This window comes from Parahoeflea olei, from assembly GCF_001703635.1.
Classification (GTDB): Bacteria; Pseudomonadota; Alphaproteobacteria; order Rhizobiales; family Rhizobiaceae; genus Hoeflea; species Hoeflea olei.
In genome coordinates, this window is the sequence record NZ_LQZT01000034.1 from 321,544 (window position 1) to 377,087 (window position 55,544).

General features: G+C 65.1%; 55 protein-coding genes, 1 tRNA gene and 2 pseudogenes (2 of these 58 only partly in view). 25 read left to right on the top strand and 33 right to left on the bottom strand.

Annotated elements, in window-relative coordinates; genetic code table 11:
* From AWJ14_RS16350 to AWJ14_RS16360, 3 genes are all read right to left on the bottom strand, one after another.
* On the bottom strand, positions 1-271 hold the beginning of the coding sequence (locus AWJ14_RS16350) for an O-acetylhomoserine aminocarboxypropyltransferase (protein ID WP_066181506.1). 1,013 nt of this gene lie to the left of the window's left edge; only the first 271 of its 1,284 coding nucleotides appear in the window; it begins with the start codon at positions 269-271; the stop codon falls past the left edge of the window.
* 177 nt (positions 272-448) lie between these two features.
* Positions 449-931: a hypothetical protein gene (locus AWJ14_RS16355; protein ID WP_066181508.1), complete on the bottom strand. Its 483-nt coding sequence runs from the start codon at positions 929-931 to the stop codon at positions 449-451.
* Positions 932-1,049: 118 nt separating this feature from the next.
* Positions 1,050-1,598, bottom strand: a complete 549-nt coding sequence (locus AWJ14_RS16360; RefSeq protein WP_066181766.1) for a CoA-binding protein — start codon at positions 1,596-1,598, stop codon at positions 1,050-1,052.
* 150 nt (positions 1,599-1,748) lie between these two features.
* Here AWJ14_RS16360 and AWJ14_RS16365 point away from each other — a divergent pair, with 150 nt between their 5' ends.
* Positions 1,749-2,114: a hypothetical protein gene (locus AWJ14_RS16365; RefSeq protein WP_066181510.1), complete on the top strand. Its 366-nt coding sequence runs from the start codon at positions 1,749-1,751 to the stop codon at positions 2,112-2,114.
* A gap of 50 nt (positions 2,115-2,164) precedes the next feature.
* Here the strand turns inward: AWJ14_RS16365 and AWJ14_RS16370 are convergent, their stop codons facing one another.
* The 3 genes from AWJ14_RS16370 to AWJ14_RS16380 form a co-directional block, all read right to left on the bottom strand.
* On the bottom strand, positions 2,165-2,593 hold the full coding sequence (locus AWJ14_RS16370) for a VOC family protein (protein ID WP_083220324.1): 429 nt from the start codon (positions 2,591-2,593) through the stop codon (positions 2,165-2,167).
* A 243-nt stretch (positions 2,594-2,836) separates the two neighbouring features.
* On the bottom strand, positions 2,837-3,661 hold the full coding sequence (locus AWJ14_RS16375; protein WP_066181516.1) for an enoyl-CoA hydratase: 825 nt from the start codon (positions 3,659-3,661) through the stop codon (positions 2,837-2,839).
* 90 nt (positions 3,662-3,751) lie between these two features.
* The gene (locus AWJ14_RS16380; protein WP_066181520.1) at positions 3,752-4,636 is read right to left on the bottom strand and encodes a hypothetical protein; all 885 of its coding nucleotides are present in this window, start codon (positions 4,634-4,636) and stop codon (positions 3,752-3,754) included.
* Positions 4,637-4,703: 67 nt separating this feature from the next.
* Between AWJ14_RS16380 and AWJ14_RS16385 the strand changes: the two genes are divergently transcribed.
* The 4 genes from AWJ14_RS16385 to AWJ14_RS16400 all read left to right on the top strand — a co-directional run bounded on the left by AWJ14_RS16385 (position 4,704) and on the right by AWJ14_RS16400 (position 6,892).
* Complete coding sequence (locus AWJ14_RS16385) at positions 4,704-5,141, top strand: PaaI family thioesterase (protein WP_066181523.1); 438 nt, start codon at positions 4,704-4,706, stop codon at positions 5,139-5,141.
* Positions 5,142-5,400: 259 nt separating this feature from the next.
* Positions 5,401-5,865 (top strand): 50S ribosomal protein L13, encoded by a 465-nt coding sequence (gene rplM / locus AWJ14_RS16390; RefSeq protein WP_066181526.1) that lies wholly within the window; start codon positions 5,401-5,403, stop codon positions 5,863-5,865.
* Between the two features lie 2 nt (positions 5,866-5,867).
* The gene (gene rpsI / locus AWJ14_RS16395) at positions 5,868-6,350 is read left to right on the top strand and encodes a 30S ribosomal protein S9 (protein ID WP_066181529.1); all 483 of its coding nucleotides are present in this window, start codon (positions 5,868-5,870) and stop codon (positions 6,348-6,350) included.
* A gap of 137 nt (positions 6,351-6,487) precedes the next feature.
* The gene (locus AWJ14_RS16400; protein ID WP_066181532.1) at positions 6,488-6,892 is read left to right on the top strand and encodes a rhodanese-like domain-containing protein; all 405 of its coding nucleotides are present in this window, start codon (positions 6,488-6,490) and stop codon (positions 6,890-6,892) included.
* Here the strand turns inward: AWJ14_RS16400 and AWJ14_RS16405 are convergent.
* A complete protein-coding gene (locus AWJ14_RS16405) occupies positions 6,885-7,970 on the bottom strand; it encodes an acyltransferase family protein (RefSeq protein ID WP_066181537.1) in 1,086 nt (361 codons plus the stop codon). The two genes, AWJ14_RS16400 and AWJ14_RS16405, sit on opposite strands and share 8 nt — an antisense overlap.
* 175 nt (positions 7,971-8,145) lie before the next feature.
* Here AWJ14_RS16405 and speB point away from each other — a divergent pair, with 175 nt between their 5' ends.
* Positions 8,146-9,096 carry an agmatinase gene (speB, locus tag AWJ14_RS16410; protein ID WP_066181540.1) on the top strand — a complete coding sequence of 317 codons (951 nt, stop codon included), beginning with the start codon at positions 8,146-8,148 and terminating at the stop codon, positions 9,094-9,096.
* An 87-nt stretch (positions 9,097-9,183) separates the two neighbouring features.
* Complete coding sequence (gene argC, locus AWJ14_RS16415; RefSeq protein WP_066181544.1) at positions 9,184-10,113, top strand: N-acetyl-gamma-glutamyl-phosphate reductase; 930 nt, start codon at positions 9,184-9,186, stop codon at positions 10,111-10,113.
* Between the two features lie 168 nt (positions 10,114-10,281).
* Here the strand turns inward: argC and AWJ14_RS16420 are convergent, their stop codons facing one another.
* Positions 10,282-10,569, bottom strand: a complete 288-nt coding sequence (locus tag AWJ14_RS16420) for a YrhK family protein (RefSeq protein WP_066181547.1) — start codon at positions 10,567-10,569, stop codon at positions 10,282-10,284.
* A 52-nt stretch (positions 10,570-10,621) separates the two neighbouring features.
* Positions 10,622-11,773 (bottom strand): COX15/CtaA family protein, encoded by a 1,152-nt coding sequence (locus AWJ14_RS16425; protein ID WP_083220313.1) that lies wholly within the window; start codon positions 11,771-11,773, stop codon positions 10,622-10,624.
* A 162-nt stretch (positions 11,774-11,935) separates the two neighbouring features.
* Here AWJ14_RS16425 and AWJ14_RS16430 point away from each other — a divergent pair, with 162 nt between their 5' ends.
* The gene (locus tag AWJ14_RS16430; RefSeq protein WP_066181550.1) at positions 11,936-12,154 is read left to right on the top strand and encodes a DUF2842 domain-containing protein; all 219 of its coding nucleotides are present in this window, start codon (positions 11,936-11,938) and stop codon (positions 12,152-12,154) included.
* A gap of 158 nt (positions 12,155-12,312) precedes the next feature.
* Positions 12,313-13,545, top strand: coding sequence for a GNAT family N-acetyltransferase (locus AWJ14_RS16435; protein ID WP_066181552.1), 1,233 nt, complete (start codon positions 12,313-12,315; stop codon positions 13,543-13,545).
* A gap of 67 nt (positions 13,546-13,612) precedes the next feature.
* Here AWJ14_RS16435 and AWJ14_RS16440 read toward each other — a convergent pair whose 3' ends face one another.
* Positions 13,613-15,736, bottom strand: coding sequence for a GumC family protein (locus AWJ14_RS16440; protein ID WP_066181558.1), 2,124 nt, complete (start codon positions 15,734-15,736; stop codon positions 13,613-13,615).
* Between the two features lie 278 nt (positions 15,737-16,014).
* Between AWJ14_RS16440 and AWJ14_RS16445 the strand changes: the two genes are divergently transcribed.
* Genes AWJ14_RS16445 through AWJ14_RS16460 form a run of 4 tightly spaced genes read left to right on the top strand, consistent with a single transcriptional unit; the run spans position 16,015 to position 20,656 of the window.
* Entirely contained in the window at positions 16,015-16,557 is a 543-nt protein-coding gene (locus AWJ14_RS16445; RefSeq protein WP_245304338.1) for a polysaccharide biosynthesis/export family protein, read from the top strand.
* Positions 16,558-16,561: 4 nt separating this feature from the next.
* Entirely contained in the window at positions 16,562-17,743 is a 1,182-nt protein-coding gene (locus AWJ14_RS16450) for a glycosyltransferase family 4 protein (protein ID WP_066181564.1), read from the top strand.
* A gap of 49 nt (positions 17,744-17,792) precedes the next feature.
* The gene (locus AWJ14_RS16455; RefSeq protein WP_066181566.1) at positions 17,793-19,358 is read left to right on the top strand and encodes an undecaprenyl-phosphate glucose phosphotransferase; all 1,566 of its coding nucleotides are present in this window, start codon (positions 17,793-17,795) and stop codon (positions 19,356-19,358) included.
* Complete coding sequence (locus tag AWJ14_RS16460; RefSeq protein WP_245304317.1) at positions 19,355-20,656, top strand: O-antigen ligase family protein; 1,302 nt, start codon at positions 19,355-19,357, stop codon at positions 20,654-20,656. The genes AWJ14_RS16455 and AWJ14_RS16460 overlap by 4 nt, the downstream gene beginning before the upstream one ends.
* 35 nt (positions 20,657-20,691) lie before the next feature.
* On the opposite strand, the gene AWJ14_RS16465 is transcribed toward AWJ14_RS16460, so the two are convergent.
* Positions 20,692-20,768 (bottom strand) — tRNA-Pro (locus AWJ14_RS16465).
* Between the two features lie 357 nt (positions 20,769-21,125).
* On the opposite strand from AWJ14_RS16465, the gene AWJ14_RS16470 reads away from it, so the two are divergent.
* Positions 21,126-22,751 (top strand): pilus assembly protein, encoded by a 1,626-nt coding sequence (locus AWJ14_RS16470; protein ID WP_066181569.1) that lies wholly within the window; start codon positions 21,126-21,128, stop codon positions 22,749-22,751.
* Between the two features lie 166 nt (positions 22,752-22,917).
* On the opposite strand, the gene AWJ14_RS16475 is transcribed toward AWJ14_RS16470, so the two are convergent.
* Positions 22,918-23,187 carry a hypothetical protein gene (locus AWJ14_RS16475; RefSeq protein ID WP_066181572.1) on the bottom strand — a complete coding sequence of 90 codons (270 nt, stop codon included), beginning with the start codon at positions 23,185-23,187 and terminating at the stop codon, positions 22,918-22,920.
* Between the two features lie 12 nt (positions 23,188-23,199).
* Positions 23,200-24,372 carry a GNAT family N-acetyltransferase gene (locus tag AWJ14_RS16480; RefSeq protein WP_171904893.1) on the bottom strand — a complete coding sequence of 391 codons (1,173 nt, stop codon included), beginning with the start codon at positions 24,370-24,372 and terminating at the stop codon, positions 23,200-23,202.
* Between the two features lie 136 nt (positions 24,373-24,508).
* Here AWJ14_RS16480 and AWJ14_RS16485 point away from each other — a divergent pair, with 136 nt between their 5' ends.
* Positions 24,509-25,507, top strand: coding sequence for a LysR family transcriptional regulator (locus AWJ14_RS16485; protein WP_066181578.1), 999 nt, complete (start codon positions 24,509-24,511; stop codon positions 25,505-25,507).
* On the top strand, positions 25,504-25,707 hold the full coding sequence (locus AWJ14_RS16490; protein ID WP_066181582.1) for a hypothetical protein: 204 nt from the start codon (positions 25,504-25,506) through the stop codon (positions 25,705-25,707). Before AWJ14_RS16485 ends, AWJ14_RS16490 begins: the two co-directional genes overlap by 4 nt.
* Positions 25,708-25,860: 153 nt before the next feature.
* On the opposite strand, the gene AWJ14_RS16495 is transcribed toward AWJ14_RS16490, so the two are convergent.
* From AWJ14_RS16495 to AWJ14_RS16520, 6 genes and pseudogenes are all read right to left on the bottom strand, one after another.
* Positions 25,861-26,427, bottom strand: a complete 567-nt coding sequence (locus AWJ14_RS16495; RefSeq protein ID WP_083220316.1) for a MerR family transcriptional regulator — start codon at positions 26,425-26,427, stop codon at positions 25,861-25,863.
* A gap of 261 nt (positions 26,428-26,688) precedes the next feature.
* Complete coding sequence (locus tag AWJ14_RS16500) at positions 26,689-27,018, bottom strand: integration host factor subunit alpha (RefSeq protein ID WP_066181586.1); 330 nt, start codon at positions 27,016-27,018, stop codon at positions 26,689-26,691.
* 166 nt (positions 27,019-27,184) lie between these two features.
* Positions 27,185-28,156 (bottom strand): beta-ketoacyl-ACP synthase III, encoded by a 972-nt coding sequence (locus AWJ14_RS16505; RefSeq protein WP_066181588.1) that lies wholly within the window; start codon positions 28,154-28,156, stop codon positions 27,185-27,187.
* A 9-nt stretch (positions 28,157-28,165) separates the two neighbouring features.
* Positions 28,166-29,224, bottom strand: a complete 1,059-nt coding sequence (gene plsX, locus AWJ14_RS16510; RefSeq protein ID WP_066181592.1) for a phosphate acyltransferase PlsX — start codon at positions 29,222-29,224, stop codon at positions 28,166-28,168.
* Between the two features lie 96 nt (positions 29,225-29,320).
* A complete protein-coding gene (locus AWJ14_RS16515) occupies positions 29,321-29,884 on the bottom strand; it encodes a YceD family protein (RefSeq protein ID WP_066181595.1) in 564 nt (187 codons plus the stop codon).
* Positions 29,868-30,472: pseudogene (locus AWJ14_RS16520) on the bottom strand (ubiquinol-cytochrome C chaperone family protein). Before AWJ14_RS16520 ends, AWJ14_RS16515 begins: the two are co-directional and overlap by 17 nt.
* 133 nt (positions 30,473-30,605) lie before the next feature.
* Between AWJ14_RS16520 and AWJ14_RS16525 the strand changes: the two are divergent.
* Positions 30,606-31,118, top strand: coding sequence for an outer membrane protein assembly factor BamE (locus AWJ14_RS16525; RefSeq protein ID WP_066181598.1), 513 nt, complete (start codon positions 30,606-30,608; stop codon positions 31,116-31,118).
* A gap of 282 nt (positions 31,119-31,400) precedes the next feature.
* Here AWJ14_RS16525 and AWJ14_RS16530 read toward each other — a convergent pair whose 3' ends face one another.
* From AWJ14_RS16530 to ribH, 4 genes are all read right to left on the bottom strand, one after another.
* Positions 31,401-33,539 carry a sodium-translocating pyrophosphatase gene (locus AWJ14_RS16530; protein WP_066181601.1) on the bottom strand — a complete coding sequence of 713 codons (2,139 nt, stop codon included), beginning with the start codon at positions 33,537-33,539 and terminating at the stop codon, positions 31,401-31,403.
* Positions 33,540-33,781: 242 nt separating this feature from the next.
* The gene (locus AWJ14_RS16535; RefSeq protein WP_066181606.1) at positions 33,782-35,023 is read right to left on the bottom strand and encodes an MFS transporter; all 1,242 of its coding nucleotides are present in this window, start codon (positions 35,021-35,023) and stop codon (positions 33,782-33,784) included.
* Between the two features lie 2 nt (positions 35,024-35,025).
* The gene (gene nusB, locus AWJ14_RS16540; RefSeq protein ID WP_066181773.1) at positions 35,026-35,535 is read right to left on the bottom strand and encodes a transcription antitermination factor NusB; all 510 of its coding nucleotides are present in this window, start codon (positions 35,533-35,535) and stop codon (positions 35,026-35,028) included.
* Positions 35,536-35,537: 2 nt separating this feature from the next.
* The gene (gene ribH, locus AWJ14_RS16545) at positions 35,538-35,993 is read right to left on the bottom strand and encodes a 6,7-dimethyl-8-ribityllumazine synthase (protein WP_066181609.1); all 456 of its coding nucleotides are present in this window, start codon (positions 35,991-35,993) and stop codon (positions 35,538-35,540) included.
* A gap of 213 nt (positions 35,994-36,206) precedes the next feature.
* Between ribH and AWJ14_RS16550 the strand changes: the two genes are divergently transcribed.
* Positions 36,207-36,920 (top strand): DUF2161 domain-containing phosphodiesterase, encoded by a 714-nt coding sequence (locus AWJ14_RS16550; RefSeq protein ID WP_066181613.1) that lies wholly within the window; start codon positions 36,207-36,209, stop codon positions 36,918-36,920.
* Positions 36,921-37,038: 118 nt separating this feature from the next.
* On the top strand, positions 37,039-38,445 hold the full coding sequence (locus tag AWJ14_RS16555; RefSeq protein WP_066181615.1) for an O-antigen ligase family protein: 1,407 nt from the start codon (positions 37,039-37,041) through the stop codon (positions 38,443-38,445).
* Here AWJ14_RS16555 and AWJ14_RS16560 read toward each other — a convergent pair.
* From AWJ14_RS16560 to glyA, 5 genes and pseudogenes are all read right to left on the bottom strand, one after another.
* Positions 38,424-39,031 (bottom strand): annotated as a pseudogene (locus AWJ14_RS16560) (riboflavin synthase). The gene AWJ14_RS16555 and the pseudogene AWJ14_RS16560 sit on opposite strands and share 22 nt — an antisense overlap.
* A gap of 4 nt (positions 39,032-39,035) precedes the next feature.
* Complete coding sequence (ribD, locus tag AWJ14_RS16565) at positions 39,036-40,139, bottom strand: bifunctional diaminohydroxyphosphoribosylaminopyrimidine deaminase/5-amino-6-(5-phosphoribosylamino)uracil reductase RibD (protein WP_066181618.1); 1,104 nt, start codon at positions 40,137-40,139, stop codon at positions 39,036-39,038.
* A gap of 4 nt (positions 40,140-40,143) precedes the next feature.
* On the bottom strand, positions 40,144-40,626 hold the full coding sequence (gene nrdR / locus AWJ14_RS16570) for a transcriptional regulator NrdR (protein ID WP_066181621.1): 483 nt from the start codon (positions 40,624-40,626) through the stop codon (positions 40,144-40,146).
* On the bottom strand, positions 40,623-41,564 hold the full coding sequence (locus tag AWJ14_RS16575; RefSeq protein ID WP_280949320.1) for an NYN domain-containing protein: 942 nt from the start codon (positions 41,562-41,564) through the stop codon (positions 40,623-40,625). Before AWJ14_RS16575 ends, nrdR begins: the two co-directional genes overlap by 4 nt.
* A gap of 94 nt (positions 41,565-41,658) precedes the next feature.
* On the bottom strand, positions 41,659-42,972 hold the full coding sequence (gene glyA / locus AWJ14_RS16580; protein ID WP_066181623.1) for a serine hydroxymethyltransferase: 1,314 nt from the start codon (positions 42,970-42,972) through the stop codon (positions 41,659-41,661).
* Between the two features lie 373 nt (positions 42,973-43,345).
* Between glyA and AWJ14_RS16585 the strand changes: the two genes are divergently transcribed.
* A complete protein-coding gene (locus AWJ14_RS16585) occupies positions 43,346-44,041 on the top strand; it encodes an Ntn hydrolase family protein (RefSeq protein ID WP_066181626.1) in 696 nt (231 codons plus the stop codon).
* A gap of 225 nt (positions 44,042-44,266) precedes the next feature.
* Here the strand turns inward: AWJ14_RS16585 and AWJ14_RS16590 are convergent, their stop codons facing one another.
* From AWJ14_RS16590 to AWJ14_RS16605, 4 genes are all read right to left on the bottom strand, one after another.
* A complete protein-coding gene (locus tag AWJ14_RS16590) occupies positions 44,267-45,037 on the bottom strand; it encodes a hypothetical protein (RefSeq protein WP_139112675.1) in 771 nt (256 codons plus the stop codon).
* Between the two features lie 285 nt (positions 45,038-45,322).
* On the bottom strand, positions 45,323-46,591 hold the full coding sequence (locus AWJ14_RS16595) for a L,D-transpeptidase family protein (RefSeq protein ID WP_066181632.1): 1,269 nt from the start codon (positions 46,589-46,591) through the stop codon (positions 45,323-45,325).
* Between the two features lie 501 nt (positions 46,592-47,092).
* Positions 47,093-47,617, bottom strand: coding sequence for a transcriptional regulator LdtR (ldtR, locus tag AWJ14_RS16600; RefSeq protein ID WP_066181635.1), 525 nt, complete (start codon positions 47,615-47,617; stop codon positions 47,093-47,095).
* 124 nt (positions 47,618-47,741) lie between these two features.
* Positions 47,742-48,188 carry a DUF6163 family protein gene (locus AWJ14_RS16605; protein ID WP_066181638.1) on the bottom strand — a complete coding sequence of 149 codons (447 nt, stop codon included), beginning with the start codon at positions 48,186-48,188 and terminating at the stop codon, positions 47,742-47,744.
* 213 nt (positions 48,189-48,401) lie between these two features.
* Between AWJ14_RS16605 and hemB the strand changes: the two genes are divergently transcribed.
* The 4 genes from hemB (at position 48,402) to AWJ14_RS16615 (ending at position 51,571) form a co-directional block, all read left to right on the top strand.
* Entirely contained in the window at positions 48,402-49,457 is a 1,056-nt protein-coding gene (hemB, locus tag AWJ14_RS16610; RefSeq protein WP_066181641.1) for a porphobilinogen synthase, read from the top strand.
* A 188-nt stretch (positions 49,458-49,645) separates the two neighbouring features.
* A complete protein-coding gene (locus tag AWJ14_RS23120) occupies positions 49,646-49,738 on the top strand; it encodes a hypothetical protein (RefSeq protein ID WP_425349647.1) in 93 nt (30 codons plus the stop codon).
* A complete protein-coding gene (locus AWJ14_RS22265) occupies positions 49,696-50,727 on the top strand; it encodes a hypothetical protein (RefSeq protein ID WP_139112676.1) in 1,032 nt (343 codons plus the stop codon). Before AWJ14_RS23120 ends, AWJ14_RS22265 begins: the two co-directional genes overlap by 43 nt.
* Before the next feature lie 379 nt (positions 50,728-51,106).
* The gene (locus tag AWJ14_RS16615; RefSeq protein WP_066181646.1) at positions 51,107-51,571 is read left to right on the top strand and encodes an RDD family protein; all 465 of its coding nucleotides are present in this window, start codon (positions 51,107-51,109) and stop codon (positions 51,569-51,571) included.
* Positions 51,572-51,625: 54 nt separating this feature from the next.
* Here the strand turns inward: AWJ14_RS16615 and AWJ14_RS16620 are convergent, their stop codons facing one another.
* Positions 51,626-52,093: an Lrp/AsnC family transcriptional regulator gene (locus AWJ14_RS16620; protein ID WP_066181649.1), complete on the bottom strand. Its 468-nt coding sequence runs from the start codon at positions 52,091-52,093 to the stop codon at positions 51,626-51,628.
* A 127-nt stretch (positions 52,094-52,220) separates the two neighbouring features.
* Between AWJ14_RS16620 and AWJ14_RS16625 the strand changes: the two genes are divergently transcribed.
* Positions 52,221-55,544, top strand: partial view of an indolepyruvate ferredoxin oxidoreductase family protein gene (locus tag AWJ14_RS16625; protein ID WP_066181652.1) — the 5' portion only. 117 nt of this gene lie beyond the right edge of the window; only the first 3,324 of its 3,441 coding nucleotides appear in the window; its start codon is at positions 52,221-52,223; its stop codon lies off the right edge, out of view.

Below are 55,544 nucleotides of genomic sequence, written 5' to 3' on the forward strand. Positions count from 1 at the left end.
GAGCCGCATGGCCCGAGGCCACGGCCAGCGCCGCGGTGCCGCCTTCAAGCGCCGCAAGGCGCTCCTCGAGCACGGCCTGGGTCGGGTTCATGATGCGGGTGTAGATGTTGCCGAAGGCCTTGAGCCCGAACAGCGAGGCTGCGTGATCGGCATCCTCGAAGACGTAGCTGGTGGTCTGGTAGATCGGCGTCGTACGCGCGCCGGTGGCCGGATCCGGCTTCGCTCCGGCGTGAATCGCTAGCGTGTCGAAACCTGGCTGTTTGTTCGGCATGGACGTCTCCCTTGTGCCCGAGAATGGATGTGGAGGCGGTTATCCCGCATGTGCGCGTCGCGGTCAAAGAAGATTTTTGCGCGCGAACCCCGGCGCGGGGCCCTATCCCGCTTTATTCGGACCGGGCGGCGAAAACCTGTTCCACAGGAACGCCGGTTCGGGGTCGCTTGCCGGCGATCAGCCGTCGAGCCGCGCGGCCGCATCGGCAAGCGCCTGCGGATCGGCGCAGGCGGGCAGCCGCGCCAGCAGCGTTTCCGGCGGGGGACGCACCGCGGCGGGCAGCTCCTGGAGCACCTCGTCGACCACCTCGCCCGAGATCGCGGCAAGCTCGCAGGCATAGGCCTCGAGATCGCCGTCGGGATTGTCCTCTTTCCATTCGAGATAGTCCTGCCGCTCGAACACCGCTGCCGCAGCCAGGCCCGCAACCGGCAGCGCCACCATCACCCGGCGCAACCGCGCCTTGGCCTTGGTGCGTGCCACCGCCGTGGCAATCGCCTTGCGGTTGGCGATGGCCGTGGCCGCAGCGCTCGCCGTCATCGCGGTGACCTGGCCTGCGAGCGAGACCGCCCACACGCCCATGCCGACCGCGGTGCTGGCGAGCGAGACGAGCAGCATCGCCACGAACACGGTGTTGCGCATCAGCCTGAACAGCAGCAGCATGGTCTCTCCCTCCGCACGGCCTTCCGGGGCCAGCGGCCCGCCAAGCCTCAAGACACGGGCCGCCTGCCCCATCCTGCATCGGGACTGTGGCGCGAAATCGGCGCGCGACGGTCGCGCCTCAGCTCTCGCCGTCGCCGGCCCCGCCCGGCTTGCCGCGCAGGCCATAGCTCTGCATGCCGGCCCGCATCACCGGCTTGCGCGACGACAGCACGCCGGAATTGACGCCGTTCCAGCCGATTTCGCCTGACAGCCGCGCATATTCGATCTTCGGGCAGCGATCCATCACCACCCGGATGCCCGCCGCCTCGGCGCGGGCGGCGGCTTCGTCATGGCGCACGGTCAGCTGCATCCAGACCACTTTCGGCAGCGGCGAAAGCGCCAGCACCTCGTCGATGACCGCCGGGACGGCGTCGGAGGCGCGGAAAATGTCGACCATGTCGATGGGCTCGGGAATGTCGGCCAGCCGCGCATAGGTGGTCTGCTCGAGGATTTCCCTCCCCGCCTGTCCCGGGTTGACCGGGATGATGCGGTAGCCCTTGGCGAGCATGTATTTCATCACGAAATAGCTCGGCCGGACGTCATTGGCCGAGGCGCCGACCACCGCGATGGTCGAGACGGTGCGCAGGATGTCGGAAATATAGGAATTGTCGTAGTGGTCGTGGGTCATGGGCAGCCTGTCGGTCCGAAGCATTGCGGTTGTCGCAACCGCCCGGCCATGCGTCAAGCGGCCGGGCGCGGGTGCTGCCCCATCCCCGACACATTGCGGCATCAGGCTGTCGGCGCTAGATTCCGCACCCATTCCGTCCGGAGACCCCCCATGCTTGCATCCGACCGCCGCCGTTTCGGATCTGCCCGCGCCACGCTGGCTTTCGGGTTGATCGTCCTGAGCGCCGCCCCTGCCCTTGCCATCAGCCGCATCGAGACCACCAGAACCGACTGCGCCGATATCCGCGCCACCCTGATGCAGGAAGGCGCCGCGGTGCTGCGGCACACCTCCAAGCGCGGGCTGCCGATCTATGACCGCTATGTCGGTTCGTCGCTGCAATGCCCCGGAAACAGCATCGGCGTCTGGGCCACGGTGCCGGCGCGCGACACCCCCACCTGCCGTGTGATCGCCTGCGATGCCAATGCCAGCTTCGACGATTTCATGCGCATGCGGCCGATGCTGCGGATCACCGAGTAATCCGGACACCTGGCGCGCGGCGCCGGCTCAACCAGCCGCAGGAAGGCTGGTTACGGCAGCATCATGTGGCCGTCTTCGCCCAGATCCGCAAAGGGATTGTGGGCCAGTTCCCACAGATGCCCGTCGGGATCGGCGAAATAGCCCGAATACCCACCCCAGAACACGGCATGCGGCTTCTTGACCGGGGTAGCGCCGCAGCCGACGGTGAACTCCCAGGCCTCGTCGACTTCGGAGGGAGAGCCCAGATTGTGGGCGAGCGCCATGCCCTCGAAGGGCTGTCGCGCGGTCGGGGCGAGGCCCGCATCCTCGGCCAGCGCATCGCGGCCGAACAGCCCGAGCACGGTGCCCTTCATGTGAAAGAAGGTCACGCTGTCATTGGAGGCGGAAGACCGCCTGAAGCCGAGCTTCTCGTAAAACGCGGTGGAGGCGGCGATATCCGCCACGCCCAGGGTGATCATGGTGATTCGGGATTGAAACATCATCGAAATCCAAAATCCTTCTTCAACATCTCAAACAACTCTTGCGCGGATGATTGATCAAGTTGAATTGTTTGACTGACTTTGCCGGGAATCTCTCGATGATCCGACCCATGCGTATCAATCTGGAGGATTTTTCGGCCATCACATTCGTGACAATAGACCGTCGCCACAACGTCAGTTGGATGAAGGCTAATCTGTTTACGCTTGCCTACTTTAAACGACCTTATAACTGCCATTTCGATACTACTCCCCGGTCCATTCCGGCTTGCGCTTGGCGATGAAGGCACCGACGCCTTCCTCCGCGTCGCGGGCGAGCATGTTCTCGACCATCACCGAAGCCGTGTACTCATAGGCGTCGGCGAGCGACATCTCGGCCTGGCGATAGAAGGCTTCCTTGCCGATCTTGACCGTCAGCGGCGATTTCGACGCAATCACCTCGGCATATTTCTGCACGACCTGATCGAGATACTGGCGCGGCATGATGCGGTTGACGAGGCCGAATTCCTTGGCGGTCGAGGCGTCGATGGTCTCGCCGGTCAGCAGCATCTCCATCGCCTGCTTGCGGTGGACGTTGCGGCTGAGCGCCACCATCGGCGTCGAGCAGAACAAGCCGATATTGACGCCCGGCGTGCAGAAGGCCGAGGTGTCGGTGCACATCGCCAGATCGCAGGAGGCGACCAGCTGGCAGCCGGCGGCGGTGGCGAGCCCGTCCACCTCGGCGATCACCGGCTTGGGCAGGTGGACGATGGTCTGCATCAGCTCCGCGCAGAGCTTCATGGTGCGTTCGAAGAACGCCCTGCCCCGGTCCGCCTCGGCACGGTGGGCGGTCAGCTCCTTGAGGTCATGGCCGGCGCAAAACAGCTTGCCGGGCGTCGCCGCGGCGAGGATCACCACCCGCACCGACGCATCGCCGGCAGCCGCGTCGAACTCGGCCTTGAGCGCCTCCATCATCGCGATTGACAGCGCGTTGGCCGGAGGATTGTTCATCTCCAGCCGCAGCACCGGCCCGCGCCGCCTGGTTCTGACGAGCCGGTCCGGCGCGTCCTGCTTGAGTTCGATAACGGTCATGGGGCTCCCTCGCGACAATCTCGGTCCAGTCTGGCCCGTCTAGGCGGCCGAGATCAAGCATGTTGTTGTTCGGCGATCCTGCCGGCCGGTTCAGGCCCGGGCCAGCACGCGCTGCAGAATGAGTTGCCCCAGCAGCGCGGTCCAGAAAAACCCCGAGACCCTCAGCGCCCCGTCGATGAAGACCGATTTCGGGGTGGTGGAGCGGGTTTCGCCGAGCGTCTGCAGCAGGCTTTCCCAGAGCGCCGCGGGATAGCGGGGCGCGGCAAGGCCGTGCAGCCAGACATAGACATGCGCCAGCAGCATGACCCATATCAGGAACGACATCGAAATGCGCAGCAGGCTGGTGCCGTAACCCGACAGCAGGCGCCAGCAGGACAACACCAGCTGCTGGTAGCGGTGCTTTTCGAGGCTCGCGCGCCGCAGCCGGAAATCGCGGTTGTCGATGAAGATCTGCTGCACCCGGTCATCGGCCCCGGTTTCCTTGCAGACCGCGCGCGCCCGCATGTAGGACCGGTCGGTCAGATCGAACAGGCTGGCGAGCCGGCGCGCATCGAACTCACCGGGGCGATCGATCGATTTGGCCAGCGCGAAGCCGACGCGCGCCGCGACGGTGTAGAAATCCGCCGACAATTCGAATTGCTGGTGGCGGCGGAAGGTGTTGGCCGCGAAATGATAGGCGTTGAGCGCCATCGCGATCCGCTCCACGTCGTCGTCGGTCAGGCGCTGGTCCTGTTCGAAATCGCCGACGATCCTGTCGGCGACCGCAACGAACTTCATCGCGCCCCGGCTCTGGACCGAACTTGCGTCGTCATTGGTGTCAGTGACGCCCTCCATGAACAGGTCGGCGAGATCGCAATCCGAAGCCTCCGTCATAGCGATGGCCTCGCGGTATTCGCGCTTGAGGATCGGCCGCGTGAAGTTCCGCTGCATCGGCACGCCCCGCGTGGCTTCGAAGGTCGAGCCCAAAAACTTCATTGCAACGTCCCCATACCTGCTAAAGATAGCCAATGACCGCCCGCCACCCAGTCCAGGAAGATCATCCATGACCGCACCGGCCACGCCCGTCATGTCCGCGTCCGAGGTTTCGGCCTATCTCGATGATGTGTTTCCGCAAATCAAGGCGAATGGCGACAATCTGTCGGTCCTGACCGTCTCGCCCGGCACGACGGTGGTGCGGCTCGACATCGATCACCGCCACCTGCGCCCGGGCGGTACGGTGAGCGGGCCGACCATGTTCATGCTCGCCGACCTCGCCGCCTATGCGGTGATTCTCGCCCATATCGGCCGCGTCGCGCTGGCGGTGACCACCAATCTCAACATCAACTTCCTGATGAAGCCCGAGCCCGGCCCGCTCGACGCCACCGCCACCATCCTCAAGCTCGGCAAGCGGCTGGTGGTGACCGATATCGCCATCACCGATCCCGGCGGCGAACTGGTGGCGCACGCGACCGCGACCTACTCGATTCCGCCGCGCGGCTGACGCAAAAACCGCCAGCCGATACGGTATTATAATACCGCATACCTAAATCATTGTTTTTCATAGACTATTTATGATGGCGCCCGAATGGCGCTGCTTGACGCGATTTTGCGCCTCGCCTATAAGCACGCAGCGTTCGCATCCCTCGGGGCGGCGCGGGGTTGGATCATGGCCGGAGACCGGCACGGAGCCAACACAAGCAACAAGAAACGTCCGGCCCCGGCAGATGCCGAACCGGATCCCGACTTGAAGAGAGAACTCCATGAAAACCTTTACGCAGAAGCCTGCAGAGGTCGACAAGAAGTGGGTCGTGATCGACGCAACCGACCTGGTCGTCGGCCGTCTCGCCACCATTGTCGCCAACATCCTGCGCGGCAAGCACAAAGCCACCTACACCCCTCACGTTGACGACGGCGACAATGTCGTGATCATCAACGCCGAGAAGGCCGTCCTGACCGGCAAGAAGTACACCGACAAGAAGTACTACTGGCACACCGGCTACCCGGGCGGCATCAAGGAGCGCACCGCGCGCCAGATCCTCGAAGGCCGTTTCCCCGAGCGCGTCATCGAGAAGGCTGTCGAGCGCATGGTTCCGCGCGGCCCGCTCGGCCGTCGCCAGATGAAGAACCTGCGCGTCTACGCCGGTTCGGAGCACCCGCATGAAGCCCAGCAGCCGACCGTCCTCGACGTCGCCTCGCTCAATCCCAAGAACAAAAGGAGCGCCTGAACATGGCTGAACTCAATTCGCTTGAGGAGCTCGGCGCATCCGTGAAGGCCGCCGACGCCGAGCCCGCCGCACCGGTCCACGTGCGCAAGGTCGACGATCTCGGCCGGTCCTACGCCACCGGCAAGCGCAAGAACGCGATCGCCCGCGTCTGGGTCAAGCCCGGCACCGGCAAGATCACCGTCAACGGCCGTGACTTCGTCACCTACTTCGCCCGTCCCGTGCTGCAGATGGTCGTGCAGCAGCCGGTCGTCGCCGCTGCCCGCCAGGGCCAGTTCGACGTCGTCTGCACCGTCACCGGCGGCGGCCTCTCAGGTCAGGCCGGCGCAGTCCGCCACGGCATCTCCAAGGCGCTGACCTACTATGAACCCGCCCTGCGCGCGGTTCTCAAGAAGGGCGGCTTCCTGACCCGCGACAGCCGCGTGGTCGAGCGCAAGAAGTACGGCAAGGCCAAGGCCCGCCGGTCCTTCCAGTTCTCCAAGCGCTAAGTCGCGCTTTCAGAACCTGCGAGATTGCGAGACGGGGCTTCGGCCCCGTCTTTTTTTGTGCTGCGACATCCGCGGCTTTGAAGCGCGAGCGCGGCCCGCTATCATGAGGGGCGAACACAGACTCAAGGAGATCCATCATGGCTGCGGAATTGACCCGGCGCCTCGTTCTCGCCGCCGCAGCGCTGGTGCTGGCCGCCCCCTGCCTCGCCCTCGCCCAGGAGGGCTTGCGCAACGTCACCCCGCGCGAGGCCTATGCCGCGCTTGAGGCAGACCCGTCGATCGCCATCATCGACATCCGCACGCCGCAGGAATTTGCCGAAGGGCACATCGAGGGCGCGACCAATATCGATTTCTACGCCCGGGATTTCATCCAGCAGTTCGTCACGCTCGATCCGGCGCGGACCTATCTGATCTACTGCCGCTCGGGCAACCGCAGCGGCAAGCTGATGCAGGCGCTTGCGCAATCGCCCTACCGCAACGTGATGAATGTCTCGACCGGGCTTTCGGGCTGGCAGAACGAGGGCCTGCCCACCGTCAAGTGATCGCGGGGCGCTCGGCGGGTGCGGCTACGGCCCGCGCCGCGGGATCGAGCCTGCGCAGCGTCCAGCGCGACAGCGGCCGTTCGACGATGGAAAAGTACCCCGCCGCCACCGCAAAGGTGAGCACGGTCATCGCCAGATAATGCAGCATCCAGGGCAGCGCGTTGAACGGCGCGGTCGGGATCACGTATTTGATGTAGAACGTGATGACGAAGAGATGGGTGAGGTAGACCGCGTAGGACCAGTCGCCGAGCCGCGCCAGAAACCTGCTCCTGAAGGTCAGCACGCCCAGCCCGCCATACAGCACCGCCGCCGCGGGCACGCCCCAGAACAGCGGGCGCCAGTCCACCAGCGGCCGCTCCCATTGCGCCACCAGCAGCACCCCGCCGAGCAGGAAGGCGGCAAGCGGCGCGAGCGCGCCGCCCTCCGTCATGCGCCAGGCCCGGTAGACCAGGATGCCGAACACGAATTCGAGCAGGATCGGGTCGGTGTAGAAGGCGAGGCTCGGATTGGCCGGCGCGAATACGATCCCGGCCCCGACGGCGCCCAGGATCGCGACCGCGGCCAGTATCAGCCGCCGGTCGCCGAACAGGCCGGCCGTCAGCGCGACGAGCGCATAGAAGAAGATCTCGTAATTGAGGGTCCAGCCCACCACCAGCAGCGGTCCCGTCGAGCCGTTGCCGCTATCGACCGCCAGGAAGGACAGCGAGGCGAGCAGATGCGCAAGATCGGCCGTGGTCGAATGAAACAGGCTCGGCACGGCCGCCGCGAGCACGAACACCAGCAGGCTGATCACCCAGTAGGCCGGCGCCACGCGGGCGATGCGCCGGATCCAGAACTGGCGGGCGTCGAACGGCCCGGGCCGGTCGATGATCATCGCCATGATGAAGCCGGAGATGACGAAGAACAGGTCGACGCCGGCGGCGCCGACATGATCGACGCGGCGCGGGTCGAGGCCCCAGGTCTCCTGCGAGAGCACCGAAACATGGAACAGCATCACCACGAGCGCCGACACCGCGCGCAGATACTGCACGGGATAAAGCGTCTCGGGTCTGGATGCGGGCAGCGATGGGGCGGTCAAGGGCGGCGTGTCCGGATCGTTGGGCCATGCTCCATACCACCGCGCGCGCGCGCCTGCGCCGCAAAACCTCGCTTAACCTTAACCGCGGGGCTGCGCGCCGGCCCGCGCTGCTTTATCCCGGCCTCCGGATGGGGTAGACAGCTTGCCAACACCTTATCGCCCCGGGAACCGCAGCATGGCCAGCAAATCCATCGATCACGCCTTCACCTCGCGCTCGCTCACCAGCGCGGCGAGCGACCCGACCTATGCCGGGGCGCTGTCGTTCATGCGGCGCAAATACACCAAGACGCTCAAGGGCGCGGACGCGGTGGTCTGGGGCATTCCGTTCGACGCCGCCGTGTCGAACCGCCCCGGCGCGCGCTTCGGCCCGCAGGCGATCCGTCGCGCCTCGGCGATCATGGACAACGATCCGCAATACCCGTTCGACCGCGACCTGTTCGAGGCGATGGCGGTGATCGACTATGGCGACTGCCTGCTAGACTACGGCAACCACCAGAAGACGCCGGCGACGATCGAGCGCGAGGCCGCGAAGATCCTCGCCTCCGGCGCGTTTCTCTTGTCGATGGGCGGCGACCATTTCGTGACCTGGCCCTTGCTCAAGGCGCATGCCGCCAAACACGGGCCGCTGGCGCTCGTGCAGTTCGACGCCCACCAGGACACCTGGGACGACGACGGCAAGCGCATCGACCACGGCTCCTTCGTGGGCCGCGCCGTGCGCGACGGCGTGATCGACCCTGCCCGCTCGATCCAGGTCGGCATCCGCACCCATGCGCCCGAGGATTGCGCCATCCGCATCCTCTACGGCCACGAGGTCGAGGACATGACGGCGGCCCAGATTGCGGAGACGATCCTGGACCATGTCGGCGATGCGGCCTGCTACCTGACCTTCGACATCGACTGCCTCGATCCGGCCTATGCGCCCGGCACCGGCACGCCGGTGGCCGGCGGCCCCTCGAGCGCGCGCATGCTTTCAGTGCTGCGCAAACTCGGGGCTCTTGATATCAAGGGCGCGGATATTGTAGAAGTCGCGCCAGCCTATGATCACGCGGACATCACCGCGATAGCCGGAGCCGCCGTCGCCATGCATTATCTCGGACTTCTCGCAGAACGCCGCTCGCGACGATAACACCAGCGCGCTCTAACCGCCGGTTCGGACATCGAGTCCGAAAGCCGGACCAAGTCCCTGATTTTCATGCATGAACGGAGAGGCCCGATGGCTCCCAAGATTTTCATTGACGGCGAACACGGCACCACAGGCCTGCAGATCGTCGAGCGGCTGCAAAACCGGAGCGATATCGAGCTGATGTCGATGCCGCCCGAGAAGCGGCGCGACGCGGACGTGCGGACCCAGTTCCTGCGCGAAGCCGATATCGCCATTCTCTGCCTGCCGGACGACGCAGCGCGCGAATCCGTCAAGCTGGCGGAAGGTGCCGGCACCCGCTTCATCGACGCCTCCACCGCGCACCGGACCCATCCCGACTGGACCTTTGGCTTTGCCGAACTGGCCGATGGACAGGCGGCGAAGATCGCGGCTGCGCAATATGTCTCCAATCCCGGCTGCTACTCGACCGGCTCGATCGCGCTGATCGCGCCGCTGGTGGCCTGCGGGCTGCTGCCGGCCGACTATCCGGTCACCATCAACGCGGTGTCGGGCTACACCGGCGGCGGCAAGCAGATGATCGCGCAGATGGAGGATGCCACCCGCGAGGACGCGATCACCGCACCCTATTTCGCCTACGCCCTGACGCTCGCGCACAAGCATGTGCCGGAGATCATGCGGCATACGGGCATCACCCGGCGGCCTGTGTTCACGCCTGCCGTCGGCCGCTTCGCGCAGGGCATGCTCGTCAACCTGCCGCTGCATCTCGACCTGATGACCGGCGCGCCGTCGATGGGCGACGTGCATGCGGCACTGTCGCAGCATTACCGCGGCAGCGAGATCGTCAGCGTCGTGCCGCTCGCCGAAAGCGCTGGCCTTGCGCGGCTCGATCCGGAAGAGCTCAAGGGCACCGACCGGATGAAGCTCTATGTGTGCGGGACCGAAGGCGCGGGACAGGTCAATCTGGTGGCCTCGCTCGACAATCTCGGCAAGGGCGCATCCGGCGCCGCGGTGCAGAACCTCAACCTGATGATCGGCGGCTGAGCCCCAGGTCCGACGCCACGCGCCCTGTCCGCATGATTGATGCCGGGCCGAATGTCGGCGCGGCCCGGTGCAGTGTGCGCCAGTTCGGACGCGTGGGAGGCGCACCCGGCTCCGGCGCCCCGAAACGGGTTCGTTGCACAAGGCCGAGCCTGTCCGGGGCGGGATGGCTCAGTGGCCGCGTTCGTACCGCTCGACGAGATCGTCGAAGTCGCTGTCCTCGTAATAGCGGACCTCGCGGATGATGCGCAGCGTCGGCTTGAGCGCGAAACAGACCGAGCCCACGAGAAAGCACCAGGTGCCCGGCGTCTGCCAGGCCTCCGAAAAGAACATCACCGACCCGATCACGAACAGGGCCGCGGCCATGACATCGACCATGGTGTAGGCCAGCTCGAAGCGCGCATAGGCCTTGGGGTCTGCGCGGTAGCGCCGGCGTGTCGAGGGCTTGAAAAGGGCCATGTGCGGTCTCCCGTGTTGCGTTGCGGCGGCCGGGGACGGGATGCCCCCCTGGTCAATGCCCGACGCGGACTTCGGTTTCCATCGGATAGGCGCCGTGGAAGCCGCGCCAGTGGGCGACGGCGAAGCCGAGCACGACCACGGCCCAGCCCTGATGCGCGAGCGCCAGGCTGAACGGCACCTGGGTCAGGATCACGCTGATGCCGATCAGCGCCTGCACCGCGACGAGACAGAACAGCACCACCGCGCGGCGGCTGTGGGTCGTGCCCTGTCCGCGCGCGAGCGCAGCCAGCATGTGCCAGAGCGTGAGCGCGAACAGCAGATAACCGCCCATCCGGTGCACGAACTGCACGGTCAGGGCGTTTTCGAAGAAATTGCGCCAGGCCGGCACGATTTCGATGAGGCCGTCGGGCACCAGCGCACCGTTCATCAGCGGCCAGGTGCTGGAGGCCAGCCCGGCATCGAGCCCGGCCACCAGGCCGCCCAGATAGATCTGCACCAGCACGAGAAGCGCCAGCACCCCTGCCCCGCGCCGGAGGCCGTCGCTCGGCACCGGATCGGGCGAATGCGGTGCAAGGCCCCGCATCACCCAGACGATCGCCGCGAAGATCAGGCAGGCGAGCGTGAGATGGGTGGCGAGCCGGTACTGGCTGACATCGACCCGGTCGACCAGCCCGGAAGCGACCATCCACCAGCCCACGGCCCCCTGCAGTCCGCCCAGAACCAGAAGTCCGAACAGCGGCCAGCGCAGGCGCTTTTCGATGCGCCCGGTGACCAGGAAGAAGACGAAGGGAAGCGCAAACAGCACGCCGACGGTGCGCGCCAGGAACCGGTGCGCCCATTCCCACCAATAGATGCGCTTGAAGGCGTCGAGGCTCATGCCCTTGTTGATCAGCTGATATTCCGGGATCTGGCGGTAGAGTTCGAGCTCCTCCTGCCATTCCGCTTCGCTCAGCGGCGGGATCACGCCGTGGATCGGCTTCCATTCGGTGATCGACAGGCCCGAGTCGGTCAGGCGCGTGGCGCCGCCGACCAGCACCAGCGCGAAGATCGCCACGAGCACCGCTCCCAGCCAGATGCGCTGGGCCAGGCGGTTGGCGCGCACGCGCCGTTCCGCCGCGAGCACGGAAGCGGTCTTGCGGGCTTCACGGAGACCGGCGCCGGAAGCCTCGGCTTCGGCAAGCGGCAGAACTGAATTCGTCGTCATCGTCAGTGGGTTCCCTCGAACTTTGCGAGACATGTGCACCACCCCTTCTGGCAAGGCAAGCCCTTTGCGGCATGCCGTCGCGGCAGACGCGATCGCCCGCTCAAGCCTTGCATTCAGCGGCAGAGGCGCTATTGAGGAGGCAACCCTGAAAGAAGCCTCGTCATGCCTGTCCGCCTCAGAAAGTTCATCGGAACCCTGATCATCATCGTGCTGGTGGTGGTCTATGCGCTGGTGGCCAATACGATCGCCACCTACAAGCTGGCCGAGTCGCAGTGGTACGTGCACTTGGCCTATTTCCTGTTCACCGGCCTGCTCTGGATCGTGCCGGCAATGCTCGTCATCCGCTGGATGGAAGGCCCGCCGCGCCCGAAACAGCGCTGAACCGGGGCGCCGCGCGGCAGCGCGACAGCGCCGATCTTCATTCCGCATTAACCCAAGCCCCGGCTTTTTGCCGCGGTCGACACGCGCTTTACCGAAATTTTGCGGGAGCGCGCCCATGCTCTGCGCCAGAGTCCCGAGATTTTGCGAGCGTTGGAACCATGGCGAGCACACACGAGATCGACGCACCGATCGCCCGGACGGCCGCCGGATCGCGCGCGGGTGCGCGTGCAGGCCTTCTGACGGCGCGTCTTTCGGCCGACATCGATGCCGCGGGCGCCCTGTGGCAGCGGCTCGAAGCCGAGCCGGCGATGAGTTTCCACCAGAGCCGCGCCTGGGTCGAGGCCTGGGCCAGGACCTCCTCCGGCCCCATCTCGATCGTCACGCTCGACCAGGACGGCGTACCCTTCGCGCTGCTGCCGCTTGAGATCGCCCGCATCGGCGGCCTGCGGATCGCGCGCTTTGCCGGCACCGCCTATTCGAACGAAAACACCGGGCTGATCGATCTCGCGACTGCCGCATCGGTCGCGCCGGTGCCGGCAGGCACGCTTGCCGCGGCCCTGGTCCGCGCCGGGCTTGCCGCCGACATCGTGCTGTTCGACAAGATGACGCCCGAGGGGGCCGCCCGGCCACCGTTTTCGGCGCTGTCGCGCGTGATCCACCAGAACCCGAGTTTCCAGCTGCCGCTGTTTGCGGATTTCACGCAGGTGCTCGCCCAGATCAACGCCAAGCGGCGGCGCAAGAAATTCCGCGTCTCCGAGCGCCGGCTCGAGGCCATCGGCGGCTACCGGCATCTGATCGGCGAGGACGATGCCCAGGCGCTGCGCCTGCTCAACGTGTTCCTGGCGCAAAAGCCGGTGCGGCTTGCCTCGCAGGGCCTGCCCAATGTGTTCTCAAGCCCCGGCGTGCGCGCGTTTCTCACCGAACTTGCCACGACGCGGACCGATGAAGGCCATCGCGCGCTCGAGCTGCACGGGATCGAGCTTGCCGGCGGCGAACACGAGGGCGAGATCATCGCGGTTGCCGGGCTCACCCTCAAGCACCGGCACGTCACCTGTCAGTTCGGCTCGATTGACGAGACCATCGTCCCCGACGCGAGCGCCGGCGAGCTTCTGTTCTTCCGGATGATCGAGCGGGCCTCGGCGGCAGGCCACGCGGTGTTCGATTTCGGCGTCGGCGACCAGCTCTACAAGCGCTCCTGGTGCCCCTGCCGGACGGAACTCGTGGATTGCTATGCGCCGCTCACGTTCAAGGGCCGGCTGGCGGCACCGCTGATCGCGGCGGCAATCGGCGCCAAGCGCGCGATCAAGACCTCCCCGGCACTGCACGCGGTCGCGGCGCGGCTGCGGGCGCTGACGGTAAGAAAACCCGCGAGCGCACCCGAAACGGACTGACCCGGAAAAATAGTCGCCCCGACCGGCCGGCGATGCACGGCGCAGGGGCTTGCCCGGTCCGCGCCCCTCAGGCGACCGAGCGGCGATGTCCTGCCGGACCGGCCGGCTCCACCGGCGTCATCAGCAACACGCCTTCGAAGCCTTGTGCGTTGAAATCGACCAGATAACGCGCCACCTCGTCCTCTTCGGAATGCAGCACCGACAGCACCACTTCGGCCCCCTCGGTGCGGGCGATGCGCGCGACCGATGCCGCGTCCGCGGCACCGCACTCGACGATCACCAGGTCATAGGCCTCCGTCAGCGCGGCGATCACCATCGGCAGCCGGTCGACCGCGCGCATGGCGCGGCGGGCATTGGCGTTGCCGTGGGGAATGACATGGGCCGGGGACAGCCGGTCGGGATGGATCGATTCGGCGATCGAGATATGGCCGCACATCAGGTCGGTCAGGCCCGGCAGCCGCATGGATTCGGCCATCAGTTCGGACGGGCAGCCGGATCCGCTCAGGTCGATCAGCAGTGTCTGGAGCCCCTCGCCCGCCACCGTGCGCGCCAGCATCACCGCGGCCGCCGATCCCTCGTCGCCTTCGGGCGAGACGCAGACGGCAACCGGCGTGCGCGCGGAGATAAGCTGGTCGGCCACCGCCTCGACGCTGAAATCGTCGGCATCGTTTGCAATCACCGGCGCGGCGAGGGTCGGCCGTTCAGCCACAGTTTCTGCCGGCGCAGCAGGCTTTGCCGGCTCCTCGTCCACGGCACCATCGCGCATCTCGGCCGGGTCGCGGATCAGCCCGGAGGAAGGCCGCAACGCGCGGCCAGAGAACAGTTCGGCCAGCATCACCCCGATCGCCGAGAGCAGGAAAGTGGCAAGCGCCGCGACGATGATGATCGGCACGGTCTTGGGATAATAGGATTCGGAGGCCGCAACCGCGCCCGAGATCAGCCGCGCATCGGCCGGCAGCGCCTTGGGCTCCGTGCGCGAGGCGGCTTCGCGGTAGCGGCTGAGATAGGTCTCGAGAAGATCGCGCTGGGCCGCGGCTTCGCGCTCGAGCGAGCGCAGTTCCACCGCCTCCTCGCCTTCGCGGCCGGAGCCGGCCTTGAGCGCGTTCAACTGGCCCACGAGTTCCTCCTCGCGCAGCTGCGCCACGCGGGCATTGCCTTCGAGACTCGACAGCACCTTGCGGATCTCGCTCACCAGCTGGGCCTCGACATCGCTTAGCTGCGCGCGCAGCCCCTTCATGCGGGGATGGGCGTCGAGCAGCGTGGTCGACAGGTCGGCGATCTGGGCGCGGATATTGCCCTCGCTTTCGCGCAGCCGCTGCACCACGGGCGAGCTCAGCACATCGGAAACCGCATCCACGGCCTGGCCGTTCTTGAGCGCATTGCGGACCGACTGGGCGCGCGCTTCGGAATCGGCGCGTTCCGCGCGCACGCGGCTCAGCTCGGTGGAGATGTCGGCCAGTTGCTTGGCGGCGATCGTGTCCTGCTGGTTGACCAGCAGCAGCCCCTTCTGCGAGCGGTATTCGGCGACTTTCGCTTCCGATTCACGCACTTTCTCGCGCAGCCTGGCGATTTCCGGCTCGAGCCAGGCGCTGGCATCGGTGTTGTTCTCGCGCTTGGCCTCCGACTGGGAGGCGAGATAGGCATCGACCAGCGCATTGGTCACCTGCGCGGCAAGCGCCGGGTCGCGCGAGGAAAACTCGATGCCGATCACCCGGGAACCGGGCACGGCATAGACTTCGAGTTTCTTCTTGACCTGCTTGAGCACGCGCTCTTCCGCGGGCACGTCGAGCGGGTTCTTCTTGAGCCCGAGCATGACCATGAGATCGCCGATGGCGGACGGATTGGCGGCGGGATCGAATTCCGTGCGCCCGGACAGGTCGAGTTCGCGCGCCACGTTCTTCAACAGGTCGGTCGACTGCAGGATCTCCACCTGGCTCGTGACCGCGCGCTCGTCGAGCGCGGCATTGGCGTTCTGCGCCGCCTGTTCGCTGGTATAGACCGGCTCGCGGGTTTCGATCAGCAACCGCGCTTCCGACTTGTAGAGCGGACTGATCATGCCGGTCGCCACGAAGGCGAGCCCCGCCGCCGCCGCGGTCAGCCCGCCGACCAGCACCCGACGTTCCCAGACGGCCTTGAGAAGCCGACCGAGATCGATATCCACATCCTGTTGCGGTGCGGGCGAGACTGACATGGGCGAACTCCAAACTTCTACTCGCCCGGAAGGTAAACGAACATGGTAACGCAAGGGTTAAAGCCCCGGTGACGCTTCCTTTACCATCGGCCAAGCTGCCCGACCGGCGGTTACGGATCGGCTTTTTGCAAGAAATGTCGCGCGTTTTACCGCCCGTTAACCCTAATGGATCGATAACGGGTCTCGAATTTCGCACGTCTCGCGTGGAGAACGGAAAAAGCATGAGAGCCGCCCACTCCCCCGCCAGGTCCCCGGTCAGGTCCAAGCTGACATTGCTGATGGCGGCCGCCATGACCTCGGTCATGCTGGCGGGCTGCTCCGGCTATGCCCCGGCTCCGAAGGCCTTTCACGAGGCCGTGATGCAGCCCTACCGGGTGGATGCCGGCGACCGGCTGCGCATCACCGTGTTCGAGCAATCGGAACTGACGGGCACCTACTCGGTCGACCAGGCCGGCTATATCTCCTTTCCGTTGATCGGCGCGGTCCCCGCCCGCGGCCGCACCCTGCAGGAACTCGAAGGCTCCATCGCCGCGAGCCTCCGGCAGGGCTATCTGCGCGACCCCGACGTCTCCATCGAGATCGACCGCTACCGCTCCTTCTACATCATGGGCGAAGTCGGCCAGGCCGGACAGTATTCCTATGTCGCCGGCATGACCGTGCAGAACGCCATCGCCATTGCCGGCGGCTATTCGCCCCGGGCCTACCAGCACAATGTCGACATCACCCGCACCATCAACGGAAAGATCCTCACCGGCCGGGTCCGCATCACCGATCCGATCCTTGCCGGCGACACGATCTATGTGCGCGAGCGGCTGTTCTAGACCCATGGCAGAGCCGAGACCCTTGCGGATCCTTCATTGCTTCCGGTCGCCTGTTGGCGGGATCTTCCGCCATGTCCGCGATCTCGCGGAGGAACATGCGAAGGCCGGTCACCAGGTCGGCATCCTGTGCGATTCCACCACCGGCGGGGCCTATGAGGACAGGCTGTTCGACAGCATCCGGCCGCATCTGGCGCTGGGGCTCACGCGGCTGCCGATGCGGCGCTCGCTGGGGCCTGCCGACATCGCTACCGCGATCAGAAGTTTTCGTGAAATCAAGAGCTTGCAACCGGACGTGCTGCACGGACACGGCGCCAAGGGCGGCGCCTTCGTGCGGCTGGTCGGTTCACAGCTACGGGTATCAAGGTATTGCGTTGCCCGTTTGTATTCCCCCCATGGCGGCAGCCTGCACTTCAGCGAGAAATCGCCGAGCGGCCGGGCCTATTTCGCCATCGAGCGGCTGCTCGAACGCTGGACCGACAGCCTGGTGTTCGTCTCCGACTACGAGCGGCTTGCCTATGAGAAGAAGATCGGCACGCCGCGCGCGCCCTGGCGGCTGATCCACAACGGGCTGACGGCGCCCGAATTCGAGCCGGTCGAGAACCTGCCTGGCGCCGCCGACTTCCTCTATATCGGCATGATGCGCGACCTGAAGGGGCCGGATGTCTTCATCGAGGCGCTGCGCCGCGCCGAACAGCTGGCCGGCCGGCCGATCCGGGCGGTGATGGTCGGAGACGGCGACGACAAGCCGCGCTACCAGGCGCGCCTGGACGCGCTCGGCCTGGGCGCCCGCGTGAGCATGCACGCCGCCATGCCCGCCCGCCAGGCCTTCGCGATGGCGCGCACCGTGGTGATCCCGTCGCGCGCGGAATCGATGCCCTATATCGTGCTCGAAGCGGTGGCGGCGGCCAAGCCGGTGATTTCCACCCGGGTCGGCGGCATTCCCGAAATTCTCGGTGGCGATTTCGATGCCTTCGTCCCGCCCGCCGACAGCGAGGCGATGGCCGTGGCGATGGCGCGCGACATCATCGAGCCGGAGTGGCTCGGCCGGGCGATGCCGGATCGGGACAGTTTTCGCGGCCAGTTTTCCGCCCGCACCATGGCCGAGCGCATGGCCACGCTCTATCAGGACTGCCTGGCCCGCAAGCTGCGGGACACCGCGCCACGCATGGCGTCAAGCCTTTCTTAGGGTGCATGTGCTATCCCCCGGAGCCAGAGTTTCCGGGGAGGTATCGACCGTGAACAAGATCGACCGCGAAAGCGCCTTCAGTCCCGAGGCCGTCCGCAAGGCCCTGAGCGAGATGGATGTCAAGCCGACGCTGAAGCGCCCCGACGGCGAACTCAGCGTCGAGCTGAGCCGTCTCGCGCAACAGACCGCCAATCGCCTCTCGGAAGAAAACCTCTCCCCCACCATGATCATCGGCACGCTGCGGCTCGTCGAATTCGCGCTGCTCTCGCTGATCGGCTTCCTGGTCTACGAACTCTATGTCGGCATGAGCTGGGACGCGACGCTTCTGTACTACGCGCCGGCGATCGTCATCGGCTCGGCGCTCGCCGTGCTTCTGATCCAGATCTCCGACGGCTATCAGGTGCCCGCCGTCAGAAGCGTGCTCAAGACCCTGCCACGGGTGCTCACGGCCTGGGCCGTCGCCTTCGCGCTGATCGCGCTCGGCGCCTTCTTCCTGCAATCGGGCCTGGCCTTCTCGCGGTTCTGGTTCGTGGCCTGGTTCCTGTCGGGCGCGTTCGCGCTCACGGTCGAGCGCAACATCGTCGCCTACGGCATCCGCCGCTGGGCGCGCAACGGGGTGATGGAACGCCGCGCGGTGATCGTCGGCGGAGGCGAGATCGCCAAGAACCTGATCCGCTCGATCGAGCAGGACCCGAACAACGACATCCGCATCTGCGGCATCTTCGACGACCGCAACGAGCGCCGGTCGCCGGCGGTGGTGGCGGGCTATCCGAAGCTCGGCAATGTCGATGCGCTGGTGAGCTTCGCGCGCATGGCCCGGATCGACATGCTGATCATCGCCCTGCCGCTGAACGCGGAACTGCGCGTGCTCGAACTGTTGAAGAAGCTCTGGATCCTGCCACTCGACATTCGCCTGGCGGCCCATGCCAACAAGCTGCGCTTCCGCCCGCGCGCCTATTCCTATATCGGCGCGGTGCCGATGCTCGACATTTTCGACCGGCCCATCACCGACTGGGATTCGGTCGCCAAGCGGATCTTCGACGTCAGCTTCTCGCTCCTCGCGATCGCGCTGCTCTGGCCGGTGATGCTCGCGACCGCGATCGCCATCAAGCTCGATTCCAAGGGCCCGGTGCTGTTCAAGCAGAAGCGCCACGGCTTCAACAACGAGGTGATCGAGGTCTTCAAGTTCCGCTCGATGTTCACCGACCAGTGCGATCCGGCCGCCCGCGTGCTCGTCACCAAGGGCGATCCGCGCGTGACCAAGGTCGGCCGGTTCATCCGCAAGACCTCGATCGACGAGTTGCCGCAGTTCTTCAACGTGCTCCGCGGCGATCTCTCGCTCGTGGGACCGCGGCCGCATGCGGTGGTCGCCCAGGCCCAGGACCGGCTGTTCGCCGAAGTCGTCGACGGCTATTTCGCCCGCCACCGCGTCAAGCCCGGCGTGACCGGCTGGGCGCAGATCAACGGCTGGCGCGGCGAAATCGACAATGACGAGAAGATCAAGCAGCGCACCGCCTGCGATCTCTATTACATCGAGAACTGGTCGCTGCTGTTCGACCTCAAGATCCTGTTCCTCACGCCGATCCGGCTCCTGAACACGGACAACGCCTATTGACGGACGCCGCCCTCCACGCACCCGTTACCTTCCACCCGCAGCGGGCGACGATCTCGCTGCTGGCGTCGCTGTGCGTGGCCTTCGGCGTGTTCCTGTCGGGCTTCGTGATCAACGAGCCGGCGCCCTATGAGCTGTTCCTGGTCGTCCTGATCGGCATCTGGGCGATCTTCGGGCTCAAGCTCTCGCGCCATATCGCCCCGCTGATCGCGCTCTACGTGATCTTCAACATCGGCGGCATGTTCTCGATCCTGACCATGGAGAACGTCAAGGACACGCCGATGTATATCGCCGTGTCGCTGTTTCTCGCGTTCACCGCGATGTTCTTCGCCGCCATCATCGAGGCCGATCCGCGCCGGCTCAAGCTGATCTTCCGCGCCTATCTGCTCGCTGCCCTGATCACCTCGATGCTCGGCATCCTGGGCTATCTCGGCATGCTGCCCGGCGGCGAGGTGTTCACCCGCTACGGCCGCGCCAAGGGCGCGTTCCAGGACCCGAACGTGTTCGGCCCCTATCTGGTTCTGCCCGCGCTCTATCTGATGCACGGGCTGCTGACCGGCACGCTCAAGGCGGCGCCGCTCCGGATCGCAGGCCTTCTCATCCTGGTGCTCGGCGTGTTCTTCTCGTTCTCGCGCGCGGCATGGGGGCTGTTGGCGCTGTCGATGATGTTCCTGGTGCTGATCATGCTGGTCAAGGAACGCACCGGCGCCTTCCGCCTCAAGATCCTGATCATGACGCTGGTCGGCGCGGTGCTTTTGGTGGGCGCGATCATCGCCGCGCTGCAGGTCGACCAGATCGCCGACCTGTTCTCCGACCGCGCGAAACTGGTGCAGGCCTATGACGGCGCCCGTCTCGGCCGGTTCGAACGCCACGCCATCGGCTTCCTGATGGCGCTCGACCATCCGCTCGGCATCGGCCCGCTCGAATTCGGCCTGATGTGGGGCGAGGACACGCACAATATCTGGCTCAAGGCGCTGATGGACTATGGCTGGCTCGGCTTCGTGAGCTATCTCACGCTGATCGCCTGGACGCTGGTGCTGGGCTTCCGCTTCCTGCTGCGCGACCGGCCGTGGCAGACCTATCTGATGCTCGCCTATATCGTGCTGCTCGGCCACACCCTGATCGGCGCGGTGATCGACACCGACCACTGGCGGCATTTCTACCTGCTGATGGGCATCGTCTGGGGCTGCATCGCGCTCGAAATGCGCTGGCAGGCGCGCCTGAAACAGGAGCGCCAAGCGGATATCCGCCCAAGCCACCGCGCGGCCCAGTCCCCTGCCCGTGCGGGCGGCAGGCCTTAAGGCCTGCACCGCGATACGATCGATTCTCGGTAAAATGGTCGGAGCGGCCGGATTTGAACCGACGACCCCTTGTCCCCCAGACAAGTGCGCTACCGGGCTGCGCTACGCTCCGACGTGGGGAAGGCCTTAGAACATCGGCACTTGGCGGGCAAGGGCAAAATGCTCCTGCTCCGCGAAAAAGCCGGGAAAGCGGGCCGGGATCCGGTGCCGCGCCGGAACCTTGGCCATGGCGGCAGCCTGCCGCTGGCGCATACCCCCGCCGTCAGGCACGGGGCGCCGATGAGGCGGAGGCCTGTGCGGCGGGTTTGGGCGAATCGGTAAGCCCTTGGCAATTGTGGGTATTTTGGCAACCGAATCTTTATGATTGATATCTAAATTAGTCTTCAAGCCCACACCGGTCCTGTCTTAGCGTGTCTCGCCCTCCGCGCCTTCTTTCCCATCACCGGCAGGGCAGATGGAGACTTTGCCAATGGCCAGACCAAACGATATCTGCGCCGACAGATCCGGGAATTTCGGGGTTGTCTTTGCCATTCTCGCGGTTCCGGTGATGCTCGCCGGCGGGCTTGCGGTCGATTATGTCGGCATGAGCATGCAGCGCAGCGCGCTGCAGAACGCCGCGGACGCCGCAGCGCTGGCGGTCGCACGCGAGGGCAAGATCACCGACGCCCAGGCGCTCGAGATCGCCAACCGGACCGTCACCGGCAATTACGGCTTCACCGCAGCCCAGGTCGGCTTTGCCGGCGACGAGGGCGTCGCCGGCGTGACGGCGACCGTCGATGTGCCGCTGGTGTTCGGCGGCTTCATGGGCAAGAAGAGCATGCCGGTCTCGGTCAGGGCGGAAGCGAGCTATGCCTATACCAAATATGAAATCGCGCTGGTGCTCGACACCACAGGATCGATGGCGGGCGGCAAGCTGATTTCGCTGCAGAATGCCGTGATCGGCCTTATCGACGACATGCAGGCGCTGGGGCTCGACAAGGAGCAACTGCGCTTCGCGCTGGTGCCCTATGCCGGCTTCGTCAATGTGGGCGCCCAGCACGGCCCGCAGATCAACGGCGCGGGCAAGGTGATCAAGCGCGCTGCCACCTGGATCGACCAGGACGCCGAGGCGCCGGTGCCGCAATCGGACCTGCCCCCGGGCTTCAGCCGGTTCGCGATGTTCCGCCACCTCAATGTCAGCTGGCCGGGCTGCGTGGAAACCCGCATGCCCGGCGGCAAGGCCGCCTATGACGTGACCGACGCGCCGCCCGACGCGGGCGACAAGACCTCGCTGTTCACGCCGTTCTTCGCCCCCGACGAGCCCGACACGCCCAACAGCTACCCGAATTCCTACCTATCCGACGCGGGCGCAGCCATCAAGGGCAAGGGCGCCACGGATACTGACAAGGAAAACCAGCTGGCCCGCTATGGCCGCACCGGCAAATACGTCAAGCCGAAGGACACCGACGACGCCATCGCCCAGACGATGAAATGGAAGAAGCCGAAGACCGATTTTTCGCCTTCGAGCTACTATTCCAACAAGCACGACCCCAAGGGGCCCGGCTTCGGCTGCGAAGTCGAGGCGATGGTGCCGCTGACCGACGATTTCAATTCGATCCGCAAGACCGTGAAGAACCTCAAGGCCAATGGCTCGACCAACATGCTCGAAGGCGTGATGTGGGGCTGGCGGGTGCTGTCGAGCCGCGAACCCTTCACCGACGGCGCCAGCGAGAGCGACGGCGGGGTCGAGAAGATCATGATCTTCCTGACCGACGGCCAGAACTCCTTCGGCAATCTCAACAACGATCTCGGCTCGGGCTACACCAGCATGGGCTATCTGGTCGACGGCCGGCTCGATGGCATGACCGCCGCCACCGCCACCAAAACCAATGCCGCGCTCGACTCAAAGACGCTGAGCGCCTGCACCAATGCCAAGGACGACGGGATCGAGATCTACACGATCCGGCTCGAGGAGCCCGACACGGGCACCGGCACCTTGCTTACGAAATGCGCCTCTTCCAAGAATCACTTCTTCGATGCGCCTTCGCGCAACCAGCTGGCGCCGATCTTCGAGGAGATCCGCAAGGGCGTAGTGAAGCTGCGGCTGACATCCTGAGCGCGGCGCCCGGCGCCATCGCCGCTCGCGCGGGTCTCAAATCTCGTGTCCCCTCATGCGAAAAGGCCCCGGACGCAAGATCCGGGGCCGCTTTTCGAAAGAACCGGGCGGGCGCGCCGCGAACGGTGGCGTCAACCCATGCGCCCACCCGGCAAACCGCAGGTCGTTAGGCTTCCCCGGCGGTTTTGGAGTTCAGAAGGACGACATTATCGCTCCGTTCCGAAAACGCGAGTTTCATTTTCAGTCTGAGCAACGCTTCAAGACTGGTTTCGTTTCCATGCGAGGGTTCCTTGCCCTCCCAATCGAGCGCCGTCTGCAACACCGCCATGTGGATCAGCCGGCTCAGATCGTCCAGCCGCAGGCGATCGGCCTCCTCCCGGCAGGTCACCAGGGTGCGAATGATCCAGGCATAGGACGTCGCTTCCGATGATTGCATGGCGCCAGCCTCTCAGATCTGCGGAGCGGGAAGGTGAGCCTGCCTCGCCGCCGACAGTTCGAGCGGTCCGGGCACGTGCCAGGCGCCTTCGGGACGGATCAGCCGATAGGGATCGTCCTTGAGCGAAAGCGCGCTCGGCGACGGCTCGATGGTGTCGGTCATCTCGACGAAGACATGATCGGAAAACGCAAACGGCGCGCCGTTTTCCTTGAGCTTGAACCCGAAATGCTGCCAGAACGGCAGATAGTCCTCGCGCGCATGGCCGTAGATGCGGCGATACCCCTTCTCCCGGCACAAGGCAACGCTGGCGCGCACCAGCTCGAAGGCGGTGCGGGACTTGCGGAATTCCTTACGCACCGCCAGCCGCTCGAGCTTGGCGAAATCGCCGAAGAAGCGCAGCCGCATGCAGCCGGCGGGCTCGTTGTCGATCAGCGCCAGGAGATGCGTGGCCGAAAGGTCGTTGCCATCGAACTCCTCGTCGAAGGGACAGGCCTGCTCGCCGATATAGACCGCCGAGCGGACCGCCGCCACGCGCATCATGTCGTCGAAGCCGTTGACCACGCGAATGCCCGTGGGGCGCAGCGCCGGATCATATGTGGCATAGGCCGGCAGACGCGCGCCGAGCGTCTTCGGCCGGCGCGGGATCATGTAGAAATCCTCGAGCAAACGGCCCTCGTGCCAGACCCCCTGCTCGAACCCGCGGCGAACCATGGCGCGGTGCCCGCGCAGGGTGAACGAGGTGGAGATGACGTCGGCCTCGGCGTAATGCGGCGAGTCGAACCGGTCCATGACGCGGTTGATGCCGGCGGCGAGCACGCCCGGCGTGAAGCTCGCCCAGACATAGATCGCGGCGGGCCGCTCATGCTGGCAGACCAGGTATTCGGCCTGCGGATCGAGCAGGTTGAGCCGGCCGTCGAACAGCGCCGACCGCCCCTCCTCATTGAGCAGCAGCGCCGACATGAAGCCCTCCGGCCGGGAGCGGCCGCGCCGGGCGAACAGCCAGATCGCGTCGGGGTTCTTCTCGGCCACGCGGATCACCGTTTCCGGCTCCGCCAGGCGGCCGATCACCTTGCCCGCCGCTTCGAGAAGCCGCGGCACATCGGCGGGATCGAGCCGGTTGGTTACGGTAACCATGGCGGCAGCGCGGTGCATCCGCTCGGCCTCAAGTGCCGCTTCCGCAGTCAATCCGCTTGCATTTGCGTTGAAAAAACTATTTTGTGGTGTGGCAGACATGGTTGCAGCCCCCGTGAATACTTGAAGGCAAGGTAACCACGTTCGCAGCGTTTGACTTTGGCAAATAATGTCACAGAGAGTTCCACCAATGGAACACCAATGGCGCAATGCCGATTGGAACAGTATTCGGGTGTTTCTCGCCGTCGCGCGGCTGTACAGCTTCCGCAAGGCGGCGGACGAGCTTGGCATATCGGTCAACACCGCGCGGCGCACGATCTCCCGGCTCGAGGACCAGCTCGGCTATCCGCTGCTCTATCGCGAGTCCGAAGGCGCACGCCTGACAGACGAGGGCCGCCGGGTGGTGCTGGCCGCCCGCGAGGTGGAAAGCTCGGTGTCGGACATGTGGCGCGTGGCGGCGCTGGCCGAACGCGAGGCCAGCGGCCCGATCCGGCTTGCCATCACCGAGGGGCTCGGCAGCTTCTGGCTCACCCCGCGCATCGTCGATTACATCAACGAGACCGGGGGACAGAACCGGGTCGAACTGCAATGCGCCATGCGCTCGGTCGACGTGCTGCGCATGGAGGCCGATATCTCGGTGCAGCTCGAACGGCCGAACCGGCCGGAACTGACGGTCAAGCGGCTCGGCTACCTGCATCTCAAGCCATTCGCGAGCCCGAGCTATCTCGAAAAATTCGGCCGGCCGAAAAACGTCGCCGACATGGTCAACCACCGCGTGGTCGAACAGCAGACCGACCAGTTGCGCGGCTATGAACTCGACAAGATCTTCGGCGCCAACATCGCCGACCGGATGGTGCGGCTGAAGACCAATTTCTCCTCGGCGCATTACTGGGCGATCGTGAAGGGCGCCGGCATCGGTCTGATGCCGAGCTATGCCAAGGCGATCGGCGGTGCGGTCGAGCATATCGATCTCGGATTCGACTTCCGCGTCGACATCTGGCTCGCCACCCATCCGGAAGTGACCAAGAGCGCACGCCACCGGGTGTTCATCGACTTCCTCACCGACAGCTTCGACGAGCGGAAATACCCCTGGTTCGGCCCGGATTCGCTGTCGCCGGAAGAGATCGAGGCGCAGTTCTCGCGCCAGGACCTGAAAGCCTATTTCGAGGGATTTACAGCACGGCCATGACCCCGCGACGCCGCACTACCCCGCCCCTGGAGATCGTGACGCTGGACACGCAGACCGAACTCGACCGTCTCGCGATGGTGATGATGCAACTCGACATGGCGCTGGCGCTTGCCCGCGAAAAACGCATGGTGCATGTCGAGGCACATCTGGAATCCGCCCTCGAGGAAGCCCGCAGCGTGCGCCAGTCGCTCCTGAACTGAAGCCTCCTGCACACGGGCAGCATCGCCCGGCGCGGTCTCCTGCCCTTGTCTCAATGGAGTGAGGCGGCGCGCCCCGGGGTGTGCCCGTCTTGGCGACACGCCGCCTTGGCCGCGACCGCCGGGGCCGCACCCCGCGGCCAGCGCGGACAGGCGTCAGCGCACCTGATCGAGCAGCCGCTTGCACTCGAGCAGGTCGTAGAGGGCTTCCTGGAGCAGCGCGCGGTCGTCGCGCGACAACCCACCCGGCGAGGCCCCGATCGAGAACTCGGCAGCCTCATGCTCGGACTTGCCGCCCTCCCCGCCGAGGCCGAAGAAACGGCGGGTGGACGGCCGCCGCGGCTTGCCCACCAGTTGGTCGTCCTCAACTGCGGCAACGGGGGACGAAGAGGGAGCCTGCTTCTCGTCGGCCATGCCGGCCGAAAGCGCTTCCACGGCAGCCATGTCGCCCGCGCCGATGGCGATGACGAACTTGTTGCCGTTCTGCTTCAACAGCTTCTGGACACCCTTGATGGTGTAGCCCTGGTCGTAGAGAAGGTTGCGGATGCCCTTGAGCAGGTCGATGTCGTCGGGCCGGTAATAGCGCCGGCCGCCGCCGCGTTTCATCGGCTTGATCTGGGTAAATCGGGTCTCCCAGAACCGCAGCACGTGCTGCGGCAGGTCGAGGTCGTCGGCGACTTCGGAAATCGTCCGGAACGCATCAGGGCTCTTGTCCACACTCACACTCCGATGTTGCCTGGCAGCCGGCGGTCCGGGCCTGTGTGCTCCGGCGGTCGCGCGGCAGCTGTCTCAGCCCGCCGGGCCGGCGCATGCGACGGCGCGGGCAAGGACTGTGTCCGGCGCCGGCGAATCGCGGTCGATGACCCTCGAAGCCGGTACCATTCCAAAGGTTTATGGGAGAAAGATCAAGTGAGGCGGGAAGCGAAATGCACCGTTTGGCGCGCAGACCGGGCCTTTCCCACAGCGCCCGACCGCTGGTCCGGATCAGGACTTGGGCTTGCTCTTGGCCTTGCGGCTGGCATGGCCCTTGAGGACACGGCTCTTGAGCACGTTGGAGGCCTTGAAGGTCATCACACGGCGCGGGCTGATCGGAACCTCCTCGCCGGTTTTGGGATTGCGACCGATCCGTTCCTTCTTCTCCCGGACCTGGAAGGTGGCGAAGGACGAGAGCTTGACGCTGTCGCCACGCACGATCGCGCTGCAGACCTCATCAATGACCATTTCGACCAGTTCGGCAGACTCGGTACGTGATAATCCCACCTTGCGGAACACCGCTTCGGCGAGATCAGCCCTGGTGATTGTTTTGCCGCTCATTGTTCCCAACCAGACTGGTCAGCATCCCCGCCGCCCATTAGTCAATTGAATTAACTCTATGGATCAAGCCGCTCAACGTCAAGCAACTCAATTGCACGTCCACGTATTGTTTCCGAGACGAGCAAAATCGATGCGTGCAGTTTTATTGTCAGGACCGTCGGGGTTGCTACCAGCGCAACAGCACCGAACCCCAGGTAAAGCCACCGCCCATGGCCTCTAGCAGGACCAGGTCACCCTGTTTGATGCGGCCGTCGCCCGCCGCTTCGGCAAGTGCCAGCGGTATGGAGGCGGCCGAGGTGTTGCCGTGGCGGTCGACGGTGATGACCACCTTGTCGTCGTCGATGCCGAGCTTGCGCGCCGAGGCGTCGATGATGCGCTTGTTGGCCTGGTGGGGAACGAACCAGTCGATGTCGGCGGAGCCGAGGCCGGTGGCCGCATAGGCCGCCTCGATCACGTCGGTGATCATGCCCACGGCGTGCTTGAAGACTTCGCGCCCCTCCATGCGCAGGTGACCGACCGTGCCGGTGGTCGAGGGGCCGCCGTCGACATAGAGCTTTTCGCGATGGGCGCCGTCCGAGCGCAGATGCGCGGTCAGGATGCCGCGATCGGCGATCGTCCCCTCGCCTTCCTCCGCTTCCAGCACCACCGCGCCGGCGCCGTCGCCGAACAGCACGCAGGTGGTGCGGTCGGTCCAGTCGAGAATGCGCGAAAAGGTTTCCGCGCCGATCACCAGCACCCTCTTGGCCATGCCGGCGCGGATATAGGTGTCGGCGGTGGTCATGGCGAAGACGAAGCCCGAGCAGACCGCCTGCACGTCGAAGGCCGCACCATGGTGCATGCCCAGACGGTTCTGGATGTTGACGGCGGTGGCGGGGAAGGTGTTGTCGGGCGTGGACGTCGCGCAGATGATGAGATCGATGTCGGCCGCGGTCATGCCGGCCCGGTCGAGCGCGGCGCGCGCGGCCCCTTCGCCGAGCGAGGCGGTGGTTTCGCCGTCTCCGGCAATGTGGCGCTGGCGGATGCCGGTGCGCTGCACGATCCAGTCGTCGCTGGTTTCGACGACCCCTTCCAGATCGCGGTTTTTCATGATGCGCTCGGGGAGTTGAGCCCCGAAACCACGGACAACTGAACGGATCATTATGACATCCTAGATGGAAGAACTGTCTTCGTCGGGAGCGGACAAGGTCGCCCTGCGCGTATGAAATAGATTGAGATCGTGTTCAATCTTCGACTTCAAGCCGTTACGAACCATGTCATAGCCGACATCGACCGCAGCCGCAAAGCCCTCGGCATCGGCGCCGCCATGGCTCTTGATGACGATGCCGTTGAGCCCGAGAAACACGCCGCCATTGACCTTGCCCGGATCCATCTTCTCGCGCAGCAGGTCGAAGGCGCCCTTGGCGAAGATATAGCCGATGCGCGCCATCAGCGTGCGCGACATCGCCGCGCGCAGGTAGCCGGCGATCTGGCGGGCGGTGCCCTCGGCGGTCTTGAGCGCGACATTGCCGACGAAGCCTTCGGTCACGACCACGTCGACCGTGCCCTTGCCCAGGTCGTCGCCCTCGACGAACCCGTAATAATCGAGACTCGGAAGTGCCGCCTCGCGGATCAGGCGTCCGGCTTCCTTGACCTCTTCCTGACCCTTGATTTCCTCGACGCCGACATTGAGCAGCCCGACGGTCGGCTTTTCGATCTCGAACAGGGCGCGCGCCATGGCGGCGCCCATCATGCTGAAATCGATCAGCTGCTGGGCGTCCGCGCCGATGGTGGCGCCGACATCGAGCACGATGCTTTCGCCGCGCACGGTGGGCCAGATCGCGGCGATCGCCGGACGGTCGATATTGGCCATGGTGCGCAGGCAGAACCGCGACATCGCCATCAGCGCGCCGGTGTTGCCCGCCGAAACGCAGACATCCGCCTCGCCGGTCTTGACCGCCTCGATCGCGCGCCACATCGTCGAGCGGTTGCGGCCATGGCGCAGCGCCTGGCTCGGCTTGTCGTCCATGCTGACCGCGATTTCGCAGGGCACGAAGGTGGACGCCTGCATCAGCGCGGGGAATTTCTCGAGTTCGGGAAGGCTTTCGGCTTCAAGGCCGAACAGGATGAAGCGGATGTCCGGATGGCGTTCGAGCGCCTTGGCCACGCCCGGCACGACCACACCGGGACCATGATCGCCCCCCATCAGATCAACCGCTATCCTAATCACGCGCAGTCCTTTTTTCTCGGCTTTCAGCGCCGAATTTGTGGCCAGAAAATACCCGTTTTCGACCCGGGCACAACTGCTTTGTCGTCGCAATCCCGGCTAACTGCCGGAATCATCTCGCTTTAAGGTCCGCAATACGGCGAAAGGCGACGGTTCGCGGTCATCTTCCGGCAGGCTTTCGATGCGGTCGGCGAACTCGACCCCTTCTTTGCGCGGATAGGGATCGATCGCAAGGGCTGCGAACTCTGCGGCCACGGCGCCAACGTCGATCGAATCGCCCGAGAAGGTGTCGGGCTGGTCGGGTCCTTCGGGATCGAGAAAGATCTCGGCGGTGCCGTCCTGAATGCGCTTGGCGAGCCGCGAGCTTTCGGGCAGGAACACCGCCTCGAACGCCTCTTCGATCCGCTGGGTGACCGGGTCGAGCGTGACCACGCAGTCCTGCACGATGGTCGCAGACACCTGCCCCTTCACCCGCACCCCGTCGCGTTTCCAGCGCCCGAGCACGATTTCCGCCTCGAAGGCCTGCACGTCGCGGACATCCCACTGCGCCTTGAGCCGCGCGAGATCGGCGGCATCGGCCGACAGGCGAACCGTGACGGGATTGGCGGACACATGCCCGACCTTGACCGGATAGGAGAACTCGCCGTCAGTTGCTGACGTCATGGCCGGCCCTTTCTGGTTCGACGACGGGAAATGCGAGTCGGCCGGCGACCAGCGCCTCTTCGGGCGTGTCGGCCAGCACACGCGCGGTCTGCATCATCCACCCGGCAAGCGCCTGCATCGACGGGGCGGCCTCGGGCGTATCGGGATAGATGTTGCGCCGCAACGCCCCTGCCAGCGCATCCCGGTCGTCGGAATCGAGCGCGGCGCTGTAGGATTTGGCGCGACGTCGGAATCGAGCGCGTCGCTGTACGATTTGGCGCGACCATAGAACATGCGGGCGAGCTTCTTGACGCGCTTGGGCACGCTCACATCGCCCACGCCCAGCTCGCGGATCGAATGGTCGACATCCTCGAAAAAGGCGTCGAGCACGTCCTGCGCCAGCGCCTTCGCAGCCGGTCCGGCGGTTGTGGTCCGGCGCAGATACAGGATCAGGTGCGCCGATATCATCTCGAACCGCCCCATCACGGTATCCGGCACATCCATGCCGAGATAGAAGGCCGGGGACCGCGCCGCACTGGTAAGGTGTTCATATTGCAGCCCGACCAGCGCCTGATTGGCTTTTTTTTGCTTGAACAGGTTCCAGATCATGAAATTGCCTTCAATGGCGGTTGGATAACCTCGCGAGAGCGAGAGACTAGGATGTTGCATCCGTGTGGAAGCTGGTTTACCGAATGAAGCGCAAAACGCAATGGCTGCGGCAGAGTGCGCACGCCAAAGGGAGATGTCGTTGACGATAAGAGATTTCAAGGCGACCGGTCGCAACCTGCGTCTCGGGGCCGCGGCCGCGGTCGTCTCCGTACTGGCGCTGTCGGGCTGCCAGACCAGCGAAGTGTTCAAGCAGGGCTATGTGGTCGACCAGACGGCGCTCGACCTGACCCCGGTCGGATCGAGTCGCGAACAGGTGCTGCTGTCGCTCGGTACGCCCTCGACCACCGCGACCTTCGACAACGAAGTCTTCTACTATGTGTCGCAGAAGCGCGTCCGCTCGGCGATGTTCCTCAAGCCGAGGCTGGTGGAGCAGTCGGTGCTCGCCGTCTATTTCGACGAGGAAGGCACCGTCAAGCAGATCGCCAACTACACGCTCCAGGACGGCCGCGTGTTCGACATGATCTCGAGAACCACGCCGACCGGCGGCCTCGACAAGTCGTTCCTGGCGCAGATGCTGGCCGGTGCCGGCAGCCAGGAAGCGACCGGCGCCGCGGTCGCCCGCTCGATCTTCGGCGGCGGCCAGTAAGGCTTCACGGGCCGGAGCAACTCCGGCAAGCCTCTTGCTCAGATTGACAGGGCCCGGCGCGACCGCACCGGGCCCTTTTGCTGTCCGCGGCCCACGCTGCGGGCGCGCGCCGGGTTTGCACGGGCAGGCTCGCGCCCTCCCCCGGGCTTCACGGCCTTGCGGCTCTTTCATTTTACGTCTCACAAAGCCGCAACGAAAAACCCCGCGGAAATCGCTTTCCGCGGGGTCGTGTCCAAGCTCGTGTCGTCCGGGGGTGTCCCCGGACAGGGCAACCGGTCCGGCTCAGTGCGCGAGCACGGCCAGAAGCAGAAGCGCCACGATGTTGGTGATCTTGATGGCCGGGTTGACGGCCGGGCCGGCGGTGTCCTTGTAGGGGTCACCCACGGTATCGCCGGTCACCGATGCCTTGTGGGCATCCGAGCCCTTCTCGTGCTTGACGCCATCCTTGTCGATGAAGCCGTCCTCGAACGACTTCTTGGCGTTGTCCCAGGCGCCGCCGCCCGAGGTCATCGAGATGGCGACGAACAGGCCGTTGACGATCACGCCCAACAGCGATGCGCCCAGCGCCGCGAAGGCCGAAGCCTTGGAGCCCGAGATCAGCAGCACGCCGAAATAGACCACCAGCGGTGCGAGCACCGGCAGCAGCGACGGGATGATCATTTCCTTGATCGCCGAACGCGTGAGCATGTCGACCGCACGACCGTAGTCGGGCTTTTCGGTGCCCTGCATGATGCCCGGCTTTTCGCGGAACTGCTTGCGCACTTCCTCGACCACCGCGCCGCCGGCACGACCGACGGCGGTCATGGCGATGCCGCCGAACAGATACGGGATCAGACCGCCGAAGATCAGGCCCGCCACCACATAGGGATTGGACAGATCGAAGGAGATCTCGCCCATGTCCGCAAAATAGGGGTAGGTTTCCGAATTCGCCGCAAAGAACTGCAGGTCGTTCGAATAGGCCGCGAACAGCACCAGCGCACCCAGACCGGCCGAACCGATGGCATAGCCCTTGGTGACGGCCTTGGTGGTGTTGCCGACGGCGTCGAGCGCGTCGGTGGCCTGGCGCACTTCCGGCGGAAGGCCCGACATTTCGGCGATGCCGCCGGCATTGTCGGTGACCGGGCCGAAGGCGTCGAGCGCCACGATCATGCCGGCGATGCCGAGCATGGCGGTGACCGCGATACCGGTGCCGAACAGGCCGGCCAGCTGGTAGGTGCCGATGATGCCCGCGACGATGACGATGGCCGGAAGGGCCGTCGATTCAAGCGAGATGGCGAGGCCCTGGATCACGTTGGTGCCGTGACCGGTGACCGAAGCCTGGCTGATCGAGTTGACCGGGCGCTTGTTGGTACCGGTGTAGTACTCGGTGATAACCACGATCAGCGCGGTGACGATCAGGCCGACGACGCCGCAGATGAACAGGTTGGTGCCGGTGATCGACATGCCGTTGATGACGGCGATTTCGCCCCAGCCGACGGTGAGCGAGGTGGCGCCGCCCAGGCCGATGATCGACAGCAGGCCGGTGACGATGAGACCCTTGTAGAGGGCGCCCATGATCGAGCCGTTCTGGCCGAGCTTGACGAAGAAGGTGCCGATGATCGAGGTGATGATCGAAGCGCCGCAGATCGCGAGCGGATAGAGCATCGCCGAGCCGAGCACGGCCGAGCCGCCGAAGAAGATCGCGCCCAGAACCATGGTGGCGACCACGGTCACCGCATAGGTTTCGAACAGGTCGGCAGCCATGCCGGCGCAGTCGCCGACATTGTCGCCCACGTTGTCGGCGATGGTGGCGGGGTTGCGCGGGTCGTCCTCGGGAATGCCGGCTTCGACCTTGCCCACCAGGTCGCCGCCCACGTCGGCGCCCTTGGTGAAGATGCCGCCGCCGAGACGGGCGAAAATGGAGATCAGCGAGGCGCCGAAGCCGAGGGCCACCAGCGCGTCAATCACCTGACGGCTGTCGGAGGCAAGCGCCATCGGGCCGGTCAGCACGTAGTAGTAGACCGCGACGCCGAGCAGCGCGAGGCCGGCCACCAGCATGCCGGTGATGGCGCCCGCCTTGAAGGCGATGTCCAGGCCACCGGCAAGATTGACGGCGGAAGCTTGGGCGGTGCGCACATTGGCGCGAACCGAGACATGCATGCCGACATAGCCTGCCGCGCCCGACAGGACCGCACCGATCAGGAAGCCGATCGCCGCGGTGGCGCCGAGCAAGAGCCAGGTCACGGCAAAAACCACGACGCCGACAAGCGCGATGGTGCTGTACTGACGGTTCAGATAGGCCTGAGCGCCTTCACGAATATAGCCAGCGATTTCCTGCATGCGTGCATTGCCCTGGTCGGCGGCCAGAACTGAGCTGATGGCCCAGATGGCGTAGACGATGGACAGCAGTCCGCAGGCGATCACAGCAAATAGAATTGTCATGCTGATATCCCTCCAATGCGACCGGAATCAGAGGATTCCCCCCCGGCCATGAAAACTGCGGCGAAAGGGAAGCGAACCACATGCTCATTGCCCAAGCCGCAACGCGGCGGATGTTTGCGGTACGGGCGGGGTGCCGTCAAGAGCAGAAGCCGCGTTATCGGCCGGCCATGCCCAACAAGCCTCGGTAAACGTGGTGAAAATGCCGATCCCGCCGGGGGAGAGACAAATTCCCGCACCCGGCCTCAGGGGAACGAACGGCGGCGCTCCCACAGGTTCTGCGCGGCCAGAACCACGAGGCAGAAGGCGGCCACCGGCCAGAACAGGCTGTTGAGCGCATCCCAGCCCCAGGCATTGAGCACCTTGCCCGACATCAGCGAGGAAAAGGCCACCATGCCGAACAGGGTGACGTCGTGGAACCCCTGCACCTTGTTCTTCTCGGAGGGCCGATAGGTCGAAGTCACCATGGTGGTGGCGCCGATGAAGCCGAAATTCCAGCCGATGCCCAGCAAAACCAGCGCCAGCCAGAAGTTCCACAATTCGATGCCCATATGGGCGACGACGGCGCAGCCGAGCAGGATAACGAGCCCCAGGCCGGTAATCGTGTCGCGGCCGAAACGGGCAATCAGCTTGCCGGTGAAGAAGCTCGGCGCGAACATCGCCATGACGTGCCATTGGATGCCGAGTGTGGCGAGTTCCGGCGAGAAGCCGCAGCCGACCATGGCGAGCGGCGCACCGGTCATCATGAAGGTCATCAGCGTATAGGAGCCGACGCCGCAGATCATGGCCGTGATGAAGCGGCTCTGGCTGACGATCTCGAACAGCGGGCGGGCGGGCGTGTCGTCATGGCCGTGATCGCCGGGCCTGGTGTCATTCGGGATGCGCAGGAACCACAGGATCGACATGGTGATCATGGCGAGCGGCAACAGCGCCAGATAGGAGCCCGCGAACATCACCGGCTCGAACAGCTCGCGCGTGAAAATCACCGTCTGCGGCCCGATGATGGCGGCGAACACCCCGCCGGCCAGCACCCAGGAGATCGCCTGCGCCTTGAAATTGGTGGGCGAGCCGTCGGCGGCGGCGAAGCGGTATTGCTGCACGAAGGCGCCGCCCAGGCCGATGAACACCATGCCGAGCGCGAACAGCCAGAACTCGTGGCGGAACAGGGCGATGGTGGCGATGATGCCACCCATCGCGGTCATCAGCATGCCGGAGAGAAAGCCGTAGCGCCGTCCGATCTGGCGCATCAGCCAGGCGGCAGGCAGCGCGCCGAGCGCGACGCCGAGATTGAAACCGGTAACAGGGGCTGTGGCGAGCGACTTGTCCGCCTCGAGCAGATAGAATCCCGCAAGGCCACCCATGGAAATGGCGATCGGTGCCGCCGCGCCGCCGAAGGCCTGCGACGCCGACAGCAAAAGGGCGTTGCGCCGCGCCAGGTTCTCGGCCTCGGTCGCGCCGCTCAGGCCCACCCTGTCCAGAAACGCCATGCCTATGCGCCCTTGGCGGGCTTGGTGTCGCCTCGATATTTGCGGGCCAGGCGATCGAGAACCGCGTTGACGATCTTGGGCTCCTCATCCTCGAAGAAGGCGCGGGCGACATCGACATATTCGTTGACGATGACGGCCACCGGCACGTCCTTCTTGGCGTTGAGCTCCCAGGCCCCTGCCCTGAGGATCGCGCGCAGCGTCGCATCGAGACGCGACAGCGGCCAGTCCTCGGTCAGGCTCGCGCGGATGGCGGGGTCGAGCGTGCGCTGGTTGTCGACCACACCGGAGACGACGGCGCGGAACCAGGCGGCATCCGCCGGGCGGTACTGTTCGCCGTCGATTTCGTTGCCCAGACGATGAGCCTCGTATTCGGCCACGATCTCGAGCACGCCGGCGCCGCCGATATCCATCTGGTAGAGCGCCTGCACGGCGGCCAGGCGCGCCGCGCCGCGCTGGTTGGCGGTCTTGACTTCAGGCGCCCCGGAGGACGGCGGGGTGTTCTCAGCAACCACGATCAACCTGCCAGCTTTTCTTTCAGCGCGATCATCGTCAGCGCCGCGCGCGCGGCGAAGCCGCCCTTGTCGAGCTCGCTCTTGCGGACCCGGGCCCAGGCCTGCGCGTCGTTTTCGGTGGTCATGATGCCGTTGCCGATCGCCAGCGATTCCGACACCGAAAGCATCATCAGCCCGCGCGCGGATTCGTTTGCGACGATGTCGAAATGATGGGTCTCGCCGCGGATGACGACGCCGAGCGCGACAAAACCGTCATATTCGGTTCCGCCCTCGTCCATGGCGTCGAGCGCCATGGCGATGGCCGGCGGGATCTCGAGCGCACCGGGAACGGTGACGACGTCATAGCTGGCGCCGGCCTCGACGATGGCGGAGGTGGCGCCTTCGAGCAGCGCATCCGACATGTCGTCGTAGAACCGCGCTTCGACGATCAACAGATGGGGGGACTTGGACTTCGCCATGGCGGAATTCCTTGTTTCGGGGCGCCGCGACCACGCCTCGGGGGTTGGGAAGGCAACCGGAAAATGGATCGGATCGGAGCGGCGGTCAAACCACTTTGTCCGCCGCTTGGCAAGCCCCAATGCCCCGGAGCCCGGCCCACTGAAGCAATTGTGATGGCCGGCGGACCCGGGCAAAGCTTTTCGCATGGCCGCGACTCCGCTAAGGACGCGGGCATGGATCACGCACGCCCCAGGGAAACCGACCTCTATCCGCCGGTCAAGGCGCTGCTCGAAAGCCAGGGCTACACGGTCAAGGGCGAAATCGGCGCGGCCGACATCGTCGCCGTGCGCGCCGACGAGGAGCCGGTCGTGGTCGAACTCAAGACCGCCTTCTCGCTGTCGCTGTTTCACCAGGGAATCGAGCGGCAGGCGATCACCGATGCGGTCTATATCGCCGTGCCGCGCGGGACCGGCCGGGCCTTCCAGAAGGCGATCGCCGCCAACACCGCGCTGTGCCGGCGGCTGGGGCTGGGCTTGATGACGGTGCGGCTGAAGGACGGGCTGGTCGAGATCCATGTCGATCCAGGCCCCTACCGCCCGCGCAAATCCGCGGCCCGCAAGGGCCGGCTGCTGCGCGAATTTGCGCGGCGCACGGGCGACCCCAATGCCGGCGGCGCGACCCGCAAGGGGCTGATGACCGCCTACCGGCAGGACGCGTTGCGGTGTGCGCGCGTGCTCTCCGAACTGGGTCCGACCAAGGCGGCGCTGGTCGCCAGGGCCGCGGGCGTCGAAAAGGCGCGCGCACTGATGGCCGACAACCACTATGGCTGGTTCGAGCGGGTGGGGACAGGAATCTACGCGCTGTGCCCCAGCGGCGCGGAGGCGCTGGCGAGGCTTGGCGATCCGGATGCGGGTTCGGCACCGGCTTCGGTTGCACGGGACAGCTGAGACGCGGCCCACCTCCCCCTTGCGCCCCGTCAGGGCCGAAACCGGACGCCGCCTTTACCGTCGGTTAACCATAATTGCCGATGCTTCGAGCCTGACACCTCCTGCCCGGGCCTTTGGCATGCGCCACCCATCCTCATCCGTTGCCGTCAAGCCGGGCGCGTTCACGTGGCCGCCGCTGCAGGGCAGCCTGCGCCTTGCCCGCCCCGGCCTGCTGTCAGACGGCGTGATCCGCATCGCAGCCCTCACCCTGTCCGCGCTCGCCATCGCGCTGATGCTGATTTCGCTCAAGCCCTTCGTCAGCACCAGCATGATCAGCGAGACGGCGATGGACGAAGGCAGCGCCATCAACCAGGTCGGCTTCCTGGCGGCCGGACTGGTGTTCGCGCTGGCGATGCTGTGCCTGACCAGCCGGCAGGTGCTTGCGAGCCTGCTTGCGCCCGGGTTCCTGCTTCTCGCACTGGTGCTGGCCTACAATGTCGCCACCTCGCCCGCCCCCGCGGCGATGATCCGCGCGCTGGTGCTGACGCTGATCGGCATGCTGATCGCCTGCGCGGCGATCGTGCTGCCGCGCGGGGAGAAGGATTTCCGCATCGCGCTGATCGCGGCCACGTGTCTCACGCTCGCGCTCGACTATGGCGGCGTGATCGCCCTCCCCGGGCTCGCAACCCACGGCTACGATGTTTTCGAGCCGCAGCATGCCGGGCTGTGGCGCGGCCATTTCAGCCACAAGAACATCGCCGGGCCGGTGATGTGCGTGATCGCCATTTTCGGCGTCTACGTGATGCGCTCGGGCCAGCGCCTCATCGGCCTCGTGATCTTTCTGGCTGGTGCGCTGTTCGTCTACAAGACCGGCTCGAAAACCACGAGCGGGCTGTTTCCGCTGGCGATCCTGATCGTGCTGACGGCAAGCGCGTTCCGCCGCCCGGCGGCCGCGATCCTGCTCAACCTCTTCGCGCTCGCCGGCGTGGCCCTGGTCACGCTCGGCTCGCTCGGCCACCCGCGCATCGCCGCGCTCGTGCTCGACCTGCTCGGCGACGAGACCTATACCGGCCGGACCACGCTGTGGGCGTTCAGCCTCTCGAAGATCCCCGAACACCCGTGGCTCGGCTTCGGGCTCTACAATTTCTGGAGCACGGACAATGTGTTCGGCCTCGACAAGCCGTTCGAGGCGGCATGGGACTACCGCTTCATCGTCCACGGCCACAACAACTATCTCGACATCCTGCTCAATCTGGGCCTGCTCGGCGGCGGCGTGCTGATCTGGCTGCTCTATGTCGCGCCGATGTTCAACTACGCCAAAGCGCGCCGCAATCCCAACAACCGCAAGCTTGCCGACATGTTCTTCATGATCGTCGTGTTCATGGGGCTGCTGTCATTTCTCGAGACATTCTTCCTCGCCCGCAACGACCCGATCTGGCTGATGCACATCTTCGCCGTAATCGGCCTGCACCTGCTCGCTCGGTTCGACATCGGCGCCGCCCCGGCGCACGCCGGCCCTCAAGGTCAGGCGGGGTCGGCGGCGTAGCCCGCAAGACGGGCCGCGTAGCGCGCCATCTGGTCGACCTCGAGATTGACGCAGTCGCCTTCGCGGCGCTCGCCCCAGGTGGTCACGGCCAGCGAGTGGCGGATCAGCAGCAGCCACCCTCGACCGCGTTGACGGTGAGCGACGTTCCGTCCAGCGCCACCGAGCCCTTGGGCGCGATGAAGCGGGCCAGCGCTTCGGGCGCGCGCAGGGTGAAGCGGCGGGCCTCGCCCTCGTCGCGAACCGCCACGATTTCGGCCTGGCCGTCGACATGGCCCGAGACCAGATGGCCGCCGAGTTCGTCGCCGATCTTCAGCGAGCGTTCGAGATTGACGGGGCTGCCCTCGCCCCAGCCGCCGATGGTGGTCAGGCGCAGGGCCTCTTCCCAGGCCTCGACCTCGAACCAGCGTGAATTGTCCCCGGGCGCGGGAAGCGCCGTGACCGTGAGGCAAACGCCCGAACAGGCGATCGAGGCACCGATATCGATACTCGCCGGATCGAACGCCGTGTCGATCCTGAGCGCCACGCCCTGGTCGCGCGGGGTGATGGCCGCCACGCGGCCGATATCGGTGATGATCCCGGTAAACATCGTCTCAAACCCTTTCGTATTCATACATCCGGTCGCGCCCGAAGGTCATGACGCCCGCTTCGCGGAACCGCGCGGGCACGCGTCCTGGCGCCAGCGGCGCTTCCACCGCCTCGCCCTCGATCCGTCCCTCGCCTTCGAACAGCACGATGCGGTCGACCATATCCTCGTCGAGAAAGGCGCGGGCCGTCTCCGCACCGCCCTCCACCAGCACGGTGGAGAGGCCGCGGGCGGCCAGATCCTCGAGCAGTTCGGGCAGCGCCACACGCTCCTTGTGCGCCTCGGAGGCAATGAACTCGACGCCGGCATCGCGCAACACGGCGCGCGCCGGATGGTCCTGGGCGGTGGCCGTGGCGATCCAGACCGGGACCGTGCGGGCGCCCGCCACCAGCCGTGCTGCGGGCGGCAGCCGCAACCCGGTATCGAGCACCAGGCGCACGGGCGACCGCTCTGCAAGTCCCGGAAGCCGGCAGGTCAGATCCGGATCGTCGTTGATGGCGGTGCCGACGCCGATCAGGATCACGTCGGACTGCGCGCGCAGGGCATGCACCTGGCGGCGCGTGACCTCGCCGGTGATCGGCACCTGCGCACCGTCGCGGCGACCGATCTTGCCATTGGCGGAGACGGCGAGCTTGAGCGTCACATGCACCCGGTTGGCGGTGCGGCGCATGAGATAGCCGGCAAGATCGCGCCGCGCGTCTTCGGCCAAAACGCCGGTCTCGACTTCGATGCCGGCCGCCCTCAGGATCGCGTAGCCGCGTCCGGAGACGCGGTCGTCGGGATCGGTCGCCGCCGCCACCACGCGGGCGACGCCGGCGGCCACGAGCGCATCGGCGCAGGGCGGCGTGCGGCCGTGATGGGCGCAGGGCTCCAGCGTGACATAGGCGGTGGCCCCGCGGGCGAGTTCGCCGGCATCCGCCAGCGCCTGCGGCTCGGCATGGGGGCGGCCGCCGATGGCGGTGACGCCGCGGCCGACGATCACCGGCCGGCCTTCGACTTCGCGCACGATCAGCGTTGCAACCGAAGGATTGGAGCCGGTGCGGCCCTCGTGCCAGCGCGCCAGGCGGATCGCGGCCGCCATGTAGCGGCGGTCCTCGGCGCTGACCGCCATGGCCTCAGTTGTCCCCGACGGTGGTGTCGCCGGCAATCCGCGCGGTCAGTTCCGCGATGGTGCGCTCGAAATCCTCCGGCCCCGAGAAATCCCGGTAGACCGAGGCGTAGCGCACGAAGCCGACATCATCGAGCGCCTTCAGCGCCTCGAGCACCAAGAGGCCGATTTCGTCGGTCGCGATCTCGGTTTCGCCCGAGCTCTCCAGCCGCCGGACGATGCCGGAGACCGCTCGGTCGATGCGTTCGGGATCGACCGGACGCTTCCGGAGCGCGATCTGGAACGACTTGGCGAGCTTGTCGCGGTCGAACGGCACCCGCCGGCCGGTCTTCTTCAACACCTGCAGGTCGCGCAGCTGGACACGCTCGAAGGTAGTGAAGCGGCCGCCGCAATCAGGGCAGACGCGACGGCGGCGGATCGCGGCGCCATCCTCGGCCGGCCGCGAATCCTTCACCTGGCTGTCTTCCGAGCCGCAATAGGGACACCTCATTCGGAACCATCCTTCAAGGAAGTCTCGCTTCCATCAATTCGCACTTTCAATTCCTTTTGAAACGCGGCACGCATATGCCGCTTCTCGGATGCTTCCAATACCCTTCCCAGGGCCTGCCTGCAAATCCCCAACAATCTTCGGTCGATATCGGGCGGAACACCTCGATTGCCTTCCGCCCAATAGGTGCCGACAGCGATCACGTCCGTCGGCTCCAAACGCCGGGCACTGTCGCGCGCTGCTGTCGAAATGGAGGCCAGAATATCGTCAGAACCGGCCTCAACCGCCTCAGGAGACGGTATTGAACCGGGAGCTTCGATGGCTGGTCGAATTGTCATGAAGGGATCAACCACCGCCCGCGACCATTCCTTTGTCGTATCGGCCTCCTGCAACAGTTGAGGCGATTGCGAGCCGCGCGCCGGGTGAATGCCCAGAAGGTGGACCCGGACCCCGTGATTCTGAGCGATCTGGACGCCAATGCGCAAATCCTCATCGCCTGCCAGCAACAAGGCGTCGGAAATCGACTTGAGGCGCGCAAGCTCTATGAGGTCGGTCACGATAAGTGAATCGACGCCTTTCTGCTGTCCTTGACTGTTGACGAAGCCGAGACGCAGCTTCACGTCATCCAAAGCAGCCAATCGCGCCTGGTCGGATGTGGGAAGACTTCCGCCGATCGCGCCATCATACCAGTATATCCGCAGCAGTTCGCGTTGCGGTGCGCATTCCCGGGCAACCGCCTTCAAGGCAGCCAGAGCCGCGCCGGGGTCGATCTGCACGGACGCACGCGGCTGCTTCGCGCCGGCAATCACGGCACTCCCCTGGGCAAACAAATAGCCCGCGTCAACAAAGATCGCGATCCTCTGAATGGCGCGCCCCCGAAATAGCAAGGGCTCCCGCAGGAGCCCTTTTATGCTGGTCGCCCATAAGTCTAACGGACGCACCAGAATGGTCTATATATGGCACAACCAATGCTGTCCGACAAGGTCTCGCCGCAGCTGCGACGCGAGCCTGCAGACGGCGGAAACGGTTCGTGCGCTACCCGAGATAGGGGTAGAGCGGGAACCGGTCGGTGAGCGAAACCACCTTGGCCTTGACCGCGGCTTCGACGGCGGCGTTGCCCTCCTCGGAATTGGCAACCTTGAGGCCGTCGAGCACTTCGGCGATCAGATTGCCGATCTCGGTGAACTCGTCGGCGCCAAAGCCGCGGGTGGTGCCGGCGGGCGTGCCGAGGCGGATGCCCGAGGTCACGAAGGGCTTTTCCGGGTCGAACGGAATGCCGTTCTTGTTGCAGGTGATGTTGGCGCGGCCGAGCGCGGCCTCGGCCTTCTTGCCGGTGGCGTTCTTGGGACGCAGGTCGACCAGCATCAGGTGGTTGTCGGTGCCGCCCGAGACGATGTCGAGGCCGGTGGCCTTGAGGCTTGCGGCCAGCGTCTTGGCATTGTCGGCAACCGCCTGGGCGTAGGCCTTGAATTCGGGCTGCAGCGCTTCGCCGAAGGCCACGGCCTTGGCGGCGATGACATGCATCAGCGGCCCGCCCTGCAGGCCCGGGAAGACGGCCGAGTTGAACTTCTTGGCGAGCGCCTCGTCATTGGTCAGGATCATGCCGCCGCGCGGGCCGCGCAGCGATTTGTGGGTGGTCGTGGTGCAGACATGGGCGTGCGGGATCGGCGAGGGATGCACGCCGCCCGCCACGAGGCCTGCGATATGGGCCATGTCGACCATCAGGTAGGCGCCGACCGCATCGGCGATCTCGCGGAAGCGCTTCCAGTCCCAGATGCGCGAATAGGCGGTGCCGCCGGCGAGGATCAGCTTGGGCTTGGTTTCATGCGCCTTCTTCTCGATCTCGTCCATGTCGAGCAGGTGGTCGTCCTCGCGCACGCCGTAGGAGACGACGTTGAACCACTTGCCGCTCATGTTGACGGGCGAGCCGTGGGTCAGGTGGCCGCCGGAATTGAGGTCGAGGCCCATGAAGGTGTCGCCCGGCTCGAGCAGCGCCAGGAACACCGCCTGGTTCATCTGGCTGCCGGAATTGGGCTGGACATTGGCGAAGTTGCAGCCGAACAGCTTCTTGGCGCGTTCGATCGCCAGCTCCTCGGCGATATCCACGAACTGGCAGCCGCCATAATAGCGCTTGCCCGGATAGCCCTCGGCATATTTGTTGGTCATGATCGAGCCCTGCGCCTCGAGCACGGCGCGCGAGACGATGTTCTCCGACGCGATCAGCTCGATTTCATGGCGCTGGCGGCCGAGTTCGCTCTCGATCGAGCCAAAGATTTCCGGATCGGCTTCGGCGAGCGGGCGATTGAAGAAGGCATCCGCGAGGCGGTCGGCGGAAGGCGCGTTGGACATGTTCCAGGTTCCTTGTTTGGCTCGGGTCTGACACTGCGCCTGCGCGAGGTCGGCGGCGCTCCGCATGGCGGGGCGAATCCGGATCGAAGGCCTGGTTCGCCCCGGATGCGGCTATTTACCCATGTCGCATGGCAAGGGCAATATCCGCCGGCCCGATTGCGTCATTCAAGCGCGCAAAACAAAAGGCCAGACGCAGCATGCAAAAAGCCGCCCCCGAAGGAACGGCTTTGGATCTCGGCACGATCGGTGGGTTCCCGGACGGCATCGCAGCACCCCGCTTGCCGGTTCTTCCGGCGTTTTCGCATCCGGCGCAGGCAACCAAGTTCCGGCGCAACCGTTCATCCTTGACCACCCGATAGACAAGGAGACATTCATGACCGTCGTGCTGGCCACCGTTTGCAAGGATGGAGTTGTTCTGGGATCGGACTCCCAGATCACCGACAAGGGGCGCGGCATGACCTACCCCGCCGAGAAGATTCACCCGCTGGGCGAGCGGGCCGCCTGGGGCGGCAGCGGCGCGCGCGCGGTGCTCCACGACGTGAGACACGCCTTCAACGAGAACTCGGCTGCCATCCTGGAAGCGCCCGATATCGGCCGGGCGATCCAGGAGCAGGTGCTGCCGATCATGCGCCACCATTACGACACCTTCATCGCCGACGTGCCGGGCGAGGAAGGCGGCGGCACGCCGTCGGCTTACGTGATGGCGTCGGGCTGGCGCGACGGACAGCCCTGGATCATCGAGATCACGCCCTCGGGCATGATCGGCCATTACGGCGATCTCGGCTTCCATGCGATCGGCAGCGGCGCACCGATGGCCCAGCAGGCAGGATCGCTGCTCTCCCACTTCCACCTCGCCGAACGCTCGGTCCGCTTCGGCTGTGCGGCGGTACTCCGCGTGCTCAAAGCCCTCGACCTGACATCATCGAGCGTCGGCGAACCCTTCAGCCTCTGCCGCATCGACAAGGACGGCGCCCATCACCTCAGCGACAAGGACATCGAGACGGTGAACAAGGACGTGAAGAAGTGGGAGGACGCCGAGCAGCGGGTGATCGGCGAGGTGTTTGACTGATTGGGCACAAAGTCGCCGATTCGGGCTGGTCATGGCCGCCCGGTGTGATCGTTTCCCCCCGATAGCGATCACTCTTTCACACCGGGGCCGGATTTGGCTGTTGGGCGGCGGGCGCCGCTTCGCCGCATGGCGCCACACCGGAGCCTTTGCGGAGGAAGCGGTGCTTCGGGTGTCATCAGCCGGCCCCTCTTTATCGAGGCCTCAATCGTGACCCAAGGGCCTCAATCAGTGGCTCAAGGCAATGCCGCGGGCCTTGCATTCCTTGATCAGGGAGCGTGAACTCGCGGCCAGGTCTTGGGCAAAATTGAGCTTCTGCCTGTCATCGTCCAGAAAGTCCCGGTCGAAATTTTTCGTCAGGTGGACCGATACATAGGTCTGCTGGTCGAATTCTTCCTCGCTGAAGTACCAGCTCTCCTTGTAGCCCGCAATTTGCGTGAAGCGGCTCATCGCCCAGTCCAGTTGACCCTTGAGGCGTTCGAGATCGGCCTCCGACTGGGCCGGAAAATAATAGGAAACGGTCAGTTCCCACACGTTCACCTGAACCCGCAACGTCAACCGCTCCGACAGCGCATTGACGGTATAAAGGGCCGAATTGTCGCCGGAGATTTTCTTGATGGCGATCGTGGTGGGAGAGTTCGCCAGATCCTTCCTGATCCGCCCGCCGCTTGTCTTTGCCTTTTTCCAGTCCGCAGCTGCGGGCTTCGGGAAGTCGATGAACAACAGGACCCTCGGGATCACGCGGCAGAGAAACGTGTTGGTCTTCTGCCGCAGCCCGGCAACGCCGGCATCCCTGGAGGAGTAGAAGATGACCAGCACGAAGGCCAGGCCGGATGCTGATACCTGTGCAAGAGACATGGCCACAAGCACCCACGTGTCCTTGTCCGTGTCCAGATAGGACCACGTGACAAAAAGGGACATCACCAAAGTGACGGCAAGGGCGCCAATGGAGAGGATACGCACCCAGATGGGCGTATAGATGAAATTCTTGTGTTCCATGTCCCGCATCCGCAGCTGATTGCAATCAATTCGGTTCGAGCTCTCGGCGCTCACCCTGAACACTCGTTTTCCTAAAATCTTTCAAGCGATTGTCAAAACTTTTCGCCGCATAGCCAGCGACGACCCTAAAGGGGCTTCCCTTCAGGCCAGCTGCCGCCAAGGCGGCCGAGCAAAGCTGCGTATCTGCCACCACCCGTTCCCAAAATGCAAAAAGCCCCGGACACCAGGGCTTTTCATGTTCTTCGCACAGCAGACCTTGCGCTAGTGGCGGCCGTACCGTGGCGGTTAGCGCAGCGCCAGCTCGTCGACGCCGTCGCGCTGGTAGACATCGTCGCGGAACTGCACGACGCCGTCCTCCGAGGCCCAGGCGGTGAAATAGGTGAAATAGACCGGCACCGGATCGGCAAGCTCGATGACGGTGTTTTCCCGCGAGGCGATCACCGCCTCCATCCGCTGGCGGTCCCAGCCCGGGGTGTCGCGCAGCAGCCAGGTGTTCAGGTCGCGCACGTTCTGCACGCGCACGCAGCCCGAGGATTCGAACCGCATCAACTGGTTGAACACGCCCTGCTGCGGCGTGTCGTGCATGTAGACCGCGTGCGGGTTGTGGAAGTTGATCTTGGTCGAGGACATGGCGTTGCCCTTGCCCGGATCCTGCCGGAACATCAGGTCCGGCGCCTTTTCGGCGTTCCAGTCGACGGTCTCGGGCGCCACCTCGTTGCCCTTGCCGTCGAACAGGCGGATGCTGTTGCGCGTGAGGTAGGTCGGGTCCTTGCGCATCACCGGCATGATGTCCTTCTCGATGATCGAGCGCGGCGAGGTCCAGTAGGGATTGAGGATGATCTCGTGGATCTTCGAGTTCAGGATCGGCGTCTGGCGGTCGATCTTGCCGACGATCGCCGTGTGGCGCAGCACCACGCTGCCGTTCTCGACCGCCTCGATCTGGGCGGCGGGAATATTGACCATCACATAGCGGTCGCCCAGGAAACCCGACATCGAGCGCAGCCGCACCAGATTGGTTTCGAGCTGGCCCAGCCGGACATCGGCCGAGACGTTGAGCGCCTGGTAGGAATAGCTGCCGAGCACGCCGTCCGGCGGCAGGCCGTGGCGGGCCTGGAATTTCTTCACCGCGCCGTCGACATAGGAATCGAATTCGTTCGACAGGCCGGCATTGCGGTCGAGGTCACCGGAGGCCATCAGCCGCTGGCGCAGAATCCGCACCTCAGGCTCGGACACGCCCATCCTGAGCTTCTTGGTGGCGGGCACGACGGGCCAGCCGCCGCGGGAGACCAGATCCTGGTACTCGAAGATCGCGCGTTCGACGAAGCCGATGGTGTCGGCGCTGGCAATCGGATGGCGCGTCTGGGTCTGGGCCACGGAGCGCGAGCTTTTGGCGTCGAACTGGTCGTCCCAGCTGCCGCGCTGCGGCGACAGGATGATATCCTGGATGGCCGATTGCGCGTGGGCCGGCACCGCCATCAGCGCAGCCGCCATGCCCGCAGCCCCGCTCATGAACCGGCGGCGTGAAACTTTGTCTATCCCGGTTGGCTTTGTCATGCGTAATCCACCATGCATTCTTGTCTGACATCGGCACTGCCCAGACAGCTACCACGCCAATGTTAAAATATTGGGACCGGCTCCGGTCCTTCAAGCCTTACGCATTACTTTTAATGCCGGCACCGAAGCAAGGACCGCAACGCTAACGGCGTCCCTGCCCGGCCGCCAGCCCGGTCAAGAGTTTCAAGACCGCACCAGATGCCGGAAAAATCCGCTGGCCCCGCACCTGACAATTTCCCTTCGGGCTTACACCACTCGCTTTCACGGCAATATGGCTAATTCATGGTCCGCCGCGCGAGATCCACGCCGCGCGGGTGCCCGCTCGCACCAGCGCTTGGCCGTCATCGGCCGGCTCGGACGGAGGCTCGCCGGGCACGACCCGGCGGCCTGCCCCCCTCACCCATCCCGGACACATTCAAAACACTGTGCCGTTTCGAAGCACGAAAAAGGCGGCGGGGCCGAAGCCCGCCGCCTCTTTTGACGTACCGGATGCCCCGGAGATCAGAGCCGGTAGAGGATCTGGTCGTTCCAGAACCGGTCCAGGCGCTGCATCAGCTTGTTGAGTTCCTCGAACTCGCTGGCGCCGATGCCGCCGACCTTGGCGATCGAATTGATGTGGCGGTCATAGAGTGCTGCCACGGTTTCGGCGATCTCGGCGCCGTGCTCGGTCAGGCTGATGCGCACCGCGCGGCGATCGACCCGCGAGCGCTGGTGGTTGATATAGCCCAGATCGACCAGCTTCTTGAGATTGTAGGACACGTTCGAGCCGAGATAGTAGCCGCGGCTGCGCAGTTCGCCGGCCGTCAGCTCGGAATTGCCGATATTGAACAGAAGCAGGGCCTGGACGGCGTTGATGTCGGTGCGGTTGGCGCGGTCGAACTCGTCCTTGATGACGTCGAGCAGGCGGCGGTGAAGCCGTTCGACCAGCTGCAGGGATTCGAGGTACAGGTCGCGCAGGCCGTCTGCATCGTCGTCAGCCGGGGCGGAGTTACGGGCGGATGCAACCGCGGAATGTGTATAAGCCATGATGACTGCCTCACTGTTGGTTGTGGCGAGTTATTTCCCGCCTTGAGACAGACCCTATCGAATACGCCTAAAACTCTACTTAAAATGTAGGCTTAACAGCATGTTACCGGAAGCCGACCGGCAATCACAGTGAATCAGTCCTTACCTGCAGCGCGTCCTGGCGCTGCTTGAGGAACAGCGCCACGCGAAAGCCGAGATAGACGAACAGCACCACCACATGGGCGATGACGAGCAGCGGCCGCTCGCCATACCAGTGCGGAAACAGCTTGTGCATGACGATTTCGGACCCGGCGGCGACCACCCACAAAACCGGCCCCCAGGAGACCTGCATCCACAGCCCGACGGCCGCCACCGGCAAGAGCACGGCAAGCGAGGTGGCGGCGAATTGCCAGTAATGCGGCAACAGGTCGAAGCGCGACTGGCCACCGTCGGAATAGCCGATCAGGCGGCCCCAGTATTGCAGGCCCGCGATCAGGCAGCCCAGCGCCACCAGCCGCACGAACAGCCGGAAGCTTGCCTCCAGCGTGCCGGATCCGGCTTCCGGCGTGGTGCCGATCTGCAAAATGGCCATCGCCGGTGTCTCCTTCGATCTGGCGGGCCGGGGCGGCCACTCGATCACTGCGCCCAGTCATAGCGGGTCCGGCTTTGACGACGCAACCCCGCAGCGGTTTTCGCGCCACTGCGGCCATTGCGCTGCTTGACCGAGGGGGTCCGGGTGCGGTCTAACGCCCTTGACGTGGTGCGGGTATTGCGAACGCACGGTCGAAGCTGAAGGAACAGACACATGGGCGACAAGATCCGGAACACTGCGGCGGGCCTGGCGGCGGCGGCGGCGAGCGACATTGACGAAATCACCGGCCACCGGCGCATGCGCCGCACCCGCGCAGCCGACTGGTCGCGCCGGCTCACGCGCGAGACGCGGCTTTCGGTCGACGACCTGATCTGGCCGATCTTCGTGGTTCCCGGCAGCAATGTTCTCGATCCGATCGAGGCCATGCCGGGCGTGAACCGGATGAGCGTCGACAAGGCGGTGGAAGCCGCGAAGATGGCCGCCGATCTCGGCATCCCTGCGCTCGCCACCTTCCCCAATGTGGAAATGCACCGGCGCGACCAGACCGGCTCGCACGCGCTCGAGCCCGAAAACCTGATCAACGAGACCACCCGCGCCATCAAGAAGGCGGTGCCCAATATCGGCATCATCACGGATGTGGCGCTCGACCCCTTCACCGACCACGGCCATGACGGCATCCTGCGCGACGGCGAGATCGTCAATGACGAGACCGTGCGGGCGATCGCGGCCGCCGCCGTGCACCAGGCCGATGCCGGCGCCGACATCATCTCCCCGTCCGACATGATGGACGGCCGCATCGGCGCGATCCGCCGCGCGCTCGACGCCGCCGGCCACCACAATGTCTCGATCATGTCCTACGCCACCAAATTCGCCTCGGCCTGCTACGGCCCCTATCGCGAGGCGATCGGCACCTCGGGCCTCTTGAAGGGCGACAAGCGCACCTATTACCTCGATCCGTCCAACGCCAACGAGGCGATCCGCGACGCGGGCCTCGACGTCGAGGAAGGCGCCGACATGCTGATGGTGAAACCCGGTCTCGTCTATCTCGACATCTGCCGCGCGCTCAAAGACACCTTCGGCCTGCCGACCTTCGCCTACCAGGTCTCGGGCGAGTACTCGATGATCAAGGCCGGCGAAGCCGCCGGCTATATCGACGGCGAGCGGATCATGATGGAGAAGCTCCTGGCCTTCAAGCGCGCCGGCTGCGACGGCGTGCTCACCTATTTCGCCCCCGAAGCCGCCCGTCTGATCGCCAAGGGGCAAGGATAAGGCCGCGGCGGGGCGCTCCCAGCGCCTATGGCCCACGCCTTGGACGGCAGGGCTTGTCGCCCTGGCGTCCGCGATGGGAGGCGTCTTGCATTGGGCATCCCAGCCCCCTCACCTGCAATTTCTCGATATAATTCAGCAAACGCGTTGAGAGTTTGGCGCAATAAAGCATTGACGAGAAGGAAGTGAACGTGCGGAATAAGCTCTCCGGTAGCAAGTTCACGGCGATTTCCTTACTTCAATGTCTAGAAGCAATCGATATGGAAACATTACACTTGCGCTGATTGCGCTCGCCGTAGTTGCCACACTCCTAACTCTATTGGGAGTTGTAATTCTAGATCAGCGTCAGAGATTGCATGCTTCCTACGCTCAATATCAACGCAACGCTGATATCGACCGCGCTGCAGCCCGAGATGAAATAGCGGAAACCTGTCAGGATAGATCAGGAAGCGCCCTCCGAGCGTGCATATCCGAACTTCTTGAGACTTATTACAGCGACCAAGCCATCAATGAGGACTTGCAGGCCCAACAAGAGATGGCGTTTTGGGCTATGGCTTTGTTTTACAGCTCAACAATTCTGACCTTGATCGGCGTTTACCTGTTATGGGGTACGCTAGTCGCAACCCGTGACACTCTCAGGGAAGCCAAAAAGACGACCGCCGCCGCTATCCGGGCCGCCGACGAAGCTAGCAACACCAATCAAATAACCAAGCGCGCGTTTATCTCTGACCAACGACCTTGGATCAATGTGGATATCCAGATCGTCGGGGACGTTGTATTCAATGAAGAAGGGATGTCTTTCGACGTAAAGATAACCGTCAACAATCTTGGAAAATCCCCGGCTACAAGTGTTTTCGTAGTTCTTCAGGTCGACGTTGAGGAACCCGGAAAATTCAAGGATTTAAAGACCAAAATGATGTTGTTTTGGACCGGAAATCTGAATCTGAGGGTTGGCAATGCGCTAAACTGGGGCAATCATATCGGCGATGCCGTATTTCCAGGCTCGCCAGTTTCTCGCACACAGCCATTGAAAGCCGATAAAACTAAAATCGATTCTTGGAAAGAAAAAGGCGAATTTATGCCTGGCGTCCTCGTTGCTTGTACATACGGCCCGAAAGAGGATGGTGGGTATTATACGACCGCAAGAATGTTCCATATAAATGGACCAGGTGATCGACGTAAGGTTAACCCGATAAAAATACCAGAAAGCGGGGTAATTAAAGGCAATGAAATCCACGTCTCTCATGTCTTCAGCGCCGCCTACGTGACATAATGTGAGAATCGGGACAGCGGACCACGCCGCCCAAGCCTTTGCTTAGAGGACTCTGCGGGCTTGTTGTTTCTATTTAATAATTGCGAAACAACGCGGTCTTGGTGAAGCCAAGTCGCCGATTTTGTTGGTGAGTGGGCCGGCTGCGCCCAGCTTTCGCGCAATGAGACGTTGTTTCGACTGCGCATCCCCGAGTGTCTTCCGGCTCGCCGACGCGAGCCCGCTGGATGCCGGATCAAGTCCGGCATGACGGGTGGAAAGGAAACGCCAAGAACCGGCCAAAACCGCTCCAAAACCCTGCCAAACCCTTTAAGTCCGGCCCCGGGCTCCCTACATCTTCTGTGACGCGGGCCTGTTGTCCGCGCGACTCCAGGAGAGACCGATGAGCTACCCCGACCATGCACGCGAACAGACGATCGGCGCCTATGACGATATCGCGCTTTACGATGGCGTGCGGACGCGGCGCGTGTTGGCGTTTTTCATCGATTACGCGATCGTGCTGGCGCTGTGCGTGCCGGTCGCGGTGCTGATCTTCTTCGTGGGCATCTTCACGCTGGGGCTCGGCTTCTTCCTCTACCCGATCCTGTTCCTGCTGGTGGCGATCCCCTATATCGCCATCTCGATGGGCGGGCCGAACCAGGCCACGCCCGGGATGCGCATGATGAATATCCGCGTCGTCCGCCTCGACGGCCGCCCGGTCGATTCCATGCTCGCCATCGTCCACGGCGTGCTGTTCTGGGCGCTGAACGCTGTGCTGACCCCGTTCATCCTGCTCGCCACGCTCGTGCTCGACCGCAAGCAGACCGTGCACGACTGGCTGCTGGGAACCGCCGTCATCCGCGGCTAAGCCGTCATCCGCGGCTAGGCCGCCCTGCCGGGCGGTCTCGGGCCGCCCTCTCCCTCACAGCTCCACCCGCGTCTCGTGCTTCAACTGCCTCAGGATCAGGTTGGTCCTGACGGTGGAGATGCCTTCGAGGCCGAACAGGAATTCTTCCAGAAAAGTGTTGTAGGCCGCGAGGTCGCGGCAGCGGACGCGCAGGTGGTAGTCGGCATCGCCGGTGGTGGCGAAGCAGTCGAGCACTTCCGGCCGCGCGGTGACGGCGGCAATGAAGCCCTCGACATGGCTCGCCTTGTGGCGCGACAGGCCCACATGCACCATGGCGTGGAAAGCGAGCCCCACGGCATCGGGATCGACGAGCGCGGTGTAGCGGGTGATGGTGCCCGCCTCCTCGAGCGCCTTGACCCGGCGCCAGCAGGCGGACGGCGACATCGCCGCGCGCTCGGCCAGGTCCTGGTTGGAGATACGGCCATCGTCCTGCAGCGCGCCGAGCAGGCGCCTGTCGGCCGGGGAAAGCGCGCTTTCGTCCATTTCCGGTCAGTCCTTTCGCACAAGGCCTCTCATCAGGCAGATCCTGCCCCGAGACTGCCTGATAGCGGATATTCTGGCAAGTCTTGCCAGCCATCCCGGCGTATCATGGGCGCTGGAGGACCGCCCCATGACCATCCACGCCCCGTTTCATTCGGATTACGCCCTTTCCGACCGCTACGCGCTCTCTTCGGGCCGCGTGTTCATGACCGGCACCCAGGCGCTGGTGCGGCTGCTGTTCGACCAGGCCCGGCGCGACCGCGAAGCGGGGCTCAACACCGGCGGCTTCGTCTCAGGCTATCGCGGCTCGCCCTTGGGCGGGCTCGACATGGAGCTGTGGCGGCAGAAGGTGCGGCTTGCCGAGGGCAAGATCGAATTCCTCCCCGCGGTCAACGAGGATCTCGCCGCCACCGCCGTGCTCGGCTCGCAGCAGGTCGAGACCAATCCGGGGCGCACCGTCGACGGCGTGTTCGGGCTCTGGTACGGCAAGGGCCCCGGCGTCGACCGCGCCGGCGATGCGCTGAAACACGGCAATGCCTATGGCTCCTCGCGCCATGGCGGCGTGCTGGTGGTGGCGGGCGACGACCACGGCTGCGTCTCCTCCTCGATGCCGCACCAGTCGGACGTGGCCTTCATGGCCTGGTTTATGCCGACGCTCAATCCGGCGAGCGTGGCCGAATATCTCGAATTCGGCGAATATGGCTACGCGCTGTCGCGGTTTTCGGGCATGTGGGTCGGCTTCAAGGCGATCTCGGAGACGGTCGAGGGCGCAAGCTCGTTTCTCCTGAAACCCGACCGGGTGTTCCAGACGCCCGATTTCACCCCGCCCGCTTCCGGCCTGCATTACCGCTGGCCCGACCTGCCCGGCCCGCAGATCGAGGAGCGGATGGAGGCCAAGAAGCATGCGGTCTTCGCCTTCGCCGAGGCCAACCCGATCGACCGGGCAATCTACGGCGTGAACGACGCCCGCTTCGGCTTCGTGACCACCGGCAAGGCGCATCTCGACCTGATGGAAGCACTCGGCCTGCTCGGTCTCGATGAAGCGCGCTGCCGGGCGCTCGGCATCGACATCTACAAGGTCGGCATGGTCTGGCCGCTCGCCCGCCGCGCCGCACTCGATTTCGTCCGGGGAAAACGCGAGGTGGTGGTGATCGAGGAAAAACGCGGCATCATCGAAAGCCAGTTCAAGGAGTATTTCTACGACTGGCCGGGCGACAAGCCGCAGCGCATGGTCGGCAAGAACGACGAGACCGGCCGCCGTCTGATCCCCTGGACCGGCGAACTCTCGCCGCGGCGGCTGCTGCCGCTGATCGCCAAGCGGCTCGACGGCGTGTTCGGCGGTGATGAATTTTGCGCGCGGGCCGAACGTGTGCTGGCCGAGCCCGCGATCAGCCTCTCCGATCCGGGCGCGACGCGCACGCCCTATTTCTGCTCCGGCTGCCCGCACAACACCTCGACGCGGGTTCCCGAAGGGTCGCAGGCGCTGGCCGGAATCGGCTGCCATTTCATGGCGAGCTGGATGGACCGCGACACCAGTTCGCTCATCCAGATGGGCGGCGAAGGCGTGAACTGGGCCGCCTCCTCGAAATTTACCGGCAACGGCCACGTGTTCCAAAATCTCGGCGAAGGCACCTGGTACCATTCCGGCTCGATGGCGATCCGCCAGGCGATCGCGGCGGGCGCCAACATCACCTACAAGATCCTCTACAATGACGCGGTGGCCATGACCGGCGGCCAGCCGGTGGACGGGCCGGTCTCGGTCGAGGCGATCGCCCAGATCGCGCGCGCCGAGGGCGTCGAGCGGATTGCGCTCATCTCCGACGATCCGTCGAAATTCTCCGCGCGTGCCTTTCCCGCCGGCACCACGATCCATGGTCGCGACGAGATGGATGCGGTGCAGCGCGACTTGCGCACCGTGCCCGGCGTGTCGGTGCTGATCTACGAGCAGACTTGCGCCACCGAAAAGCGCCGGCGGCGCAAGCGCGGCGATCTGCCCGCGACGAAAGCCTTCGCCGTCATCAACGAACTCGTCTGCGAGGGCTGCGGCGACTGTTCGACCGCGTCCAACTGCCTGAGCGTCGAGCCGCTCGAAACCGAGTTCGGCCGCAAGCGGCAGATCAACCAGTCGAACTGCAACACCGACCTGTCGTGCCTCAAGGGCTTTTGCCCGAGCTTCGTGACCGTGGAAGGCGCGACACGGCGCAAGCCGAAACCGGCCGCGCTCGATGTCGAGGCGTTGATGCGCGCCGTACCCCTGCCCGCGCCGAAACCGCTCGACAAGGTCTTCAACCTGCTCGTCACCGGCGTCGGCGGCACCGGGGTGGTGACCGTGGGCGCGCTGATCGCGATGGCCGCGCATCTCGAGGGCAAGGGCGTGAGCCTGCTCGACTTCACCGGTTTCGCGCAGAAATTTGGCGCGGTGCTGAGTTTCGTGCGGATCGGCCGGGACCCGGAGGCGATCAACCAGGTGCGGATCGACACGGCGAGCGCGGACGCGGTGATCGGCTGCGACGTGGTCGTCTCGTCCTCGCCCAAGGCCTCGGGCAGCTACCGGCGCGGCACCGAGGTGGCGCTCAACCTGGCCGCCATGCCGACCGGCGACCTGGTGCTCCGCCGCGACGCGGATCTCGCCATCGACAAACGCACCGCGGCGATTGCCGAGGCGGTGGGCGCGGACAATCTTGCGGCGTTTGATGCCAACCGCGCCTCCGAAAGCCTGTTCGGCGATGCGGTGTTCGCCAATGTGATGATGCTCGGCTTTGCCTGGCAGCGCGGGCTGGTGCCGGTGTCGTTCGAGCCGCTGATGCGGGCGATCGAACTCAACAATGTGGCGGTCGAGGCCAACACGCGGGCCTTCGCTCTCGGTCGGCTGATGGCGGCGAACCCCGAAGCACTGGCCGCGCATCTGGCGCCCGGGACCGATATCGCCACCACTTTCGACGAGATCGTCGATCGCCGTGCTGCGTTCCTGGAAGGCTACCAGAACCGCGCCTGGGCGGAACGCTACCGGAGGCGCATCGCCGGCTTCGCCGCCGCACTGCCGGAGGCACATCGCGACCGACTGGCAACGGCTGCGGCCAAATCGCTGTTCAAGCTGATGTCCTACAAGGATGAGTACGAGGTGGCGCGGCTGCACAGCGATCCGGGCTTTACCCAGTCGCTTTCCGACCGGTTCGAGGGCGATTTCCGGGTGGTGCATCATCTCGCGCCGCCGCTGCTCACCAATGGCGTGGACGCACGCGGGCGCCCGCTCAAGCGCCGGTTCGGGCCGGCGATCCGGCCGGTCTTCGCGGGCCTTGCCAGGCTCAAGGGCCTGCGCGGCACGGCGCTCGATCCGTTCGGCTACACGGCGGAGCGGAAGATGGAGCGGGCGCTGATCGGCTGGTTCGAGGCGCTGATGGACCGCTGCACTGCCGAGATCACCGGGCAGACGGTCGACACCTGGGCCAAGGTG

Coding starts and splice junctions, on each gene's coding strand:
- AWJ14_RS16400 (WP_066181532.1), top strand. CDS start 6,488: ATGGCTGCGGAATTGACCCGGCGCCTCGTTCTCGCCGCCGCAGCGCTG.
- hemB (WP_066181641.1), top strand. CDS start 48,402: ATGGGCGACAAGATCCGGAACACTGCGGCGGGCCTGGCGGCGGCGGCG.
- AWJ14_RS16435 (WP_066181552.1), top strand. CDS start 12,313: ATGGCGAGCACACACGAGATCGACGCACCGATCGCCCGGACGGCCGCC.
- AWJ14_RS16445 (WP_245304338.1), top strand. CDS start 16,015: ATGGCGGCCGCCATGACCTCGGTCATGCTGGCGGGCTGCTCCGGCTAT.
- ribD (WP_066181618.1), bottom strand. CDS start 40,139: ATGGCGGTCAGCGCCGAGGACCGCCGCTACATGGCGGCCGCGATCCGC.
- AWJ14_RS16595 (WP_066181632.1), bottom strand. CDS start 46,591: ATGACAAAGCCAACCGGGATAGACAAAGTTTCACGCCGCCGGTTCATG.
- ldtR (WP_066181635.1), bottom strand. CDS start 47,617: ATGGCTTATACACATTCCGCGGTTGCATCCGCCCGTAACTCCGCCCCG.
- AWJ14_RS16620 (WP_066181649.1), bottom strand. CDS start 52,093: ATGGACGAAAGCGCGCTTTCCCCGGCCGACAGGCGCCTGCTCGGCGCG.
- AWJ14_RS16370 (WP_083220324.1), bottom strand. CDS start 2,593: ATGTTTCAATCCCGAATCACCATGATCACCCTGGGCGTGGCGGATATC.
- AWJ14_RS16355 (WP_066181508.1), bottom strand. CDS start 931: ATGCTGCTGCTGTTCAGGCTGATGCGCAACACCGTGTTCGTGGCGATG.
- glyA (WP_066181623.1), bottom strand. CDS start 42,972: ATGTCCAACGCGCCTTCCGCCGACCGCCTCGCGGATGCCTTCTTCAAT.
- AWJ14_RS16420 (WP_066181547.1), bottom strand. CDS start 10,569: ATGGCCCTTTTCAAGCCCTCGACACGCCGGCGCTACCGCGCAGACCCC.
- AWJ14_RS16615 (WP_066181646.1), top strand. CDS start 51,107: ATGAGCTACCCCGACCATGCACGCGAACAGACGATCGGCGCCTATGAC.
- AWJ14_RS16360 (WP_066181766.1), bottom strand. CDS start 1,598: ATGACCCACGACCACTACGACAATTCCTATATTTCCGACATCCTGCGC.
- AWJ14_RS16530 (WP_066181601.1), bottom strand. CDS start 33,539: ATGACAATTCTATTTGCTGTGATCGCCTGCGGACTGCTGTCCATCGTC.
- AWJ14_RS16490 (WP_066181582.1), top strand. CDS start 25,504: ATGACCCCGCGACGCCGCACTACCCCGCCCCTGGAGATCGTGACGCTG.
- AWJ14_RS16535 (WP_066181606.1), bottom strand. CDS start 35,023: ATGGCGTTTCTGGACAGGGTGGGCCTGAGCGGCGCGACCGAGGCCGAG.
- AWJ14_RS16485 (WP_066181578.1), top strand. CDS start 24,509: ATGGAACACCAATGGCGCAATGCCGATTGGAACAGTATTCGGGTGTTT.
- AWJ14_RS16425 (WP_083220313.1), bottom strand. CDS start 11,773: ATGACGACGAATTCAGTTCTGCCGCTTGCCGAAGCCGAGGCTTCCGGC.
- AWJ14_RS16430 (WP_066181550.1), top strand. CDS start 11,936: ATGCCTGTCCGCCTCAGAAAGTTCATCGGAACCCTGATCATCATCGTG.
- AWJ14_RS16450 (WP_066181564.1), top strand. CDS start 16,562: ATGGCAGAGCCGAGACCCTTGCGGATCCTTCATTGCTTCCGGTCGCCT.
- AWJ14_RS16380 (WP_066181520.1), bottom strand. CDS start 4,636: ATGAAGTTTTTGGGCTCGACCTTCGAAGCCACGCGGGGCGTGCCGATG.
- rpsI (WP_066181529.1), top strand. CDS start 5,868: ATGGCTGAACTCAATTCGCTTGAGGAGCTCGGCGCATCCGTGAAGGCC.
- AWJ14_RS16375 (WP_066181516.1), bottom strand. CDS start 3,661: ATGACCGTTATCGAACTCAAGCAGGACGCGCCGGACCGGCTCGTCAGA.
- AWJ14_RS16365 (WP_066181510.1), top strand. CDS start 1,749: ATGCTTGCATCCGACCGCCGCCGTTTCGGATCTGCCCGCGCCACGCTG.
- AWJ14_RS16590 (WP_139112675.1), bottom strand. CDS start 45,037: ATGGAACACAAGAATTTCATCTATACGCCCATCTGGGTGCGTATCCTC.
- AWJ14_RS16500 (WP_066181586.1), bottom strand. CDS start 27,018: ATGAGCGGCAAAACAATCACCAGGGCTGATCTCGCCGAAGCGGTGTTC.
- nrdR (WP_066181621.1), bottom strand. CDS start 40,626: ATGAGGTGTCCCTATTGCGGCTCGGAAGACAGCCAGGTGAAGGATTCG.
- argC (WP_066181544.1), top strand. CDS start 9,184: ATGGCTCCCAAGATTTTCATTGACGGCGAACACGGCACCACAGGCCTG.
- AWJ14_RS16475 (WP_066181572.1), bottom strand. CDS start 23,187: ATGCAATCATCGGAAGCGACGTCCTATGCCTGGATCATTCGCACCCTG.
- AWJ14_RS22265 (WP_139112676.1), top strand. CDS start 49,696: ATGTCTAGAAGCAATCGATATGGAAACATTACACTTGCGCTGATTGCG.
- speB (WP_066181540.1), top strand. CDS start 8,146: ATGGCCAGCAAATCCATCGATCACGCCTTCACCTCGCGCTCGCTCACC.
- AWJ14_RS16555 (WP_066181615.1), top strand. CDS start 37,039: ATGCGCCACCCATCCTCATCCGTTGCCGTCAAGCCGGGCGCGTTCACG.
- ribH (WP_066181609.1), bottom strand. CDS start 35,993: ATGGCGAAGTCCAAGTCCCCCCATCTGTTGATCGTCGAAGCGCGGTTC.
- AWJ14_RS16505 (WP_066181588.1), bottom strand. CDS start 28,156: ATGATCCGTTCAGTTGTCCGTGGTTTCGGGGCTCAACTCCCCGAGCGC.
- AWJ14_RS16470 (WP_066181569.1), top strand. CDS start 21,126: ATGGCCAGACCAAACGATATCTGCGCCGACAGATCCGGGAATTTCGGG.
- AWJ14_RS16385 (WP_066181523.1), top strand. CDS start 4,704: ATGACCGCACCGGCCACGCCCGTCATGTCCGCGTCCGAGGTTTCGGCC.
- AWJ14_RS16440 (WP_066181558.1), bottom strand. CDS start 15,736: ATGTCAGTCTCGCCCGCACCGCAACAGGATGTGGATATCGATCTCGGT.
- AWJ14_RS16605 (WP_066181638.1), bottom strand. CDS start 48,188: ATGGCCATTTTGCAGATCGGCACCACGCCGGAAGCCGGATCCGGCACG.
- rplM (WP_066181526.1), top strand. CDS start 5,401: ATGAAAACCTTTACGCAGAAGCCTGCAGAGGTCGACAAGAAGTGGGTC.
- AWJ14_RS16585 (WP_066181626.1), top strand. CDS start 43,346: ATGACCGTCGTGCTGGCCACCGTTTGCAAGGATGGAGTTGTTCTGGGA.
- AWJ14_RS16550 (WP_066181613.1), top strand. CDS start 36,207: ATGGATCACGCACGCCCCAGGGAAACCGACCTCTATCCGCCGGTCAAG.
- AWJ14_RS16515 (WP_066181595.1), bottom strand. CDS start 29,884: ATGACGTCAGCAACTGACGGCGAGTTCTCCTATCCGGTCAAGGTCGGG.
- AWJ14_RS16525 (WP_066181598.1), top strand. CDS start 30,606: ATGTCGTTGACGATAAGAGATTTCAAGGCGACCGGTCGCAACCTGCGT.